Here is a 57,671-nt window from a genome sequence, read left to right on the forward strand (position 1 = left end):
CATGGCCGAGGACGACTTCGAGGGCTGGAAGGCGCTGACCGACAAGATCGGCGACAAGGTCCAGCTGGTCGGCGACGATCTGTTCGTCACCAACCCGCGCCGTCTGGCCAAGGGTATCGAGGACGGCCTCGCCAACTCGCTGCTGGTGAAGGTCAACCAGATCGGCACGCTGACCGAGACGCTGGAAGCTGTCGCCATGGCGCATCGCGCGGGCTACACCTCGGTGATGAGCCATCGTTCGGGCGAAACCGAGGACGCGACCATTGCCGACCTCGCCGTCGCCACCAACTGCGGCCAGATCAAGACCGGGTCGCTCGCGCGGTCGGACCGTCTTGCGAAATACAACCAGCTCATCCGTATCGAGGAAGAACTGGGCGCAAGCGCGCTCTATGCAGGGTCGGGCGCATTCGGCCGCCTGTCCTGATCCGGTTCGCAATCTATTGAAACGGGCCCGTTCCGCTACACGCGGAGCGGGCCTGTTTCGTTTCGGGCCTGTTGTATCCGGCTGTGCGTCTTGCCCCAAGGAACGGTTTGCGCCGCGCGGCCTGAGCCATTAGAACGGGTGCCACGTTTTTGCCACATATCGACAAGTGCGCCGGTGCGGGCGCCACACGTAGAGCACTTTTTTGCCCGTTCGTCCTCACATTGCCGCTTTCCCCATATCGCTTCGCCGCTGCTGGCTGGGCCTTTTGGCCGTGCTTGGCCTTGCTCTCCTTTCCTCCTGTGCCGGAGAGAGCGAGACGGTTTCCCCCATTCAAGGCACCGGATCGGGAATCGACGGAGAAAGCGTGGATACCGCTGTTGATCCGGGCAATGATTTCTATCGATATGCGAACGGCAACTGGCTGCGCAACGCCGTGGTGCCCGCCGATGCAAGTAATGTCTCGCGCACCAGCGCGGCTGAGGCCGAACTTGACCGCCGCCTGACTTCCATCGTCGAGGATATCGCCGGTCGCCCGCAGGACCGGGGGACGCCAGAGGCGCTCGTTCGCGATTATTACCGCTATTACATGGACCGGGAGATGATTGATCGCCTCGGCCTGAAACCCGCCAGCAGTTTCATCGAACGCATCGACGGGATCGAGGATGTGGCCGGCCTGTCGCGCGCGATCGGTACCACGCTGCGCGCCGATGCCGAGCCGCTTGCCGGCAAGCAAAGCGAGAATCTGTTCGCGGTTTCGGTATTGCCGGCGCCGACGGGTAAGAATGCCGCGGCGTGGCTGCTGCCGGGCGGATTGGGGCTGCCCGACCGCGAAGCCTATCTGCTTGAAAGCTCCGCCGCCCGCGCGACTCGCGCGGCCTATCGCGATTACGTGGCGCGGATCCTGTCACGTGGCGGGCGCACGGGGGCGACCGCTCGCGCCAATGCGGTGCTCGATCTCGAAGTCAAGCTCGCCGAGGCGCAAGGCGCGGCGCAGGATCTTTCGCAGGCCCGAATGCTTTCTGCCGAAGAGCTTCAGGAAGAGGCGCCGGGCATCGACTGGGCCGGGCTGCTGGCAGCCGCGGGGCTTGGCGACGAGGCGCAGATCGCAGTGGTCGATGCCGAGGCGATTGCCCGTATCTCCACCTTAGCAAAGGAAGTGCCGCTGGATGCGTGGAAGGACTGGCTGATATTCCATCGCCTCTCCACCCACGCCAATGTGCTACCCGCTGAATTCGCCCGCGCCCGCTATGTTTTTTACGGACAGCGGATGGGCGTGATGGACGACGGCGGTTCGCGGGAGGAACTCGCGACGCACCAGATCAGCTCGCTTTTCGGCGGGACGCTCAGCCGGCTCTATGCCGCTCGCTATTTTTCCGAGGAAGAACGCAAGGACGTTTCGATCATCGTCGATCGCATTCGCCGCGCCATGGCCGATGGCCTGCCCGATGGGGCTGATGGCACCGCCGCGCTGGAGGAGTTGACCGTAGCGACGGGTTTTCCCGATGAATATGAGGAACTCACCGATCTCGGCCCGTTTGCAGCCAATGCCTATGGCATGACGGTCGCCGCTGAAAGGGCCGCCTATCGGCAGGAACTTGGCCTGTTGGGCAAGCCTTATGATCCCACACGCTGGGTGACCGGCACGCAGGACATGCAGGTGCGTTACCTGCCGCTGCAAAACGTGCTGGAGGTGCCCGCGGCCCTTTTGCAGCCGCCGTTCTATGACCCGGAAGCCGATGCTTCAGCGAATTATGGCGGGATCGGCGGGATCGTGGGCAAGAGCCTCGCAAATGCAGCAGGCGCCGCCCATCCGACCATTGCCGGTCTGGCAGCGGCCTATGAGGGGTATCGCGCATCATTGGGCGGAAAGGAGCCGCGCGTGATCGAAGGCTATACCGGCGACCAGCGGTTCTTCATCGCCTTTGCCCAATTGCAGGCGGTCAAGACGGCAAGGGAGGCATCGGCGATTACGCAGGGCGCGAAAGACGATGCCAATGCCGTGCGCAATCTGGATGCGTGGTACCGGGCTTTCGACGTGCAGCCCAGCGACGAACTTTACCAGCCCGCAGCCGAGCGGCTGACGGGCTGGTAGGCTCCTGCGTTTCGCGGGCCTTATTCGGCCGCGGCGAACTTGTCCTGAAGGTCGAGGAGGGCGAGGGCGGCCTTGGCTGCCTCGCCGCCCTTGTCCTTCTGTGAAGGATCAGCGCGGACGATCGCCTGTTCTTCGTTCTCGACCGTAAGAATGCCATTGCCGATGGCGATGCCGTCCATGGTCAGCGCCATGATGCCGCGCGCGCTTTCACCGGCGACGATCTCGAAGTGATAGGTCTCGCCGCGAATGACGACGCCGATGGCGACATAGCCGTCATAGCGTTCGGCCTCGGTAGCCAGCGCGATGGCGGCGGGAATTTCCAGCGCGCCGGGAACGGTGATGACATCGACGTCATGACCCTCGGCCTCCAGCACTCCCTTCGCCCCGGCGATAAGCATGTCGTTGAGATGCGAGTAGAAGCGCGCTTCCACGATCAGAAAACGGGACAAGTTCTTTACTCCAGAATGCGGTGCGTTCAAGCGGGCTCTACGGCCTCGGCCCCGGCGGGAGCGATCAGGCGCTCCTCGACGATCGACAGGCCGTAACCCTCCAGCGCGATCAGTGAATGGTGCGAGGTGGTGAGCAGGATCATCTCGTGCACGCCCAACTCGGCAAGGATCTGTGCCCCTACGCCATAGTCACGCAGTTCGTCCATCTCTTCCGGGTTCTTGCTTTCACGCGCTTCAAAATAGCGCGCCAATGCGCCGCCCTTGAGTCGGCTGATTGCAACCAGGACGCCTGAACCTTCGCCCTCAATCATTTCCATCGATCGACGCAGCAGGCCTGTGCGGGGCCCCTTTTCACCCAAAATGTCGGCAAACATGTCGAGCGTGTGCATGCGAACCAGCGTCGGCGTTTCGGAATCCACGCGGCCATGCACCAGCGCCATCATCTCATCGCCGGTCGGTTCGTTGCGGAATGCCATCGCGGTCCAGATCTTGCCAGTGGCGCTGGTGAAGCGGCTTTCCGAGACGACCTTGACGTGACGGTCATGGCGCCGGCGATAGGCGATCAGATCACGGATCGTGCCAACCTTGAGGTCGTGCAGGCGGGCAAAACGAACGAGATCGTCCATGCGCGCCATGGTGCCGTCATCGTTCATGATCTCACAAATCACGCCCGAGGGGTTAAGGCCTGCAAGCCGGGCGATGTCGACAGCGGCTTCGGTATGACCTGCGCGCGTCAGCACGCCACCGTCGCGTGCGATCAGCGGAAAGACATGTCCGGGGGTAACAATGTCGTCAGCCCCCTTCGTTCCGTCAATCGCCACGCTGATGGTGCGCGCGCGATCGGCGGCACTGATGCCGGTGGACACGCCTTCGCGAGCCTCGATCGAAGTGGTGAATGCGGTTTCGTGGCGCGTCCGGTTGTTCCGGCTCATCAGTTCGAGCCCGAGCTGTTCGGTCCGCGTACGGGTGAGGGTGAGGCAGATCAGGCCGCGTCCGTGCGTTGCCATGAAATTCACCGCGGACGGCGTCGCCATTTGCGCGGGAATCACGAGGTCGCCTTCGTTTTCGCGGTCCTCGTCATCGACCAGGATGAACATGCGCCCGTTGCGGGCCTCATCGATGATCTCTTCGGGCGAGGCGATCACATCCCGGTCGGAATTCACGCGCAGGAAGGAATCGAGCTTGGCCAATGTCTCGGACGTCGGGTTCCAATGCGGCTCATCGCAGTCGCGCAAGCTGTTGGCGTGCAAGCCTGCAGCGCGTGCTATGGCGGATTTGCTCATGCGCCCCTTCGCGATGATTTCGCGGATGCGGGTACGGGTCGATTCGAGTTGTTCGGTTTGCATGCGGGGGCAATGTCACATTGCAATGTGAATTGCAAAAGCAATGTGATCAGGTTCCCGGCTATAGCAAGACATCGGCGTCAGGGACGGCGGTGAAGTGTGAGACTTGTGCGGCTTACGTCGAACCAAGGAAAAACCCCGCCGGTTAGGGCGGGGTTCCATTTGGTCAGTCCAACCTCGAATCAAGTGTCGAAGGTCAGGCCCCAGATCCAATCGATCAGACCACGGTTTGCGCCATTCGGCTTACGGTTCTGCATTTTAGGCCTCCATTACTGAGGCCTCATCATTAACCTTAAACTCATAGTTAATAAAGCGTTAATTTCTTGCTCATGGAATCTTCGTCGCTATGAACCATCGCAAGCAGCTGAGCGATGCGCATGGGGCGTCCGTAATAGAACCCTTGCCCGATGGTGCAGCCAAGCTTCGTAAGCGTGTTTCGCTCCTCTTCGACTTCGATGCCTTCCGCCACGAGGCGCATGTCCGCATTGCGCGCGGTTTCGCACAATGCGCCGATGACGATGCGTGCGCGTTCATTATGCTGCGCAAGCGTGACGAAGCTGCGATCGATCTTGATCTCGTCGCAAGGCAGGCCGACCAGAAGCGAAAGATTTGCCTCACCAGTGCCGAAATCGTCGAGCGATATGTGGAAACCCTTCGACTGCAGCAGTTTGAGGTTGCTCGCGGCGATGGGAAAGTCGTCGATCTTGGCGGTTTCGGTGATTTCGATGGTGATTGCTTCGGGGCGGCCGCCGCCCGCCGCGATATTGTCGCAGACGAGCGGAATGAAATCATGTTCTGCGAGAAGCGTGGCCGAGATATTGACCGAAACCCGCGCGCCCGCACTGGCGAGCACATTAGCCGAGCGCGCCGCCAGACGCAGCGTGTGCGCGGTCAGCGGCTTGAGGCGGCCTGCCTTTTCGATATGGGGAATGAATTCGCTGGGGCTGATCTCGCCACGCTGCGGGTGCTTCCAGCGCACGAGTGCCTCAGCACCCACGACGTGACCATTCTCCAGCAGGCACTGGGGCTGGAACAGCAGATAGATGTGCTGGTGCGCGATGGCATGGTCGAGCGATGAATGCAGCGAAAGTTGCCAATCCGCATCCGCTCCGCCCTGTTCGCTGACAAGCGCAAGCCTGCTCGCGCGGCGCTGCGCGATTTCTGCGGCAACGACAGTCGCGCTTATCGCCTGCCGCGGGACGGTCACTTCTGTGTCCAATATGCCAAACCCGCATGCAAAATCGAGCGTGCGATCCCCGACCCGCAAGGGCGCACTGGCGAGGGCAAGCAGGCCGGTGATGTGGCTCTTGGCATGCTCCATCTCATCGAACCAAGCGAAATGGCCGGTGGCATCGGTATAGATCCGCAGTTCGCCACCAACGGCAAGTCGCTGGGCGATCTGGTTTATGAAGCTGCGATGGAGGGTGGGGTCGAGGCTGGCAAGGATCTCCTCGTAATTCTCCACGCGGGCCACCACCAGGCGGCCGTTGCTTTTCGCGAAGTCATCCTCCAGCGACTTGAAGTTGGGCAAACCCGAGGTTGCATCGCTGCCCGCGGCGCGATCGCGCCAGATCGTGCGGGCCCTGACCGCGCCATAGATTGCCAGCAGCGTGTAGAGCATGCCGGCAGGCAGGACGATGTCGAAATGCATCGCGATAAAAGGCGCTGCGATTGATGCTGTAAAAAGTGCTGCATATCCAATGCGTCGCTTTCGGCGTGGCAGGAGCGTGGCAGCCGCCAACAACAGGCCGAGGAACAGGAAGGGGATCGTCCAGTGAAAGGCTTTCAATTTGCCGGCGTAGAGCGTTTCGGCGGCCAGAACCCCGACGAAATTGGCCGATGAATCGGCCAGATTGGGCGTGCGGTATGTCTGTGTAATGCCAAGTGGCGGAGCGGTGACCAATACTCTCTTGCCGCGGATCGCTTCTGCGGAAACCTTGCCGGAAAGCAGTTCCTGAAGCGTGTAGATGGGCACGGTCTGAAAACGATAACGGTGGTCTATCGGGTAAACTTCGCCCTGCAGGCTTTGCGCATTTATATCAGCAAGAGCGAGACCTAGCCGCGGTAGGGTATTTGGTCCGGAATCGAATGTGGTGACAGCGTCCAGCGTATATCCGGTTATAGAGGTGCGATTGAGGTCGACCGCCTCCTCGTCCACGGGGAGAATGGCTGTGCGAACGATCTGCCGCCCTGTAGAATTGTCGCTGGTGTTCGAAACCGGCCAGACGACCACTGTTCGCGATCGCGACCTTGCCAGCACGTCACGAAGCTGGCCGATGCCGGGATCGTCACTCGGAAACCGGCCCTCGAACACGATCCGGCGCGGCTGCATCGGATCAAGCGCCGAAATCGCCAGCGCCTCGCGCTCCGCTCCTGAGCGGTTGTCGGTGCTGTCGGCATCGGTGGTGATCATCACGATTTCACCCGACGCATCGCGCGGCATCATGCGGGCCGATATGATGCGCGGTGGTTCATCCAGGATTTTCGGCAGGTCGAGCAGATACAGCACGGCCACTGTCGCCAACAGCGACATGGCAAGCTGGATCAACCGTTGCTTCTGCTTCTGTCCGAGCCAGATAAAGGGGGTCTGCACGCGCATTGGGCAAGCAGGTAGCATAGGATAGTTAATGTTTCGCTTCGAAAACTCGGGGCGACACTAGCTATGTTATCTCGGCAACAGGGTTAACGCGCCGTTTGCCATTATACACCCGCCATTCAGGGGAAGGGCCGGCCGATAGGCGCTGGAACGGCTCGAATTAATCGTTCGCTTGGGCGTCTGCCTGCGCCGTTTCCTCGGGGGCAGCGGCAGGGGGGGCGCTTTCGCCGGTGTCGTCACTGGGCGGCTCCACCGTGATTTCGACTCTCCGGTTGGCGGCGCGACCTTCCTCGTTCGGGGTTCCGTCGGGGAGGGCGTTGGGTTCGATTGGGTTCTGCTCGCCCATCGGAATTATCTTTATACGGTCGGAGCTTGCGCCTGCTTCCTCAAGCATTTCGGCAACGGCTTCGGCACGCTTTCGAGAAGCGCGTATATTGGCCTCGTCATTGCCTTCGCTGTCGGTATGGCCGCGAAGCACGATTGCGCCATCCCCGGCAAACTGCTCGGAAGCAGTCAGATTGGCGATGGCTTCCTTTGCCGCCTCGTCGAGTTCGCTGCCGCCATCGGGATAGGAGATCGTGACTTCCAGCGGCATGAGCGGGGGCTTTTCGATCGGGCGTTCGGGCATGTCATCGCGCAGGATCGAATTGACGGGCGGCGCTTCCACCTCTTCCTCTTCGGGCATGACCTGTGCGGCGGGATCATCCTCTGGCTCTGCCGGTGTGGTTCCGTTTTGGTCGCACGCTGCCAGTGCCAGCGCCAGACCGGCAATAGTCATCGGCTTTCCTAAAGTTGCGATCGTCTTCCTCATGCCGGCTTCGGCTCCTCCCCAGCGGTTCCGTCTTTTGTCTGCGCCAGAACTTCCTCACCGGCCTGCTCGCTCTTCGCCTGCACACGGGCACGCTTTTCACGCTTGGCCTGCACTTTGTCGGTCACCGGATCCTCTGGCGGGGAATAGGATATCACGACATCGCCGGCCATCGGGGCAGGGCGCGAGGCATGGGTGAAGAAGCGCAGGTTGCCCCCCTTCTTCACCACCAGCAGGAAATCGGCATCTTCGGGCAGGGCATCACGGGCCTGGTCGAAACCGAACTGTTCGGACAGGCGCGTCTTCCTGAACTCCCAGCCCTTGGCCTGCCGTTGATGCAATTGCTCCATGCCGAGGCCTGACGGGAACAGCGAACGCCCGCGGATCGAAGGCGGCAGAGAGCGCGGATCGTTATGATGCGTCGGTTCGCCCAGCTGATACACTGCGTCACGCCCGATTTCCGGCGCGAATTCGTTACAGACAAGGGCGTTATAAGCCTCATTCTCGGTCGCGGCGACCAGCACCTGGTATTTCGACAGGTCCAGCGAATGTTCGGTTGCCTCGGCAAGGATCTCACCGTGATAGGTGTCGAGCCCCTGCTGCCGTGCGCGCGACAGGCGCCACCAGCTGGTATCGGCGAGGGTCACGGGCACATCCAGCTCGTCCAGCTCCTTGGCGAGCGAAATCGACCATGGCGTCGCGCCGATCAACAGCAGCCCTGGCGTCGTCGAACCCGTCACGCCCAGCCAGCGCGCCACCGGCACCACGGTAAAGCCATGGGCGACGATAGTCGCGACCACCACGGCGAATGACAGGCTGATCAGGATCGTGCCGTCGCCATAGCCAAGATCGGACAAGCGCAGGGCGAACAGGCCGGAGATGGCGACCGCGACAATACCGCGCGGCGCGATCCAGGCGAGGAATATGCGCTCTTTCCACGGCACCTTTGAAAAGGCGAGGCTGAGCAGCACGGTCGTCGGACGCACGAGGAACAGGATCGCCAGCAGGAAAAGGGTGAACTGCCATTCCAGCAGGCGCAGCGTATCGTAATCAAGCGACGCCGACAGCAGAATGAAAATGCCCGAGACGAGGATGACCGCGATATTCTGCTTGAACGGATGGATGTCGCGCAGGGAATCGAGGTTCATATTGGCCAGTGCCACGCCCATCATCGTCACGGCCACCAGGCCGGTTTCCTGCTGGATCATGTTCGAGACGACAAACAGGCCGACCACCGCCACCAGCAGCACCGGTGCCTTCAGATATTCGGGCACGAAGCCGCGCGGAAAGCTCCACGCGATGACCCATGCGGCGATATAGCCCAGCACCGCGGCGGCCAATGTCGCGAAAACCAGCGCCGGCAACACGTCGAACAATGCGCCGCCATTGGCCGATGCGCGGAAATATTCATAGGCGAGAACCGCGCACATGGCGCCGAACGGGTCGTTGACGATGGCTTCCCATTTCAGGATCGCCGCAGGGCGGGGCGCAACGCTCGATTGGCGTAGCAGGGGCAAGACCACGGTCGGGCCCGTCACGACGAGAATCCCGGCAAACAGGATCGACACCGGCCATACCAGGCCGGCGATGTAATAGCAGGCCAGCGAACCCGCGACCCACGCGATGGGTACGCCGAATACGACCAATCGCCAGACCGCGCCTCCGGTCTTTCTCAGTTCACGGAAATCGAGGGAGAGGCCGCCTTCGAAAAGAATGATGGCGACCCCGATGGATATCATCGGTTCCAATAACTCGCCGAAGGCGTGATGCGGATCGATGACGCCAAGGATCGGCCCAGCGAGAAAGCCCGCGATCAGCATCAATACGATAGCGGGCCAGCCGGTGCGCCATGCGACCCACTGGGCACCGATGCCCAACACGCCGACGAGGGCGATAACGAGACCTTGTTCCTGCATGCCCCTCCGGTGACTGCCACACGCTTGCCGTGCGACGCAATGCGAGCTTGGTTAATGGTCGGGGAAAGCGCGAGTTCCCGTTATCGCGAAGAAAGCCATGGAACGCTCTGCCTCGCCGCCTGTTGGGCAGAGACAGGGACGCCATAAACATTACAATCACAGGGGACGGTATTGGCTTCGGTTACTTCAGGCAAATCATGGGTTAACGGGGCAAAGACCGGATGGGCCCGCGCCAGCGAACATAATATCGCCCTGATCGCGGCGGGCGTCGCGTTTTACTGGTTTCTCGCCATGATCCCGCTGATCGCTGCGGCGGTGTTGACCTACGGCCTTGTCGCCCAGCCCGAAACGATCGCCTCCCACATGGATGCCATCGCGCGCATGCTGCCCGGAGAGGCCGCGGCATTGGTGCAGGACCAGATGCAGGCCGCCATTCAGGGTTCGGACCAGTCGCAGGGGATCGGCCTTGCCGTTTCGCTGGGGCTGGCGCTGTTCGGTGCGCGCAATGGGGCTGGATCGCTGATGCTTGCGCTGAACGTCGCTTATGAATGCAAGGATGCGCGCAGCTTCTTGCAGCGCAATCTCGTCGCTCTCGCAATCACCGCGGCCTGTGCCATAGGCGCGCTGCTGGCGGCGGGCGCGATGGCGCTGCTGGGGCTCTTGGGCAACTGGCTATGGGACAATATCGTCGTCGCGCAGCTGTTGTCCGTTCTCACCTATGTCGTGCTCGGCGCGTTTCTCGCGCTGGCGGCGGGGCTGCTTTATCGCTTTGGGCCAGCCTGCGGAACCGGCCCGCTGCGTTGGTGGGCCATGGGCCCGATCGCGGCAGCGGTTGGCATCGGCCTGCTGACATTGGGCTTTGGCATCTACGTCACCAATTTCGGCAATTACAACGCCACCTACGGCTCGCTGGGCGCAGTGGTGGTGCTGCTGACATGGTTGTGGCTGTCGGCCTATATGCTGCTGCTGGGGGCAGAGCTGGACGCGGCCACGCGCGCCTAGTCCCTGCCATAGCCACCGCCGCCGGGGGTCGCGATTTCGAACGCATCGCCCGGATGCATTTCGGCCCCGGCGCAGGATGACAGCTCCTCGACCGCTCCGCCGGCCCGGATGACGCGGTTAAGGCCGGTCTGGCCCGCTTCTCCACCTTCCAGCCCGAATGGCGGAACGCGGCGACGGTTCGAAAGGATACCCGCCTCCATCTCCTCGCGGAAACGGATGCGGCGGATGACGCCATTGCCGCCGTGCCATTTGCCAGCGCCGCCGGACCCTGCGCGGATGGCGAAAGCCTCCAGCACTACCGGGAAACGGGTTTCGAGGATTTCGGGATCGGTGAGGCGCGAATTGGTCATGTGGGTTTGCACCGCGTCCGCGCCGTCAAAGCCGGGGCCTGCGCCAGAACCGCCGGCGATGGTCTCGTAATACTGGTATCGGGCATTGCCGAAGGTGAAATTGTTCATCGTCCCCTGCGCGCCCGCCATCGCGCCCAATGCGCCGAATATGGTGTCAGTGACGACCTGGCTTGTCTCCACATTGCCTGCGACCACAGCGGCAGGGGCAACGGGGTTCAGCATCGAACCTTCAGGCACTTTCAGCCGGATGGGGGCGAGGCACCCCTCGTTCATCGGTACGTCGCCATCGATCATGGTCCGAATGGCGTAAAGGACCGCCGCGCGAACGATGGGGAGCGGGGCGTTGAAATTGCCCTTGTGCTGATTGCTTGTGCCGGTGAAATCGAACAATGCCTCCCGCGCTTCGCTATCGATGGTGATGGCCAGGCGGATTGTCGATCCATCATCCATCTCATAGGCGAAGCTGCCGCTGGATAGCTGCCCCAGCAGGGCGCACACGGCTTCCTCGGCCTGTGCCATCACATGGCCCATATAGGCATCGACGACCTCACGCGATTGCCCGGCGGCAAGTCGGTTGAGTTCAGTCGATCCCTTGATGCAGGCGGCAAGCTGCGCCTTGAGGTCGGCGATGTTGCGGTCGGGATCGCGCGCCGGGAACGCGCTATCGGCAAGGCGGGCGCGCATGTCGACTTCCAGAAAGCGGCCTTCGTCGACCAGCAGCACATTGTCGAGGAGGATGCCTTCTTCCTCGACGCTGGTGCTGGATGCGGGCATGGAGCCGGGCGCGATGCCGCCGATATCGGCATGGTGCCCCCGCGCCGCCGCCCACCATGCCGGCGCGCTATCGTCCCCATCGGCGAAGATCGGCAATACGACCGTGATGTCGGGCAAATGCGTGCCGCCATCGTAAGGCGCGTTCAGCGCATAGGCATCGCCGGGCATAATTCCGCGCCCGTCATCAGCCCTGCGCCGCGCGACCGTGCGCACGCTTTCTCCCATGGAGCCCAGATGCACCGGCATATGCGGTGCGTTGGCGATCAGATTACCTTCACGATCGAAGATCGCGCACGAGAAATCGAGCCGCTCGCGAATATTGACCGAACTGGCGCTGGCCTGAAGCGCGGCGCCCATTTCCTCGGCAATGCCCATGAACAATGCACCCATGATCGCGGTGCGCACCGGATCGCGTTCGGTGGAAAGGGTGCGTTCACCGCTCTCGCCCGTCCGGCGCAGCAGGAGATTGCCGACATTATCGACTTGGATGCGCCAGCCCGGCTCGACCACGATGGTCGAGACATCGTCGACCACCAGTGCCGGGCCATCGCCCTCGAAACCGGCGGCGAGGGCGGGGCGGCGATAGAGCGGGATTTGATGGGCGCGGCCGTCCATCCATGTGTCCACGGTCGCAGCTGCCGGTTCCGACGTTTCGCAAAGGGGCAGCGGTGGTCCACTGCGGCGCGGGGAACGATTGATAGCCTCGGCCCGCGCCGTGGCGGCGACGATCCGCCCTTCCGGATCGAAGCCGAAGCGTTCACGCCATTGGCTGTGAAACCATGACGCCATGTCGGACGTAGGGCCATAGGTGACTTCGACCGTGTTCTCGCTACCAGCAGGGCGTAGCTGTAGCGTCTTTTCGATGGCGATTTCCGTCGGGGCAATGCCCTGCGCTTCCAGTTCGGCCCTTGCCTCTGCGGCCAGCGTATCGAGTTGCGCCGCGATGGCGCTGTCATGCCCGTCATCCAGTGTCAGCGAAAGCGTCGCCTCCCGCATGGCGCGGCGATCGGCAAGGCCCATGCCATAAGCGGAAAGCACGCTCGCCAGCGGGTGCGCCTGAACCGTGTCGATGCCCAGCGCCTCGGCCACGAGGCAGGCGTGCTGCCCGCCCGCACCGCCGAACGCGGCAAGAGCGGCACCGGCGATGTCGTGCCCGCGACGGATAGAGATCGACTTGATCGCCTGCGCCATGTCCTGGACCGCGATGGCGATGAAGCCTTCGGCGGCCTCCATGGGCGTGAGCTTGCGGCCGGTTTGTGCCTCGATCTCAGTGCAAAGGGCTTCGAGTTTCGCGATCACCACATCGCGATCGGGCGGCAAATCGCCATCGGGGCCGAAAACCGGCGGGAAATGCGCGGCCTGCAATTTGCCCAGTGCCAGATTGCAGTCGGTCACCGTAAGAGGACCGCCATTGCGATAGCAGGCAGGGCCGGGGAAGGCGCCAGCCGATTCCGGGCCGACGTGAAAGCGTCCGGCATGAAACTGGCAGATCGACCCGCCGCCCGAGGCAACGGTATGGATGCGCATCATGGGGGCGGCAATGCGCACCCCCTCAAGCCGGGTTTCGCCGTCGCGCTCATATTGGCCGGAATACCACGACACATCTGTCGACGTTCCGCCCATGTCGAACCCGACGACAGCCTTGAAGCCGGCCTCTTCCGCGGTGGCCGCCATGCCGACGATGCCGCCTGCCGGACCGGACAATATGGCATCCTTGCCGTGGAAACGGTCCCGCGCGGTCAGGCCGCCGTTCGACTGCATGAACAGCGCATCGCCGGAATCGCCAAGCCCTGCGGCAATGGTCGAGGTATAGTCGGACAGCGGCGGAGAGACATAGGCATCGAGCACCGTCGTATCGCCGCGCGATACCAGCTTGATCAATGGCGCCAGCTCATGACTGACCGAGACCTGACGCAGGCCAAGGTCACGCGCGATGCGGGCCAGTGCTTCCTCATGCGCGGTATGGGCATATCCGTGCATCAGGCAGATCGCGACCGCCTCGATGCCATCGGCCTTGGCGGCGGCAAGCTTCTCGCGCGCCGCTTCCTCGTTCAGTTCACGCTCCACCGTGCCGTCGGCCAGTACGCGCTCGTCGATCGCGATCACGCTGTCATAGATCGGTTCGGGCAACTTGATTTCGCGGGCGAAAAGGTCCGGGCGCTCCTGCGACCCGATTGTCAGCGCATCTTCGAAACCGGCGGTGATCGCCAGCGCGACCCGCGCGCCCTTGCGTTCAAGGAGAGCATTTGTCGCCACCGTCGTCCCAATGCGCAGGCGGCAGGGGGGCAGGGGTCCCGTGGGCGTTTCGGTAATCGTGCGGATCGCGTGGATCGCAGCGTCTTCGGCGCGGGAGGGATCCTCGGACAATAGCTTCGTGCGTTTCAGAGTGCCATCAGGGGAGAGCGCCACCACGTCGGTAAAGGTGCCGCCACGGTCGATCCAGAACTGCCAGTCATTCATGATGTGGGCCTTAACCTGTTTGATCTGTCGGTGCACCCCGTGGCTTGCGGGGCATGATGCGATTGGCTAGCGGGCACGCCTTATTCAAGGATCAACCCATGACAGACAGCAACGATAGCGCGAGCGGTGTGATAGAGCCCGAATTCCCGGAGCCGCGCCCGCATTCCCTGCTGGAGGATGCCTATGGCCTTTTGACCGGCGCGCTATTGCTTTCGGTCGGGCTGGTGCTGATGAAGGCAAGCGGGATCGTCACGGCGGGAATGGGCGGCGTTGCGCTGCTGTTCTCCTATCTTGTCGGGGGTGCGGTCGATTTCTGGTTCTGGGTGTTGAACATCCCGTTCCTCGTCCTGGCGTGGAGCGCGATGGGGCGCGAATTTTTCATCAAGACGGTTTGCGCCGTGACCGCCACGGCCATGTTGGCGGCTTTGACGCGCCTTTCGCTCGACATATCCTCGATCCATCCCGCCTTCGCTGCCGTGGCGGGCGGCACGGCGGCTGGAGCGGGAGTGATGGCCATGCTCAGGCATCGCTCAGGCGTGGGCGGGGTCACCATCCTGTCGGTGTGGCTCAACCGAAAAAAGGGGTGGAGCGTCGGCTGGCTCAGCTTCGTGCTCGACGGCATCATCATCTCGGTCGCGGTGCTGACGCGCCCGCCGGAACTGGCAGCATGGTCACTGCTGTCGGTGGTGGCGATGAGCACGGTGCTCATCGCCTTCCACAGGCCCGGGCGCTACACCGGCTATTGATCTTTATTCGGCGGGCTCGCGATGCGGATCGCGGATCGTGGGCGCGGTTGTCGTCACCGTTCCCGCGTTCCCGATGGAATGGACGTTCGACGGGCGCTCTTCCTCCTCGACCACACGATCTTCGACGTGCTCATCCCGGCGGGGCGCGGGTTGGGCGCGATCCTTTACCGTGGCGGTCGCATGGTCGACATCGCGGATCAGCTCGTCATACAGAGCCTCGTAATGGATCATCGCCTGGCGCAGATCCTCGGTCGAGACATCGTCGCGGCCCTGGCGAACGGCAATGTCATGGCCTTCGCGGTAGCGGCGTGCGACTTCGGGGTGATCGACGGTCAGATCGGCATGGCGCTGATCGAAATCGGCCACGGGGAAACCGCGGGCCTTCATCAACGCGCCGATGGTGCGGTCGGCGTGCAATACGGCCTCTGCCGGGCTGTTGACGAAAATGCTCTTAACCTCGGTCCATTCGTGGACGAAGCGTTCATGCTCGGCAACGGTCAGCGGGCGGATGTCGAGAGCCGCGACGCGGCGCTGGCGCTCTTCCAGCTCGTGCTCGGCCTTGCCGGTGTTGCCGGTGGTCTCAACAGTGCGGTCATATTCGTCACCGAACCGGTCGCGCAGGCGTTTGGTGCGATTGCGGGAGATGAAATACCAGATGGCGAGGGCCGCTATCACCGCTGCGGCGATGATGACCCATACAAGCGGATTGACGGTGTTCACGGCAACATACCTCTCGTTCATCCCATCCGCCGGATCAACGGGACGGGCACGAGCCGGTTCCCCGAAATACTTAACCCCCTTCGCCTTACGCCATCCCCAAAGGTCGTACCGGAATGAGACAGGCGGTGAAGGGTGCTTAAGGGATATGGTTACCGAAATTGAAGGAATCGCGGCGCTGGGTCACATGGGGGTCAGTCACCCGATGGGGGCCGGGTGACACTTCATTCATGGCCGCCGCGCACCGTCGTCGAGAATTTGGGTCAACGGTCTGCTGCACGCCACATTCGCAAAAGAGGGTTTGGGAATGTCCACGCAATATCGTCTGCTCGAGAGGCAGGAAATCGGCGCCGAATGCAAGCTGCGCGCAAGCGGCGGCCTGGCACGAACGGCAATCGTTGCCAATCTCACCAATGAAGGCTGCATGGTCGAGTGCATCCCGACCAGCCTGCAGCGCGGTGACACGGTCTATCTGCAGTTCGGAAAGGTCGGGCCGATCATGGCCGAGGTGATCTGGCTGCGTAAGGGGGTGAGCGCGGGGCTGCGTTTCGAAAACGCTTTGCATCCCGCTGTGTTCGACCGTCTCGTTCATGTCGCTCATCGCTCGATGATCCTGGGGCTTGAGACGGGCGAGCCGAATTATGCACCGCGTCCCGCACTGCGAGCGGTGTGTTGAGGGCAATACCCGGTTGAACCCTGGCGTGACTGGTCCTCCCGCGGGGTAAAAACTTACAGTTGAAACCGGTTGGGGCGCGCTGAGCCATTGCAGCGCGCCCTTTGCCATGCCAGTGTAAGGCGATGGACACGTTCTCTCTGGCCGGTTCCCTCACCGGCATACGCCGTTTCTGCAAAGCCGCCCTGCTGATCTGCGCGCCCGCCTTGCTGGCTGCCTGCGGTTCGAGCGAAAGGGCCACCGACGTCGCCGCCGAGGAAGGCGTGCTGATGATCGGCATCGGTTCCGAACCCAAGACGATCGATCCCGGCCTTGCCACTGGCACGCCTGAAAGCCGTGTGCTTTACGCCTTGATGGAAGGGTTGATCGGGCAGGACCCGAAGGACGATCTCGTCAACCAGCCCGGCGTTGCCGAGAGGTGGGAAAGCAACGAGGATTTCACCGTCTGGACCTTCCACCTTCGCGAAAACGCGAAGTGGAGCAACGGCGATCCGCTGACGGCTGAGGATTTTGCCTATGCGTGGAAACGAACGCTGACGCCGGAACTTGGCGCGGAATTTGCCGAAATGCTGTTCGTGATCAAGAACGCCGAACCCTATCAAAAGGGTGAAATCACGGACTGGTCGCAGGTCGGGGTCAAGGTCCTCGACCCCTATACGCTGCAGGTCACGCTGGAAGGGCCGACGCCGCATTTCCTCGGCATGACGAAGCATTACACCTATTTCCCGGTCGATGCGAAAGTCGTGGAGGCCAATGGCGGCGCGGCAGATCGCCAGAGCCGCTGGTCCACGGCCGAAAATTTCGTCGGAAACGGCCCGTTTGTCATCAAACGCTGGGCGATCAGCGAAGTGATGGAGACGGTCAAGAACCCGAATTACTGGGACGCGGCCAACGTCAAGCTGAACGGCGTCAACTTCTATCCGGTCGAGAATATCTCTGCAGAGGAAACGATGTTCCGCGGTGGGCGCCTGCACATCACCTATGAGGTGCCTTCGTCGAAGCTTCCCATCCTCAAGACCAAGTTCAAGGATGAGCTGCAGATCGACAAATATCTCGGCAGCTATTTCTACCGCGTCAACACGACCAAGCCGCCGTTCGACGATCCGCGCGTGCGCAAGGCTTTCGCCATGGCGATCGACAAGCAGCTTTTGGTCGACAAGGTGACGCAGGGTGGCCAGCAGCCCGCAACCGGCTATGTCCCGCCGGGCATCAGCGGCTACGAAGCATCGACCGCCGTTCCCTATGACGTCGAGGCGGCCAGGCGTCTGCTGGCCGAGGCCGGCTATCCCGATGGCAAGGGCTTCCCGACGCGCGAGATCCTGATCAACACGTCGGAAAACCACCGCCGCGTGGCGGAAGCGATTCAGGCGATGTGGAAGAAGAACCTCAATGTCGAGGTCGGCATCTACAACCAGGAGTGGAAGGTCTATCTCAACAGCCAGATCAACCTGGATTATGACGTTTCGCGTTCGGGCTGGATCGCGGATTATGTCTATCCCTCGGCTTTCCTCAACATCTTCACCACGGGTGGCGGCAATAACAACACCGGCTGGGGCAACCCGCAATATGATCGCCTGATCGACGCCTCGCGCACCGCCCAGACGGAGGAAGAGCGCATGGGCCTTATGCATGATGCCGAGGAGATCCTGCTGAACGAGCTGCCGATCATCCCGATCTACTGGTATACGCGCGTGTATCTGAAGGATCCGCGGGTAAAGGGCTGGTATCCCAAGCTCCTCGACCGGCACCCTTACAAATATATCTATTTCGACAATTCCGGCACCGCTGCTGCCGATGAAGTGAATGGGGAGGGCGCCTGATGCTGCGTTTCATCGCCACGCGCCTGTTGCAGGGCGTGCTGGTCCTCCTGGCGATTTACGCCGTAACCTTCTTTCTGGTGGCCGCGACACCGGGCAGCCCGTTCAGCTCCGAACGCGCGATCAGCCCCGAAATCCTCGCCCAGATCGAAAGCTTCTACGGCTATGACAAGCCGGTGACGGAGCGTTTCGTGACCTCCATCACCAATGTGCTGCATGGCGAATTCGGCCCTAGCGCCGTTTATGCCAACCGCACCGTCACCCAGATCATCGGCGCCAGCTTCCCGGTTTCGGCTAAGCTGGGTCTGTTCGCGCTGGCCGTGGCGCTGGGCATCGGCATTCCGGTCGGCATCCTTGCAGCGGTCAGGCAGAACAGCTGGCTCGATTACCTGCCCATGTCGATCTCGATGGGCGGCATCTGCCTGCCGACTTTCGTCATGGGCCCCTTGCTGGTGCTGATCTTCGGCCTGATCCTTGAATGGCTGCCGGTGGCGGGCTGGTTTGGCTGGGAATATACGATCCTGCCATCGCTGACGCTGGGCCTGTATTACGCGGCTTACTTCGCGCGACTGACGCGTGGCGGCATGCTGGAAATGCTCAATCAGGACTGGGTGCGAACCGCCCGCGCCAAGGGCGTACCGGAGCGCACGATCATCTGGAAACACTGCCTGAAGGGCGGTTTGATCCCGGCGATTACCTTCCTTGGCCCTGCGCTGGCCGGCATCATTTCCGGCAGCTTCGTCGTCGAAACGATCTTCCAGATCCCCGGCCTTGGCCAATGGTTCGTGAAGGGCGCGCTTAATCGCGACGACTTCCTGATCCTTGGCTGCACCGTGCTTTTCGCCGCGCTTATCGTGGTGATGAACCTGATCGTCGACATCGTTCAGGTCGCGCTCAATCCGCGCCTCAAATACGAATAGTCGGACCCAAGATTATGAGCGATCATTCCGAAACCGCCGTCCTTGCCGACGAACCCGTACCCCCGCCGACCGAGGCGAGCGAAATTGCGGCCGAAGAGCTGGAGGAAGGTTCTTCCCTTTGGCGCGATGCGTGGCAACGGCTGCGCCGCAACAAGCTGGCTTTGGCGAGCCTTTTCATCTTCCTCGCCATCTGCCTGTTCTGCGTCGCGGGGCCTTGGTTCTCGCCCTATAATGCCGATGCGCAGGATCTTTTCCTTGGCGCCGTAGGGCCAAGCTGGGCGCATCCTTTCGGCACCGATACTTTGGGCCGCGACCTGATGGTCCGCGTGATGGAGGGTGGGCGCATCTCGCTTCTCGTCGGGCTGGTCGCGACCATGGTCGCGCTGCTGATCGGCGTGATGTATGGCGCGGTGGCGGGTTATCTCGGCGGTAAGGTCGACAGCGCCATGATGCGGTTCGTCGACCTGCTTTACGCGCTTCCCTTCACGATCTTCGTCATTTTGCTGATGGTCGCCTTCGGGCGCTCGCTCTGGCTCATCTTTGTCGCCATCGGCGCGATCGAATGGCTGACGACGGCGCGCATTGTGCGATCGGGCGTGCTGGGGCTTAAGAAGCAGGAATTCGTGGAAGCCGCCAATTCGCTGGGCTTTTCCCATATGCGCATCATCGTGCGGCACCTGATCCCCAATGTGCTCGGCCCGGTCATCGTGGTCGCCACGCTGACAGTTCCTGCCGTGATGCTGCTGGAAGCGTTCCTCTCCTTCCTGGGCCTTGGCGTGCAGCCGCCTGACGCATCGTGGGGCGTACTTATCAACGAGGGGCAGCAGAACATGGAAATCTTCCCGTGGATGCTGATCTTCCCTGCCTTTTTCTTTGCGCTCACGCTCTTCTGCCTGAATTTCCTCGGCGATGGCCTACGCGACGCGCTCGACCCCAAGAGCGCGAAGGACTGATTTTATGGCACTTCTCGAAGTTTCCGATCTTCGGACATCATTCCATACCCGCGGCGGTGTCGTGCGCGCGGTCGATGGCGTGTCCTTCACTCTGGACAAGGGTGAGACGCTGGGCATCGTGGGCGAATCCGGGTCCGGCAAATCGGTCACCTGTTATTCGCTGATGAAGCTCATTCCCGAGCCGCCGGGCCGGATCGAAAGCGGGACCGCTTTTTTCGACGGGCAGGACCTGCTGCAGATGTCGCCGAAGCAGCTTCGCAAGATCCGCGGCAACCGGATCAGCATGATCTTTCAGGATCCGATGACCTCGCTCAATCCGTATCTGCGCATCAGCACCCAGCTGATCGAAGCGCTGCGGATCCACACGAACATCGACAAGAAGGCCGCCCTGAAAAAGGCGATCGAGGCGCTGGAGGAAGTGGGTATTCCCGGCGCTGCGCAGCGGGTGAACCAGTATCCGCATGAGTTTTCGGGCGGTATGCGCCAGCGCGTGATGATCGCGATGGCGCTGATCACCGAGCCTGACCTCTTGATCGCGGACGAGCCGACGACGGCGCTGGACGTGACCGTGCAGGCACAGATCCTTGATATCATCAAGGAGCGGCAGAACCGGCTTGGCACCGCGGTCATCCTTGTCACCCATGACCTTGGCGTGGTCGCAGGCACCTGTGACAAGGTGAACGTGATGTATGGCGGCAAGCTGATGGAGAGCGGCACGGCCGAACAGGTGTTCTACAACGCCATCCATCCCTATACCCGGTCACTGCAAAAGACGATCCCGTCGCTGCAGGCCAAGGGCGAGAACCTTTATACCATCGCCGGATTGCCGCCAGACGTGTCGAAGCCGATCCACGGCTGCGCCTTCTACCCGCGTTGTCCCTATCCCAAGACCGGCGCGCCGGAGGGTGACCGTCCGCAGCTCGTCGATGCAGGCGATGGTCATTGCTTTGCCGATTGCCGCTTCTGTGACAGCAGCGCGCCCATCGAAACCGTGCTTCCGCAAAAGGATGCCGGCGATCTGGCCGGGGAGGAATTGGCATGAGCGATTTCCTCGTCCTCGACGATCTCAAGACCCATTTCGACCTCGGCAACAAGGCATTCTCCCGCCAGTCGAAGGGCGTGGTGAAGGCGGTCGACGGCATTTCGCTGACCGTGCAGGAGGGTGAGATCCTTGGCCTTGTCGGCGAATCCGGCTGCGGCAAATCGACGCTGGGGCGCACGATCCTGCAACTGATCAAGCCGACATCGGGCCGCGTCATTCTGGAAGGGCGCGAATTGAATGCGCTTCCGGAAAAGGAATTGCGCAAGGCGCGCATCGATTTCCAGATGATCTTCCAGGATCCCTATGCATCGCTGAACCCGCGCATGACGGTGATGGACACGCTGGGCGAAGCAGTGCGCACCCGCCACCCTGAGCTGAAGGGTGAAGCCCTGCGTGCCCGCATTGCCGAATTGATGCGAACCGTGGGCATGAACCCGGCCCAGATGCGCCGCTACCCCCACGAATTCTCGGGCGGCCAGCGCCAGCGCGTCGCAATCGCCCGTGCATTGGCGCCCGAACCCAAGCTGATCATCGCGGACGAGCCCGTTTCCGCCCTCGACGTCTCGATCCAGTCGCAGATCCTCAATCTGCTCAAGGATCTGACGCGCAAGATGGGCCTGACGATGATTTTCATCAGCCATGATCTGTCTGTCGTGCGCTATATCGCCGACCGTATTGCGGTGATGTATCTTGGCAAGATCATCGAACTTGGCAGCGCAGAGGACATCGTTGACGATCCGCTGCACATCTACACCCGCGCATTGATGAGCGCGATCCCGCGCCCCGATCCGCGGCTTGAACGCAGCCGCAGCCGCATCGTGCTGGAAGGCGATCCGCCAAGCCCCATGAACCCGCCATCGGGGTGCAATTTCTGGCCGCGGAGCCCCGTGCAGCATGACGATTACATGAAGAGCCACGAGCCTGTATTCGAGGAAATCGTGCCGGGCCATTATGCCGCCAACTGCCCGTTCTGCCTGCAAAAACAGTCTTAGGTAACAGTCCCTAGCCCCGCCCAAACACACTGGGCGTAATGATAGGATAAGCCAGTTCCGGATCTTCTCATCACATGAGGATAACGGGACTTGGCATTTGCAGGCTTACGTAAGCGCGCAGCGCGCAGGAAGGTACGGCTGCATGGCCGGATGCGATCGAACTGCGACTGGATCGATCTAAGCATCCGGAACCTGTCGAAAAAGGGCCTGATGGCCGAAACCGACGATCCGCCCGGTCGGGGCCATTATATCGAGATAAGGCGAGCCGATCACATCTTCGTGGGCCGGGTCGTCTGGTCCAGCGGGCGCTGCTTTGGCGTGATGCTGTCGGATGAGGTCAATATCGATTCGGTTGTCGCCGGTTTTGCCAATGACAACAGCGGCGGCAAGGTCCCGGGCATGGAGCGCCGCGTTCATTCCGACAGGCATGGCAGCGTGCAAATCTTGGCTAAGCCCAGTGACTGGCGCTGGCTGGGTCAGCTGCTCGAGCGCGCTTCACTGGTGCTGTTCGGCGCCGCCCTTGTCGGAACGTTCGCCTATACCAGCTATGGCGCAATGGCCAATTCGATGAGCGCGATAACAACGGCGCTCCAACCCTGAACAGGGCGTGATCTGCTGAATATGAAAGAGGAGGGTGGTGGACGCACTTGGGCTCGAACCAAGGACCCGCTGATTAAGAGCCATGATCAGAGGGTCCTAGCGCGTCCGCATGGGTCCAAGAATGGCGGAAATCTGCGATTCATAGTCCGCATTGTTCTTGAAATGTTCGCCAGTATCCACTACAAAAAGCTACCTAAGGTAGCAGGTACATATGGCGAACAAAGTAGGTTTGACGGATGCGAAGATCGCAGGGCTGAAGGCGCCGACTGCGGGTCAGGTTGAGCTCGCCGATGGTATCGTACCCGGCCTCAGGCTCCGCATGGGTGCCAGTGGTATCAAGACGTACATTCTGCGCAAGCGGGTTCAGGGCAAATGGTTGAATGTGACAATCGGACGCCATGGGCCAAGCTTTACACTGGCCCATGCCCGAAAGAAGGCGCGCGATCTGCTTGTCGATGTCGAGCAGGGCAAGAGCATCGCCAGAAAGGCGGGGGCAAAGAGAAAGGGATCAAAAGGGGTCGGGACAGTCGCGGAGCTCTACGAGACGTACCTTGCTCAGCAGATCGAGGGCAAAAAGCGGAGCGCGAGGGAGTTCGATCGAGTGTTCCGAAAATACATCGAGCCCGAGATTGGAGACCGGCTCGCGGACTCCATTACCCGAAGTGACGTGAGCCGCTTCGTTGAGAAAATTGCGTTCGAGCGGGGCAAGGAAACCCTGACGATGGCGCGCATCGTGTATCGCCATCTTTCGACCTTCTACACGTGGGCGCTCACCAGACTTGAGCATATGCCAGCCAACCCCTGCCGGGATGCGTGGCGCCCGAAGCGGAATGAGCCTCGCGACCGTGTACTCAGCGACCGTGAGCTTGCTGCGCTGTGGCAATCTGCTGTTGAGGATGGCTATCCGTTCGGCCATCTCGTGCAGATGCTTATTCTTACGGCTCAACGCAGAGGTGAAGTGCTTGATGCGGCGTGCGATGAGTTCGACTTCAAGGCGAAAGTCTGGACAGTTCCGGGCGATCGAGCGAAAAACGGCAAAGCGAATGTGGTGCCGCTATCCGCCCAGGCCCTGGCAGTCATTACCGAGATATTCATGGCGGCTGGCATCGACCCCGACGAGGCCCACAAGCAATCCCAGATCCTGTTGGCATCGAAGGTCACCAATACGAACAGCGTTAGCGGACTATCCAAGGCCTGGAAACGGATCAGAGGAAGCGTGGACGAGAAGCTCGGCTACGAGGCCGGACACTTCACAATGCATGATATTCGACGGACGGTGGCGACCGGACTCCAGCGTCTTGGCATACCCTTGGTGGTTTCTGAGGCGGTCCTCAATCACCAGTCAGGATCAGCTATGGCTGGCGTCGCTGGGGTCTATCACCGTCACCAGTATACCAACGAGAAACGGGAGGCGTTGGCGCTGTGGGGTAAGGAGGTAATGCAGATTGCAGCCAAGTACCCAGTCGAAGTCAAAGACGGCTAATCTCACAGGGGTTCGCAACCGCTACGAACCCGTCCAGCTAGAGACCGCAGCATGATGACCGTGCTCTGGCCATTGTGGGTCGATCTTTAGAAACGCCATTGTCGAAGGACCTCTCGAACATATCCGGGCGTCTCGCCATTCCGGGGAATGCCACCTGCGCGTTCCACGGCGCCGGGACCCGCATTGTAGGCAGCCACCGCGAGGTGAACCACGCCGAACTTGTCGAGCATCTGCCGCAGATACCGCGCCGCGCCGAAGATGTTGGCCATAGGATCGAAGCGATTGAAGACCCCGAGTTCTTTGGCCGTGGCTGGCATCAGCTGTCCAAGACCTGCTGCGCCTGCAGGGCTGACGGCAAAGGGGTTGTATCGAGATTCTGTCCATACGAGCGCATCGAGCAGGCCCGCGGGCAATGAGTACTTCGCTTCTGCCGCATAGATGTGGGGAAGGTAGCTTGCTCGCCTGAAGCCGGACGGGCCACGTGCGGCCTTGGGTTCGTATCTGTATGGCAGGTTCACCCGGCCATTTTGTGGAACAGTAAGACCAGATGCTGGGCCGGCCTGACGGGATGACCATAGCCCATGCTCGACCAGCTGGAAGCCGTTCGATGTTTCAGCAATCCGGATGCCTTCGGAGTGACTGGCGGGGGCTGCGATTGTGGCTGGCGCGGACAAATCCTGGGCTCTGGCGGAGGTAGCAGAGGTGATCGCGAAGCCTGCGACCAAGATAGCTTTCATTGTCATTTCTCGATCCCTGTATAGCCGAATCGAGTGAGAACATATAAAGAACATATGAAGTAGGAAAATGGTTTGGCGCTGGTGCAGAGCGGAGGCTGAGCAGGGAGGGCACCTCAACCGGGAGAAGGTCGATGCCCCCGTTAGACAATGCTCATCAACTCGAACGCCGCGCCCGCACCATTGTCGAAAGCCTTCAGGGGAAATGGAGTCGGGGCAAAGGCATGTGCTGCTGCCCGGCGCATGATGACCGAACTCCTTCACTAAGCGTGACGCTGGGAAGAAAGGCGATCCTGTTTCATTGCTTCGCAGGATGCTCGAACGAGGAGGTCATTGCGGCACTGGACCGCCAGGGTGTTCGCAGCCGTGACCTGTTCGATGGCTCTGGTGCCGTGGCCGCTGATCGACCGGATAAAAGCGCCTTCAATGCCAACGCGCGGCGTTTGTGGCACTCGGCGACGGCGATCTCCGACAGCCCTGCCGAAGGATACCTTGCGAAGCGCGGGATCCTGCGTGCCTCTGATCAGCTCCGTTATCTCGAGCGCACGCCGCTCGGACCACGTGGTGCGGTCCAGTTCCTCCCTGCAATGTTGGCGGCAGTCACAACCGACATCGGCATAATCGCGATACACAGGACATTTCTCGACGCGCCGAACGCAAAGCTCGCCGGTTTCGATCGGCCAAAGCGTGCGCTTGGCAGCCTTGGCTGTGGTGCTGTCAGACTGGCCCCGCCAGCAGCGGGCCGGTTGGGCCTTGCCGAAGGTATCGAAAGTGCGCTGTCAGCCATGCAGATGTTTGGCGTCCCTTGCTGGGCAACGCTTGGTAACGAGCGGTTCGGCCTCGTCGCGATTCCAGAGAGTGTGCGCGAGCTCCACTTGTTCATCGACAATGATCCAGGAGGCGAACTCGCGGATCAGCGCGCGCGAAAGGCCTTTTCTGCATCAGGCCGTGTGATCCGCTCGCGAGTGCCAGCATCGACCGGTTTCGACTGGAACGATGAACTTACGGCGAGGCTTGCTCGGAAAACCTGATCAGCGAGCCAGAGGGGAGGGAGCCTTCGGCTGATTGAGGCCTGCGAGACGCAGGACCTCGTCAGGAGGTTTCCCATGCCCGACTCTTCCCTCGCTTTCGCATTCGATCCACCATCTCCGCCGCTTGTCGTGACGGCAGCCAAAGCAATGGCGTTGCAATTGGCAGCAGGCAGCGCGCTTTCGCGCAGCGACATCAACCGCATCATGACGGACCACTTCGGTGGAACCGATGCACTCGGGGCATGGTCAGTCCGTGATGCTCACGCTGCGCTCGAGCTGGCGCAGGTTCAACACCTGCAAGCATCAGATCAAGTCCAGCCCACGAGCACGATCGACGAGGCGGAACAGTTCTTCTGCGGCCTCGATGCCCGAGTTCCGACCCAGAGCAATCGCAGCGACGAGCAGATCGAATGGCAGCAGTTTGCAACGCCGCCGCGCCTTGCCTGGCTTGCTGCTCGGGCCTGCGCGCTGGCCACTGGCGAACTTGTGCTCGAACCATCGGCCGGAACGGGGATGCTCGCGGTCTGGACCGCCAAGGCCAGCTCGCGCCTTGCCCTCAACGAAATCTCGCTGCTTCGCCGCGACTGCCTGAGCGCCTTGTTCCCTGCGGCCCGAGTGACCGGCTATGACGCTGAGCTGATCGACGAACTGCTCGATCCAGCCATCATCCCGAGCGTCGTGCTGATGAACCCTCCCTATTCCCACGGCATTGAGCGAGGGCACGATAGTCACACTGGCTCGCGCCATCTGCGGTCGGCCTGGAACCGTCTGGCGTCCGGGGGGCGGCTTGTCGCGATCATGCCTGAATGGTTCGACTGTGCGAAGTTCTTGGCGGGGTTGAAGGGACCGATCTCGCTGCGGCTCATTGCCGACGTCGAACGCGCGTTCGTCAGACAGGGCACCGGCATCACCACGCGGCTGTTGGTCTTCGACAAGGTGGAAGGCTCCCATGAGCCTGTCGCTATCCGCACAAACGACTTTCGCCAGCTGGTCGATCTTGTTGATGCTTTGCCGGCTCGCGCCAGCTTGGAGGCTGTTACTGAGCAATCGAGCCTTCCGGCTCGTGCGCCGTTTCGCCTTGTGGCGGTGCCGCGCAGGCCGTTGCCTACACCAGCGAGGATCACTCCTTCAGCCTACGCCATCGGGTCGCTTACCTACCAGTCGCTTGAAACCCCTGCGCCGGTCGCCCCTCAGGTCGGCCACTATCTGCCCTATCGCCCCAGCCGGATCGTGATCGATGGCGCGGCCGAGCATCCAACGCCGCTCGTCGAGTCCGTCGCCATGGGGTCGATCTCGGCACCCAAGCCGGACGCGGTGCCGCAGCTGCCCGACGGGCTTATCGCCAAGGGAATGCTGTCTGCTGCCCAAGCAGAGACCCTGATCTACGCCGCCAGCGCTCACGCCCGCGATCTTCCCGGCCGGTTCGAGCCCGAGGACAAGGGCTGTTCGCTCAAGGCCTCGGCGGAAGGTCAGGTCTACCGACAGGGCTACTTCCTTGGGGACGGCACCGGCGCTGGTAAAGGACGCCAGGTCGCGAGCGTCATTCTCGATCGCTGGGTGCGCGGCGAGCGCCGCCATATCTGGATTTCGAAGAACGAGGCGCTGCTCGAAGACGCGCGCCGCGACTGGGCCGCCCTTGGCGGCCTGCCGATCGACATCCAGCCGCTGGCGTCCTGGAAGCTGGGCACCCCCATCGCAATGCGCGACGGCATTCTCTTCGTCACTTATCCAACCCTGCGTTCAGGCCGGAGCGACGCAACGCGGCTTGACCAGATCCTAGCCTGGGCCGGTGAAGACTTCGAGGGCGTGATCGTGTTCGACGAGGCGCACGCCATGGCCAATGCTGCTGGCGGCGAAGGATCGCGAGGCAAGGTCAAGGGATCGGAGCAGGGTATCGCTGGCGTGCGCCTGCAGAACCTCCTGCCCCGCGCACGGGTGCTCTATGCTTCGGCAACAGGTGCGTCCGACGTCAACAATTTGGCCTATGCGACCCGCCTTGGGCTGTGGGGGCCGGAGACCGCCTTCGCTAATCGCGAGGCGTTCGTTGCCGACATTCGCGACGGCGGCATCGCCGCGATGGAACTGGTTGCGCGGGACCTCAAGTCGCTCGGCCTCTACACCGCCCGGGCCCTTTCATTCGCCGGTGTCGAGTACGAGATCCTCGAGCATTGCCTGACCGAGGATCAGATCGCGGTCTACGATGCCTATGCTGAGGCCTGGGCGATCATCCACGCCAACCTGCGCGACGCGCTGGAAGCCACGCGGATCGTCGACAGCGAGACCGGGGGAACGCTCAACTCCGGTGCCAAGTCCGCAGCGCTGTCGATCTTCGAGGGAACCAAGCAGCGCTTCTTCGCGCAGCTGCTTCTGTCGATGAAGCTCCCCAGCTTGCTGCCCGCGATCGATACGGCGATTGCCGACGGTCACGCTGTTGTCGTCCAGCTTGTCTCTACGGCAGAAGCCATGCTCGACCGCCGGCTTGCTGACCTGTCTGACGAGGAGCGCGAAGCTCTCGAGATCGACCTCTCCCCGCGGGAATATGTTTAATGTTGAGCTCAACATTACACATATTCTTTGCAGTCGCAGTTTATGTCGAGCGTGGTGGCGGGAGGCGCAGGTTTCCTTCGGTTTTCCATGATTTCACTCCAGATAATTACGGTTCCCTCGACCTCAACAAGTCGAAGGAACCAACATGCGATCAAGATCATCATTGCCGTTTCGAGCGGCCCCGCTCCGGGTCGAAGAGCCGCCCAGTCACGGCGCCCTTCTCACCGCATTCCTCTCCTCTCTGTCGCTCGACGAGAAGTCAGGCTGTGCGGTTCTGTATGGCGCGGCGCCAATGGATCGAGATCGATGACGCGATCATCGACCACTATGCAGCGCATGATTGCCGATGCCCGGTCTGGCGCAAGCGGGGCAAGCTGGTCGCAACGGGCACCAAGCGGCGGCGGCGATGCGCACGGCACTTCGTCGAGTTCCTGCGAGGCCGGGGCGCCATCCCATTGGTTGAACCGGTGGCGGACGATGACCCGCACATGTCGGCTTACTTGGCATGGCTCAAGCAACACCGCGGCGCCACGGACGAGACGATCCGGCGCTACCGGACTGATATCAGACGGCTCATGCCAATGCTGGGCGAGCCTGCGCAATGGGATGCCGCCGGACTCAGGAGCGCATTCCAACGACGAAGCAAGGAGACGCCGGGCTCGGCATCGCTGCTCGTCACGATAATGAGGAGCTACATCCGGTTTCTGGTCGTGCGTGGCGAGTGCCGGCCGGCTTTATTGCATGCAGTTCCATCAGTGCAGCGCTACCGCCTTTCGACGCTGCCGCGCCATGTCGACCCGGCAACGATCGAGAGGATCATTGCGGCCTGTCCGACAGATCGTCCGGTGGAAGTCCGGGACAAGGCCATCATTCTCCTGCTCGCCAGGCTCGGCCTGCGGGCTGCCGATATTCAGGACATGCGTCTCGACGACATCGACTGGCGATCCGGCCACCTGACGGTCAAGGGCAAGACGCGTCGACCGGACCGCCTGCCATTGCCGCAGGATGTTGGCGACGCGATCCTGGCATATCTTGCGGCAGCCCGCCCGAAGACCGCCGAAAAGCATCTGTTCCTGCGTGCACAAGCACCGTTTCGGCCATTCCGCTCGTCCGCTGAGATCGCGGGCATCGTCGCTCGTACGCGCGACCGCGGTGGGATCGAAGGAGTGCCGACCGGGTCACACATATTCCGGCATTCGCTTGCCACCAACCTGCTGCGCGCAGGCGCAGGCCTGGAGTCCGTCGGGACCATCCTGCGTCACAGCTCGCCCGAGACCACTGCCATCTACGCCAAGGTCGATCTGCCGATGCTCATGAAGATCGCGCAGCCCTGGCCGGGAGAACAGTCATGCTGAACATCCACATTTCCAGATACGTCACGCTGCATCGCAACCTGGGTCGCAAGTATTCCGAACAGGACCGGATGCTCCGCCAGTACGCTGCATACGCCGAGGGTTTCGGCGATCAGCACACTCAGGTCCAGCGCATCTACGACTGGTGCCACACGTCGAGCTCACAATATGTGGCTCGCCGGAGGTTCGACACCGCACGTAACTTCAGCCTTTTCGCGCACGCCGAAGATTCAGGCCACGAAGTTCCGCCTGCCGGCGTATTCGGCCGGGGCAAGCGGCCACGCCCGACGCCGAAGATCATTGAACCGGACCAAGTGCGGGCGATCATGACTGCTGCATTGGACGTTCCACCCCAAGGCACGATCAGCCCATACACGTACCACTACCTGTTCGGGCTGCTGGCGGCGACAGGTCTCCGGATTTCTGAGGCCCTCGCATTACAATGCAACGATCTGGTCGAGGATGGCTTGATCGTCCGCAACGGCAAGTTCGGCAAGCAGCGGCTGATTGCCTTGCAGCCGTCGACCCGTCAGGCGCTCGAAGCATATCTCGCCACCCGGGCAAGGCTCGGCGCCACGGGCAATGACCTGTTCGTGACCATCCGCGGAAGAGCCCCCCATAAAGTGCGCGCGCACATCGTGTTCGTCAGGCTGGCCCGACAGCTTGGATGCCGCGGACCAACTGGAACGGCCGGGATGCGGCTACACGACTTGCGGCACACTTTCGCCGTGCGTTCCCTTGAGTCCTGCCCACCTGACAGGGAGGCGATCGCACACCACATGGCCGGACTCAGCGTCTATCTGGGGCACGCGTCGGTCGCCAACACTTATTGGTATCTCGAGGCCACTCCGGTGCTGCTGCGCGATATCGCTGCCGCCAGCGAGCAACTTTACCGAGGAGAAGCGGCATGACGGCTCTCGCTCCGCATCTCTCGACCTACCTGCGTGAACATCTGCCACGCGAACGTGCTGTTAGTCCGCACACGGTGAAGACCTACGCCAACTGCTTCGTCCTCCTGGTCCAGTTCGCTGCCGATCGGCTGAAGCGTCGGCCGACCGATCTCGAGATCGAGGATCTCGGCACCGACATGATCATGGCCTTCCTTGACCATGTCGAGAACGGTCGCGGCAGCTGTGTTCGGACTCGCAATGGCAGGCTCGCCGCGATCCGGTCCTTCTTCCGCTACATCGAGTATCGTATTCCGGCCTGCCTAGATCAGGCCCTTCGCGTCAGATCGATCCCTACCAAGAAGACCGACAAGGCGCTGATCGACTACCTCGACCGGGCAGAGATCAAGGCTTTGCTCGACGCCCCGGATCCCCGGACACGCCTTGGCACCCGCGATCGCGCAATGCTGCATCTGGCCTATGCTGGCGGGCTGAGGGTGTCGGAACTCGTAACGCTACAACTGCGCGATTTCCCGGACCGCTCCCTGTCCACCGTGCACATCATGGGCAAGGGTCGGCGTGAACGGGTCCTCCCGCTCTGGAAGGAGACTCAGTTCGCATTGCGCGCGTGGCTTGCGATCCGCCCCGATGCGCAAGCTGCCGAGATATTCCTCAATGCCAAAGGGCAACCCATGACCCGCGACGGATTTGCGTTCCGTTTGGCGGAGCACGTCAAGGCCGCGGCAGAGAAGCAGCCGTCGATCTTTGGAAAGCGCGTAACACCGCACGTGCTGCGCCATTCCTGCGCAATGCACACGCTCGCGGCGACCGGGGACATTCGCAAGGTCGCATTATGGCTCGGGCACGCCAGCATCCAGAGCACCGAGACCTATTTGCGCGCCGATCCCGAGGAAAAGCTGCAAATTCTCGCGGCACACGGCGCCCCTGCCATCAGGCCCGGGCGCTTAAGCCGCAAAGCGACGATCTACTATCAATGCTTCAGGAAATACGTGCAGGAGGTCATGTCAAAATTTGACACAGGTCCGCATCGCAGTCCGAAGCGCCAGTGGCGCTCCCGCCAACAAAGCTTCGCCTTCGAGGCGGCCGTTGATGCGTAGCATAACCGAACCGTTTTGACGGAGCAGCATCGGAATGAGTTGGGAACCAGTGAGGTTGGCCTGCCAAAACGTGCTCTGAGCGTTCGCGCGGCCGGTCGGAATGTCAATTAATCGACCAGCAAAATTCCATGTAACCGTAACGCGCTGCACCGTCGCGGGCTTGTTAAGGAGCATGGCCATCATGGGGCGGTTGCCTTCACAAAACAGGCTAAACGACTTGATGTTTGGCGAAGCAGCTACATCGACATAGGCCATTGGGGCGCGACCTTGGACCGGCACGACCTCCCAAGCAGTCCCAGGCAGCGGCACTGCGTCCTCAGGTGGGCTGTCCATAAGCAGGCGAGTAATGTCCTGGGGCACGGGCAAGCGGCCTCCTTGAGGCGCATAGACCGTCAACTTTCCCTTTTCCCAAAGGCCAATTTGAACGGCACGGCGATTTGCATCAAGCAAAACATAGGCTTGCTCTACACCGCCTTGATGCGGCGCATTTCCCGTAACCCAATAGAGAGACCCTTGTCGTTGGAGACCGGATATCGCCGAAAGATTGCTGGCCAGCAGGTCCATTTTACGGCCCAAACGCGAACGTATCGCGTCAGCTATCGGACCACTTGTCAAAAGATCTATTCCGTTGGGATCGGAATCACTTTGGAATTTCCCTATGGAACTGGCAAGATTGGTCCAGGCTAGCGGCGTCGGTTTTCCTAAAACTGGCCTTCCTTGCAGCGGTGCTTTTGAAGCAGCAGATGCCGGCCCAGACCCATTGCACAAGAGCAATGGGGATTGCGACACGAGCGCTGACTTGAACGGATCCAGGCGCTGTCCAGGCGCGACGTCTGCTTCAAGGCGGACTACGCCTCGCTTTTCGTCGTCATTAACCGTCAAGATCACGCGTCCGAAATCGTTGGCATTGACAGGAAAAGGAAAAAAGACCGCACTAATGCCTTCATAGGTCGGGCCAAGAAACGAAGCCGCGTACTCAAACCGGGTGCTTTTTACAGTCTGACCAGACGCTTTGAAAGTAAAACCGGTTTCGTTGATCTCAAGGCTCGCCCCTCGAGAGCAATCGCCACGCGGCGCATACGAGCCATAGCTTCCTTCGAGATCCATGCCCTTTAATGACGTCAATGTCACTGCGCCCGCGACGCCGGGCAAGCCCAGAAAAATCCCTGCGAGAAAAACGGTAATGGAGCGCTTGGGCAGTTTGCTCGGCATGGCAGATCTCCATGGCGGACAGCCTTGCATCGGGACCTCGATTGAAAGCGACGAACGACTGCCCCTGGGATTTTCTACAACCTGCACCATTCCAGCGGTGCCGACAATCCTAACGGCCCCAGCATTCAACCTTTTCAGGCAATTATCTGGAGTGAAATCATGGAAAACCGAAGGAAACCTGCGCCTCCCGCCGCCACGCTCGACATAAACTGCGACTGCAAAGAATATGTGATCGACTATCTCGCCAAGAGCTTCCCAGTTCGCCTGATGGCGGTGTTCACTGACGAAAACGGCAATCCTCGCTCCGAGCCGATGAGTGACGCGCACGGCGCACCTGTACACTGTCGAACTGCGCTGGCCGCACGCGACCGGATGATCGAGCAGCTTTGCGCCCTGCCGCCGATCGCCACCGCGCTCGATGCCATCATCGAGCGTTTCGGTGTTGACCAGGTTGCAGAAGTCACCGGTCGGACGCGCCGGCTGATCGTCGGCCGCGATGGTCGCCAGAAACTCCAATCCCGCTCCCCACGAGCCAATGTGGCCGAAACCCAGGCATTCATGGACGGAGCCAAGCGCATCCTGGTGTTCTCCGATGCCGGGGGAACCGGGCGCAGCTACCATGCCGATCTGACCGCGAAGAACCAGGCCCGCCGCGTCCACTTCCTGCTCGAGCCGGGCTGGCGGGCTGACGCCGCAATCCAGGGGCTCGGGCGGACCAATCGCACCAATCAGGCATCGGCCCCGCTGTTCAGGCCCGTGACGACAGATGTGCGCGGCGAGCGTCGCTTCATCTCGACGATCGCGCGACGGCTTGACAGCCTCGGGGCCTTGACGCGCGGGCAGCGCCAGACCGGCGGACAAAACCTGTTCGATCCCGCCGACAATCTCGAAAGCATCTACGCCAAGGAAGCACTCCATCGCTGGTTCGGCTTGCTGTTCACCGGCAAGCTCGAAGCGGTCAGTCTCGGGCGCTTCCAGGAGCTGACAGGTCTCCGGATCGAAGGAGCCGACGGTTCAATGGTCGATGATCTGCCGTCGATCCAGCGCTGGCTCAACCGCATCCTGGCGCTTCCCATAGCCCTGCAGAACGCGATCTTCGATGAGTTCATGGGGCTGGTCGAAGCGCGTATCGATGCCGCCCGGCAGGCCGGCACCCTTGATCTGGGCCTCGAGACCATCGCAGTCGAGGACTTTGCGGTCCTTTCCGACACGCTGCTGCGCACCGATCCGGCATCGGGCGCGACTACCCATCTGCTGGAGCTGGAAATCGCCAGAGCCTTGAAGCCGCTTACGTTGAAGCGGCTCGAGGAGATCCACGGCCTCACCGGGCAGCGGCAGCGACCGGTTCGGAACGCCCGCTCTGGTCGGGTTGCCTTGCTCGTGCCTGCCCGCAGTATTCTTGCTGATGACGGCACCCGCGTTTCCCGCTTCGAACTGCTGCGCCCCTTGAAGCGGACTCACATCACCGAGGATCAGCTCGCTGAGAGCAGCTGGGAGGCAATTTCCGTCGACGTTTTCCGTGAAGCCTGGGCGACCGAGGTCGAAGAAGCCCGTTCGAGCCACAAGCGCGAGCGCCTCTATCTTGCGACGGGCCTCCTGCTTCCGGTCTGGGACAAGCTCCCTTCGGATTTCGTGAGGGTAAGCCGCATTTCGGCAGCAGATGGCCGTTCGCTCCTCGGCCGAGAGGTTCCCGTCCATTGCGTGCCCGAACTGTGCCGAGCGCTGGGTCTGGAACGCGAGCAAACTCTTTCCGCCGACGACATTGTCCAGACCGTCTTGGCGACGGGCCGCGCCATGGAACTCGCGGGCCGCGAAAAGCTCCTGGTCAAACGCAGTCTGGTCAATGGGTCACAGCGACTTGAGCTTACGGGATGGAGTGCTGCTCGGCTCGACTGGTACAAGGCCCAAGGCTGCTTTACCGAGATCATCCGCTATCAGACCCGGCTCTTCGTGCCGATCGAGGGCGCGGCGAGCGTGATTGCCAGACTGGCATGATCGGCAGAGTTCCTTGCCAGATGGCATTATTTGCCATATATGATGCCATATGGAGAACTGCCATGCTGGCTCTGCAACCCGTTGATACTTCCGTTACCGCCTTCCGTCCCGATCCGATTACCCAGGATGAGGCAGCTGCCATGTTCCGGGCAGTCCTCAATCTGTTCGGCAAATGGGAACTGACCGACGAGCAGGCGGCAACCCTGCTCGACATGCCGGTTCGATCCTATCGTCGCTGGAAGGCGGAAGGCCCCGGGCGCGTGTCGCGCGATGGGCGAGCGCGTCTCTCCAACCTCATGGGGATCCACAAGGCGCTCCGAATCATCTTCTCGGAGGCGACCCGCGGGTATGCCTGGATTAGGGCGGCCAATGATGCGTTCGGGGGCTCCAGCGCCCTCGATATGATGCTCGGAGGTGAACTCACTGACATCATGCGGGTGCGTCGCTACCTCGACGCTGAGCGCGGCGGCTGGTGAGCGAAGCAGCAGAAATCCCCGTTTCTAGAGTTGAGTGGAAGGGCGCTGTCAGGATCATCCGCAGCGCCTTTCCGCCGATCGACCTGTTCGAGGACATCGCCGATCCCGCGGACTGGCCGCTGCTGATTTCGGCCGAGCAGAAGACCAATCCTCGCATCATGGCGACGATTGGTAATCTCGACCTCGTTCCGGTTGGCCGCCGCGTCGGCGGCAACGGCGCCTCCTACCTCATGGCGCCATTCACCCATGTCAGCACCGATCGGCCGAGCCGCTTTACCGGCGGCAGTTACGGCGTGCTCTATGTTGGGGACCGTTTTGAAACCGCACTGTTCGAGACGATCCACCATCACGCCCGCTTCATGGCCCGAACCCACGAAGCGCCTGGCTGGACGTCGCAATTCCGTGAGATCGTTATGTCGGTCGATGCAGACTTGCATGATCTCCGAGTTCCGGCGGGGGAGCCAGGTCCGGCGCTTGATCCCGACAGCTATGCCGCATCTCAAGCGCTCGCGATGCACCTTAGGGGAGCGGGATCGGACGGAATTGTCTGCCCGAGCATCCGGCATCCTGGTGGGGAGTGCGTCGCGCTCTTCTACCCCGACTGCGCGTCAAACCCGCTACAGGGGCGGCACCTCGACTATCACTGGGATGGGGCGCGGGTTGATCTGGTCCGTGATGCGGGATCGGGCGCTGTTTTCCGGATTGTCGATTTGCCTATCGATCCCGTCTGACCACATGGGTTGGGTTTCCGTCCGAGTGCTGTAGGATCTCCGATCGCAGTTGACGGCCCGCAGGCTCATGCATGCGCACCAGCCTTTACGAGTTCGTGAAGGGCTTTGTCCGGCGAAACTGGTCCCTTGTACAGCGGGCTACACGGTGTCTCCGCGAGCTTGGCGGAAATCGCCAGAAGGTCGTCGTCATCACCCTTCTCATAGGCATAGGCAGCCAGCCAGAATTCGGCCTGCTTAACGAACTCATTGAGGATGCCTACGACGCTCCGGTTCGCCGTCTTGGCGTACTGGACCTTGTCCATCCGCCAGACTTCCTGTGCAATGAATTCGCTTGGGGCACCGTGCTCTTTCAGGACTAGCGCCAGCTGCGCCGGGAAGCGTCGAGCAAGCGTTGCCGCTGGAGCCAGCGGCATTAGCACGGGAAGCAGCGTGCGCTCAGAAACCAGCAAAGCGACTTGAGGCTTCCAGAACAGGACAGTGGCGTACCAATTTCCCAGCGAAGTGTCGCTTTGTCCGGGCTCAGCGATCTCGGGTTTGATCCGATCAAGCAGCTTCTTGGTGCAATGGAGGCGAAACATGGCGGCGAAGGATAATCCTCGGCGTCCAGCGCGTCCACCGAAGCTACCAGCCACGCGGCTCGAATGGTTTGATTGGAAAGTGCCGACCACTTTCCGCCATTCCAAGCGAGGTAATGAACGACCGCTAATTCCGTAACCCGCCACCTAACTCGCCCGATTGCCGCATTATTCTGCTAAGGGACCGTTATGGTGGCGACCGCGGCGAGAATTGATCAACTTCCGGGCTTGCGGACCAGCTTGTCGAAGCAACTATCGGCAGCCGACGATGTTGCATTTTTGCGCATGCTTTGGACGCTTAACGCGCTGCAAACGGGTCGAGCTGCCGAGGCCGAGCGCTTCCTCAACGGCTACCCCCCTACCGCTGCGACGGAAGGCATTCTCGGCCCACATGCAATTTATCCGTGGGAACTCGAGACGCTAGCGAACGAGCTCCTCACGATCCCCAAGAGCGTTTTTCAAACCTTCGATTGCCGAAACTGGAACGCGATTGGCGATCTGGTTAATCTGCTGCGCTCGATGGAGGGCGCGGAGTATCTGGCGCGTCGCGAGGACGTAAGCATCTTGGTCGAACTCGGCAGGATCGGTGCTCGGCAGTTTTCTTGGCAGCGCGGTTATGTCGGGCTACCCCCTCTCTATCGGAGCGCCTTTATCTATGGTCAGGGCGAGTGCGCCGCGTATTTGCAGCAAGCCGCCAATCTCACCCCCTCCGATATGACACTTGTTGGGTTCTCACTGCTTTCGGTCTTTTATCCCGAGCCCCGCATTCGTCCGGCCACGGACATGGACCTGATCCACGAGTGGGGAATCACCCGACACACCCTGCAGCAGACGCTCGAGCGTATCTCCTGCCCTATCGCCGTCGCAAGGGCCCAAGCGGCGGACCTTCGCGCGATGGAAATCGCAACCGCCTACAAGCCTAGCATCCTCCGGCGATATCCCTGTCTCCTTGTCGGCCATCGCGCGCGAACGATGATTGCCCCCTTGCCGGACCTGATCATGGACCGGGTGACCAACGGACTGTTTTACGATGTGGTCGGCGGGGGCGGGGCCGTTCGCGATGAAGTTGGCCGAAAGTTTGAGAGCTACGCGCTTGATCTGCTGAAGCAGATGTTGCCAGCGGTCCTGTTTCACCCGGAGTCTAGCTATCGCACGCCCTTGGGACCTATCGCTACCCCCGACATTCTCATGCATGATCGGGACGGCGCAGTTTCACTGGCGATTGAGTGTAAAGCATCTCGGATGAGCGTAGCCGCCCGCTTCGGTGAAGCACCTGGCGAAGATCGCGGCTACGAGGAGATTGCCAAGGGCGTGATGCAGCTTTGGCGATTCTACGCACACAGCCGGCTCGGCATAGCGCCGAGGCGCCTTTCCGATGACGTCAAGCTTTTGATCCTTACCCTTGATGAATGGTTTGCGGGGCGGGCGACCATCATTCCCCAGATCCTTGAGCGTGCCCATGTTCTTGCGGATGCCAGTGCCCATGCGATTTCTCGCGAGGATCGACTCCCCGTCGCATTCTGCACTATCTCTGAGCTCGAGGACGTGCTGCGAACCGCGACTGCGGAGTCGCTGCTGGAAACGGTCGAGATCGCGTCGGGGGACCGGGTCGGCTGGATCTTCTCCAGCCTCCATCAAGACGCGGAGTCGCCGAAGACCGAGCCCAAAGATTATCCGTTTCAGGATGCGCTGGGCGACCTGCTTCCATGGTATGGCCGGCTACAAGATCTAGGTGACGATGAGCCTTAAGGGGACGACCTGTTATTGCTTGCCGGAAACCCGCATCCTCGCTCTGCATTTGGCCGCGCCCTTATCAGGTCTCTCCCTGTGGACTACCCCGTTGGTCCGGCGACCAGGGTGGGATCACGGTCATTGTAGGCCGCTGCAAATTCATCGTCCGTCCAGTCACCATCGCCGTAATCGGGCAGGTCGAAAAATTCCCATCCGCCCTTCCCGGGAGCCATGCCGAACAGCGGCCCTACGAACGGACAATTTGGGAGGAAGTACGCGCGGATATAGGGGTGGTCCTCATAATCCTTGCGGATAAAGGCATGGCCAAGAGTATTGGCTATGAACCAGGGGCGGACGGCATGGCTCGCGAACTGCTGCTCGATGATTGTGCGCATATGGATGATCGCCGCAAGTGCGTCATCACGCAGAGCGTTCGTTGTCTCCGGGTTGAAATGGATCGATCGGTGGCGCAAACCCATTAGGGCGCGGTACTCGACGACGGCATCAGGTAACAGGATGCCCCACGCTTCGAGGGTGTCGATCGGCAAGCGCCAATCGTCGAAGGAATCTTTTCTATACACCTTCTTGTATTCCGGCGTCGCGGTGAAATGGCCGCGCATGTCCAGCATTAAGTGATTGAGGATGCGCTCGCCAAGCGCGCATGCGCCAACCAACGCCGGATAGTAAGCGCCGATCACAAAGGCCTGCCGCACCTGATGAAACAATGCGTTGTGATGCGCGAGTACCGAGAACGGCTTGACGCCCATCGCTACGAAATTGTCGATCTTGGCATCGATGCCGCGCTCACCGAATTCCGCGACCATGCCGGCGCGCGCCGATTGTAGGTTTCGCCGGTGGAGCTCCTTCACCTGATCTTCCCAATGATCGGGAATTTCGGGGTTGAGTGACAGCGCTCGGCTGTCGAAATCCATCCCCCAGCTCAGATGCCGTCGGCGGCCGGAATCAGCGACTAGCCGCTTCTGTTCATCGAGCGATAGAGTCGGGTCGACGGTCTCGAAGGTGATCCGGGTCGGTTCCGGATCACTCATAGCGCGTGGCTTTCTGGTCGAGCCATTGCAGTCGTCGGTCCAATTCGATCGCTGGGAGCGCTGCAATCAGCCGATCGAGGATCTTCGGCACGCCATACAGGTCGCTAGTGGTGCCGGGGCCAAACAGCTTCCACAGCAAGATGAGCGTCTCACGGGGAAATTTCTCGGGTGCCCCGGACCGCTCAATCACGTGGGTGCCACCATGCCCTTCTAGGAGCGACATATGCGGTAGGAGCTGCTCAAGCGCTTCGGGAAAGGCGTCGCCGCTCTCCACGGCCAGATCGGCAAAGTGTCGGCTGAACTCTCGTTCGCGAAAGCTGCGCTCTCGCGGCCAGACTGCGAGCAGCAGCGGACCTATGCCCGTCCGCCAGGCGACCGCGCGATCCTCATCGATCTGATGGATCCACTGCTTCACCAGTTCGGCCACACCGGTGCGCAAAGCCAATGGTCCAGTGCGGAGCGCTCTGGCGGCGTCGGCGACGCCCATGCCCCAGTCCGTCTCGGTCTGTTCGCCGCGCAGGATCGACAACGCTGGCGCGATGATCTTGGCGGCGGCGTTGGTTAGATCGTGGCCACGACCGGTGAGCTCGCTGACACCGCGCAGGACTGCCGCGCTAAAAGTCCTCGAGGCGACCGATGACAGGCGTGAATCGGTGACGAGAACCCGGCGCAGCGCGATGGCCTCGTCGCCGTCACCCGCCAGCGCGGCTTCAAGCAACGGCGCTACGGTCTGCCCCTCGATCGTCAGCACAAATCCGGCCGCGAACACGAGTGCGCCCCGTGCCATGGTGCCCTGACGGCCCGGTGCCGCAACAGCCGCATCGAGCGCTACCAGCAGTTCCGGATCGATTGATTCACCCGCCTTGCGCCGGGCCTCGATGTCAATGAGCGTGGCCTGGGTTAGGCGCCCGCCCGGGGTGTTGATCAGGTCGGCATAAAGATCACGCGTGGGGTCAAGGGGCTCGGTGTCACGCGCCACGGCTGCCGCGAACAACCTTTGCCACCACGCGGCGATCGCGGGTTCGGTCTGGCGCGGCGAGGACCAGTAAAGATCGGCAAGGCGATCGACGACCAGCGCCAGAAATGGTGCTTCGGCCAGCTCGAGCGTGGCAAAGATCGCGACGAGGAGAGGCCGGCGGTCAGGATCCTTCTCGCCTTCCGGAAAAGACAGCGCGACCATGAGGTCTCTCCAGAGTGGCGCGTTGGCGTCATCGAGCGGCGCGTCCTTGAGCGTGTCGAACGCGCCCCTCGGGTTGGTACGACAAAAAACGCTCCATCCTTGCTGTTTCTCGATATCATGGCTGCCGAGCACTTCGCGTGCGACCTGCAACCGCTCGCCTTCAGCGGCATCAATGATTGGCTGCGCGTCGCCTACCACCATATGGACGCCCGTCGAATAGGATCCGAAAAAGTCCTGATCCTCGACGTCGCGTGCCAAATAGACGCGCCGCGCCTTTACGGCCGCAAGCTCCACCGTACCCTCGGCCGACAGTCTTCCTGCCTGCTCTAGCATGTTGAGTCGCAGCCAAATGGCCGCGTCGAGAGCATGGCTCCTCCAGTCCGCCTGACCAGCCTCGACCACATAGCGGTCATAATAGGCCGGCCCCTCAGTCAGGATGCGCTTTTCGACGGCGGCAACCAGATCGGCATTCGCATCCCCGGCACGGTCGCGCAGCACGAGCGCGAGCTCGCGGCGCACCGTCCAGAAGATGTCACGCGAGAGGCCCACCAGCCCGGCGAACGCTTCGTCGGCGTCGAACAGCTCCGCCTGACGCAAGCTGTGCAGCCAAAGCCGTGCCCCCAAGATGCCAGGCATGGCCTTCCAGGCTGAGGCTTGCGCGCGGACCGCATCGCGATCTTTGGCGGCCGCCGGCTTGAGCAGCCGCGCGAGCAGCTCGACCAAGAAAACCGGCCCATCATGATGCTCGTTCTGGCCGTGCGGTTCGACCGATGGCACAGCGCTGTCATTGCCGTCATAATCGCCCTCGATCGTGCCGATATCGAGCGAAAGCCCGACCGTCGCGCGGAGCCTCGCGCTGGCGATCTCAAGCAGTACTAGCGGCTGCGGCAGCGCCAGCAATGCGGCAACGAGATCCGAAGCGCCGCCGCGGTCCGAAAGCGTCAGTCGCGGCCAGGCGAGATCGGAGAGACGCCGCGGCGGATCGACGGCGGGTTCGTCATCGAAGAAAGATCTGCCGGACCGGAGTTCGAGCGCGGGGGTCAACAAGCTCACTGCCCGTTCCATGTCGGCGTGCAGCACAACGGGGCCTTTGAGCACCTCCATCAGCGTATAGGCGCGGTCTTCCCAATGGTCGCCGCGATCGGGTCGGCTGATCGCGAGAAGGCGCCAGAGGCGGAGCCACAGAACCGGTGCATCCTTCACTTGCCGGATCCGTCGCGCCAGTTCGTCAGCGAACGGCTTGCCGAGCTTCTCGAGCCAGTCGACCGCCCGCCGGAACCGGTCGGACGAGGCAAGATCCCTGACAAGCCAGGCGGCGATGATCCAGGACGCGTCGCGCTCGGTCCATAATTTTCTGTCGGCGAAGAAGTCGAACCAGTCTCCGTCGATAATGATCGGGATCGCGAGCGACCATAGGTCTCGACGGCCGCTGAACAGCCAGGCGGCGTGATCGAGTTCCGCGGCATCGGCGTCGGCGAAGGGCTTGGCGAGGATCGCCTGCGCCCACTCGCGCCGCGTCGCCCGCGGTCGCTCGACGAGGTCCGCCAGTTTTTCCAAGTCCGGCCACAGGGCGGCATGGCTGGTTGGATTGCCGGCCGCATCGAGTTGGTATTCATAGGCGATCGGCTCGACCGCAAGCGCAGCCCAGCGGACATCCGCCAGGTCGCGCGTCACCACCGCGTCAATCGCATAGACTGGGCGCAGATCGGGAAAGCGCTGCCGATCCGCTTCGAGGACGTTTAGAAAATATCGTACCGGCGCGTCGCCGGCACTGTAGCCGACCAGCACGACGGTTTTGGTGCGGCAGAGGTCAAACAGGAACCGCGACGCCCAGCCCGATCGCATATAAGCATCGCCATAGTCTGCGCTCGTCACGACTAGCGGTGTTTCATCTAGGCCGACATCCGGGTCAGCAATCCGACCGTGAATATGGATAATCCCGCCGAACCCAGCGCTGCCTGGCGGCGGCAGATCCTGCCCGGCAAAGCTGAAGGTACGGACCTGATCGGCATCCTCGGTCTCCATCAGAGCGCGCTCGATCAGCGTGTCAAAATTGGTGGTCACGATTGCCGGGCGATTTTCGAGATCGCGCGACAGGCGCAGGATGGTGCGATGATGCGAGAGATCCGCATCAGCGGGCGGCTGCAACTCCGCCACGACCGCGCGAGTCATTTCGGCTGGATTGACGATCCGGCGGCTGAGCGACCCTAACGCTTCCTCGAACCGATTCTCTTTGAACGATAATTGCTCCGACGCGCTCATTTCGACGTTGAGACTCGCGAAGCAGCGTGTCACGAGCGCGCCGAAACCAGGCAATTGCGGCGCGCTTACGCCCGCGCCGCACAAGAAGACGACATCACCGGTCAAAAGAGCTTCGACCAGCTGCTCGGGAAATTCCGGTCCAGCCTCAGAAAAGCGAAGGCTCATCTCTAACAGCCCGGCATTTGCGCACGATGATGCAGGCGGAGTGGCGCTGTTACTGCGACCACCGGCCGCCCTTTAAAAGCCGCTGATGAGGGATCGTTGAACATAGAGCCAACATCCGGGAACCGCGTCCCGCTGTCTAGTGGCGGAGAACACTGCTGGCGATTTACGTCGCGAGTGTTTGCCATTCTTAATCCACGATGCTCAGAGCTGACCGCGCCGGTCTTTCCGGTTGCACGCATTTAAGTCCAAAGCTGCCTCACCGCAGACGGCCTCGCCTCGGTGGATCGACGATTGCATCCGCGTAAGGCGTGAGTGTCTACTCTCGCCCAAAGACGTCATTCAATTGGGGCGTCGGGAACGACGGCTTCGTCCCACACTCAGTCATTGTCCGTGCAGATCCGGCGATCCGCTGCCAAGGCATGAGAGGGGAGTGGGCTTTGCCCTGATTGAGCCGATTGGGCGTCGATGGTCGATGGCACCGGGCTCACAGTCAGGAGTGTGTCCCATGATCAAATCGATCCCGCTGAACAAGCTCGTCCAGTCTCCTTGCAATGTCCGCCGTCACAGCGATCCGGCAGCAGATGCTGAGCTTAAAGCCAGCATCGCAGCCCATGGGCTGCTGCAAAACCTCATTGTCAGGCCTACTGCAAAGGGCAAATTCGAGGTCGAAGCCGGCGAGCGCCGCCGTCGCGCGATGCTTGCGCTCGTGGACGACAAGATCCTCGCGCGTGATCACGAAGTCACGTGCCTCGTGCTCGCGGACAGCGCTGAAGCGGCCGTCGAGACCAGCCTCGCGGAAAACTTCCACCGCCTCGCCATGAACCCGTCCGACGAAGCCCAGGCTTTTGCGGCGCTCGTGGCAGGCGGTGCGACTGTCGAGGACGTTGCTCGCCGCTTCGGTCTGACCGTCCGCTTCGTCGAGGGCCGTCTGCGCCTCGCGACGCTTGCGCCCGTCGTATTCGAGGCACTGGCATCGGGTCAAATCACGCTCGACATCGCCAAGGCTTTCGGCGCGACCTCGGACCAGGACATCCAGGCCCGGGTGTTCGAGCAGGTTTCCTCGGCCTACTATGCGCCCAATCCCGACAGCATCCGGCGCATGGTCCTGTCGGGCACGGTCCGGGGTAGCGACCCGCGCGCCCGCCTTGTCGGCCGCGACGCCTACATTGCCGCCGGCGGCCGGATCGAGCGCGAACTGTTCGACGACGACGATAGCGAATCCTGGGTCGATTTTGCGCTGCTCGAAAGCCTTGCCGCCGCGAAGATGGAAGAGCAGGCCAAAGCCCTCGCCGCCGAGCAGGGTCTTGCCTGGGTCAAGCCGACGCTCGATCCCTATGCCAGCCACGATCTGGTCGAAGGGCTGGTCCGGCTTCCTACCGAACCGGCGCCATTGACCGACGCAGAATTGGCGAGGCTCGACGAACTCGATACCTCCTATGACGAGCATGCGGCGATCCTCGAGGGTGAGGACAGTGCCGAGGAGGCTGTGGCTGCGGCCGAAGCCGCTATCGAGGCCATCGAACGCGAGTGCCAGGAAATTCGTGCCCGCCCGCCCGTCATCGCGGCGGAACTCAAGGCCGAGGCAGGGATGATCCTGGTGCTCTCGCGCGATGGCACGCCGGTTCTTCAGCCGGTGTTCTACGGCGAGCGTCGGGCTGAAACCGCCGAAGCCGACGAAGGAATCGAAGTCGTTGCTGGCGGTGAAGGTCCGGACAGGCGCCGGACGACCTTATCCAAGCGCCTGGTTGACGAGCTCGCGATGCAGCGCCGCGATGTTCTGGCACTGCATGTCGCATCTGACCCCGGTCTGGCGCTCGACATCATGGTCTTCACGCTCGCCGATGCCGATACCCACGACTGGCGGGCGCGGACTGCGACCACGCTGCGCGCGCCTGTTCCGGCAGGCCCGATCATCGGCTTCGAGGCCAAGGATGCTCCGGCGAGCAGCGGGCTTGCCGAGCTCAGGTCCAGTCTCGACGAAAGCTGGCGCGCTGGTGACGATGCGATCTCCCGCTTCGATCTGTTTCGGGCGCTACCCGATGACAGCCGCGCGGCTTGGCTGGGTTACGTTGTCGCCCGGTCGCTCGAGGCGAGCCTCAACATGACGGGCGAGCGTCAGCTGCCGTTCCAGGATCACCTTGGCAGCCTGATCGGCATCGACATGGCGCAGTGGTGGCGCCCGACAGCAGCCAACTACTTCGACCGGGTATCGAAGCAGGTGATCCTCGACGCGCTGACCGATGTTGGCGGTCTCGAGCTCTCTTCGCGCTTCGCCTCGGTCAAGAAGGGTGACCTCGCGATGAGCGCCGAGCGCGTCTTCGCCGGCACCTACATCACCGAGGTCGAGGTCCGCGAAAGGGCCTTGGCCTGGGTGCCTGAGGTCATGCGCTTCGCTCGCCCTACGCCGGAGGCGGGCGAAGCCAACATCGACGCAAGCGACGCTGAGTCGGGTATCGACGGCAAAATTCATACCCCCCGCGAGCTGGCCGCCTGACCTCCTCCTGACAGGCAAGGCCGCTCGTACCTCGAGAAGCGGTCCTTCGGCTTACGCCGGAGGGCCGCTTCCTTTTTGGAAGCAGAGCAGAGGGGGCCCGTGAACCTGTGGCACTGACCGGCGAACCTGTCGCCGACTGTCCAGATGCCTCAATCAGGAGAACCATCATGGCCTATCGCAAAGGGCAGAGCAGCGGCTTGTCGCCCGCCGCCCGTATCACCCTGGAAATCATCGCCCGTCTGGAAGCAGGCACGAAGCCGTGGATCAAGCCGTGGCGCGGTGTCCCGGTCTCCCGGCCCTTGCGGGCGTGCGGGATTCCGTACCGGGGCATGAACGTGTTTTGGTTGTGGATGGTCGCCGACATGTGCGGCTACGCTTCGCCGTTCTGGATGACCTACAACCAGGCAAAATCGCTCGGAGCCCAGGTCCGCAAAGGCGAGAAGTCGACCATCGCGATCTTCTACAAGAGCTACACCAAAGAGGTGGAAGCGCCCGATACCGGCGAAAAGACCGACGAAGCCCGCCGGGTGCTCAAGGCCTATCCGGTCTTCAATGCCGATCAGGTCGAAGGTCTGCCCGAGCGCTTTCATCCGGCCGCGACGTTGGAACTGGTCGAGCCTGAAGGGCGCGAGGCTGACCTCGACGCGTTCTTCGCTGCCATCCCCGTTAATCTGCGCCATCAGGGCTGCGACGCCTATTACGAACCTACCGCCGATCGCGTCACGATGCCGCCGGTCAGCCTGTTTGGCGGCTTCGACCACTACTATGCCACGCTCGCCCACGAGCTGTCGCACTGGACCGGCCATGTCAGCCGGCTGGGACGTAATCTCAAGAACCGCTTCGGCACGGCGGCCTATGCCGCCGAGGAACTGGTCGCGGAACTCTCCAGCGCGATGCTGGGCGCCGAGCTGGGGCTGCCGGTCACGCACCTCGACAGCCACGCAAGCTATATCGAGCATTGGCTCAAGCTTCTGAAAGACGATGACCGCGCCATCCTGACCGCTGCAGCCAAGGCCGAAGAAGCCGCGAGCCTGCTGCTGAAGCTCGGCGGGAGGGTCACCCCTGACCAGTTTGACGACGCGTCAGACGACGCTGCGCTCGCGGCCTGAGGGAGGATGTCATGGGCCGATCGGTCAGCTATCCAAGCGGGGCAATCGTCGCATTCACGGTTCTCGAGGTCGAAGCCGAGGACGACTGGGAATTCGAGTACGAATGGCTGCGCGAGGATCTGCGCGAGCGGGCCGCCAAAGCCTTCCCGTCGCTGATCCCGCATGACGGCTGGCGCGGCCGGGAGGAACGGATCCTCATGCGCAATGCCTATGCGGATTTCGGTGTGTCGGTCTATGGCGGGCTGGTTGCCGTCTGGATCGTCGAACGCGATGATGGGGCCTATTGGGACGCCGATTGGCGCACGGCCCGCTCACCGCGGGCACAGCGCTGGCTGTCCCAGATCGCATCCCGTTTCGATGCCTTGTTTGGCGACTACGATTGCCTCGGGCACATGTCGAACGGCGAGGGGGTCTACACCAAACGCGCAGCTTGAGGCCTGTGAGTTGGGTGGTCGCGGCGCTGGGTTGCCATCCCTGACTGCACTTTGCCGGCCGCTCATGGTCTGTCGCCATGCGAGAGAGGCCCTGGGCCAGCCGCCAGTCTTGCGCAACCCGGCTTGGGCGGGCCCGTGTTGGCCTTGGCCCTTCGGGCTTAAGGCCTGCCCGCGCCAGCCCGCCAAGCCGGGTTTCCCCTGACGGGTGCGCAATCCTGCCTGAATGCTGGCCCTGACGGGCTCTCGCTGGCGCAGCCATGAACGGGTGCGTCGGCCTCACGCCAGTCAGGAGGACTTCCCCATGCACACGTCATTTGCCGATCAACTCGCCGGGCTCGATCTCGCCGGTTTCTCGATTGGACCCGCTCCCCTATCGACAAGCGATTTCCCGGTCCGGGAGGCGGTTGTCCAAACCCTCGAAGCGGTCTGGTCCGATCTTTTCGCCATGGTGTCCGGGACCGCTCTTGAAGCCGACGCCGAGGATCTTGGCTGGGCCTTCGTCAACATCTTCCACCGCTCCGCCGAACGCAAATCGACGGCCCTTGACCGGGCGACCGACGAGGTCCGCGCGCTGATTGCTACGGCCGATGGATCCGAGGTCCACACCGATGAACTCGAGACCCAGGTCGAGCGGGCGCAGTGCGCCGAAAGTGCGATGCTGGCGCTCGAGGAGATGCGCGAGGTCGCAGCAGCCCTTTACCTCAACGAGTTCGGGTCATCGTGGAAGCCGGTCTCCAGTTCTCGCTTCAATCACAGCGTCATGCTTACCTCCGCGCTGGTCGAAGGGCGCGATTTCCTGCGCGCCCGTGCCGAGGCCAAACGCCGTGCAGCGGTGCCCGAAGGAACCCCGGTCGTCTTCGCTGGCGGGCGCACCCGTCATGGATGCGAAAAGGATGCACTGACCTTCGGCAACAATGTCTGGGCCACCCTCGACAAGGTTCGCGACCGCGTGCCCGACATGGTGCTCATCCATGGCGGTGATACCAAGGGCGTTGACCGTCTGGCATCAAGCTGGGCCGAACGGCGCGGCATCCCGCAGGTCACGTTCTCGCTCGATATGCGCCTGGGTGCCCGTGCCGGCTTCAAGCGCAACGAGCGTATGCTCTCCCTCGATCCGCGTTACGTCATCGCCTTTCCGGGCAATGGTGTGCTCGAACGTCTGGTCATCGAAGCCAAGGCTCGGCGGATCACCGTTGTCGATCGGCGCGGGCCCCTCGGCACCAATCCGAAGAGCACTTCGGCAGGCACTGACTGAGGTCATGCCGGTCCTCGCGCCAGCGCCGGGTCGGCGCTGGCGTCGTCCGTCAGAGGAAAGGCGCGCGCCTGTCGTTTGGAGCCAGCGAATTGCCGTTGGCTTCAGTTACCAGGAGGCATTCCATGATCGATATCGAGGCTGTGATGGCCGACTTTGCCGTTCGCCAGGCCGAGCGGCAAGTGCAAGTGGCCGAAGAAATCCAACAGCTCAAGGCAGCCATTCTTCCGCGCTTGCAGGACGCTGGGATTGCCCGGGTCGAGATCCATTTCGACGGATGCGGCGACAGCGGTGCCGTTGAAGAATGTGCATGCCTCGATGCAGCCGGCGCGGCGATCCCGTGCCCGGAAGTCTCCCGCATGGAAATCGAAGCAGACAACGTTGGTCGCGCTGGTCCCGAAGAGCTGCAATCAATCGGCCAGGCACTTGAACAGCTGACCTATCTGGCGCTCGAACGCCACCATCCGGGCTGGGAGATCAATGACGGTGCATGCGGCCAACTCGTGATCGATGTGGCTGAAGCGACTTTCGTGCTCGACTGCAGTCTGCGCTTCATCGCCACCGATGATCATTCGACCGAGCTCTAGGAGATCAGGCATGGCCCACTGCTACTACCACGCTCTCTCGTCGGTCCGGAAATGGGGCGGCACAGTCGATGACTATCTCCCGCTGCACCAGTGGTTCGACCAGTCCAAGGCAATCCTGGCAGACCCACGGCACCGCGCGCTGCGGCACCATGCCGAGGGGATATTCATGCTCGAAACACTTTTCGGCGAGACCCTCGTCAATTCGGATGGTCGGGTCGTTCCGGTGCGTCAGGTCGGCGAACAGCACGTACGCGAAGACCTGGGCTCGATCCCCTCATTTGCGGACTGGGCGCGCTTGATCACGCCGCAGGCCTGGATGCTTCGAGGCAACCCTCTGGACGGCGCTGAAGGGGTGACGATCGACATGCCTCTCCCAGCCGAAGCAGTTTCGTCCAGGAATGAGCCACCGGTTGGAGGAGCGGTTACTACCGCGATCTAGGATGGGGTTCTCCGGTGGAAGGTCGGGCAGGGATGATCCAGCCAAGACCGGAGGGAAACGAGTCAGGGCTGACCTGTTCAAGGCATCCAGCTCCACCCGGCTTCGATGCAAACCTGTCCCTGAATCACCCCCCGTCGAGACGCGCAACCCGGATCAGGTCCGGCCGAGTTGCCGGGCTGTGCCCGGCTGCCCGCACCACCCGAACCAGTTCCGGGTTCCCCTTCGGTGCGCTTCGCCATGGGGCGCTTCTGCTCGGGTTTGCAGCCGGGATGGACCCGGAATGCTCGATCAGGAGAAAGCCCATGACCAATCTCGTTATCCTCGTTGGCCGCATCGCTCGCGACCCCGAGACCCGCACCACCCAGAGTGGAACCAGCATCACCTCGATCTCGGTCGTGACCGATCGTCCCGCCCGCAAGGATGGCAAGACCTACAAGGACGAAAACGGCTACACCGCCAAGGACAGCGAGTTCCACCGGATCACCTGCTTCAACGGCCTGGGCCAGAACGTCGCCAAGTATTGCACCAAGGGGCAGCTCGTGACGGTCGAAGGGCGCATCCACTACACCCAGTGGGAAGATCAGAGCGGCACCAAGCGCTACGGCTGCGAGATCATCGCCGACAAGGTCGATTTCCTCACCAAGGGCCGCTCCGGCAGCAACGAAGGTGCTCCCGATATCGATGAGGACTGAATGTCCTTGCCTCACGACAAGGCCCCGGTGGCAGACGCCATCGGGGCCTTTTCTTTTAAAGGCCTGCGATGCGACGGCGCGGGGCATCGAACCCCTTGCCGCCGCGGAGTGGACTTTACGCGGGAGCAATCCGCTTCAGCGTTTCCTCGATCCCGAGCGCCATCGATGCGCGAACGATCTGGCGTAACTGTGCCGGTTCGATCATCTCCGCGCCGCACTCGATCAGCAGCTTTCCGAGTTCAGTCGCTGCTTCTTCGCGGAGACGTGCCTCCTCGTTCTCAAGTTGGGCACGCTGTTCACGCAGCTTCTTCAAGGCATCTCGTGCAGTAGGTTTGGACCTGGCCATAGTGCTTCCTTCTTGCTGGCCGTTGGTCCCCTCCGCTGCCGATCTTGGCACTGCGGGGGCATGTAGGAAAATGGTTTGTGGGGCAGGCGTTGCGCTTCTGCGCAGGCGTTGGAGAGGTCTCTCTCGCAGAAAGACCAAGTGTGATGCGGGCTTTGGGGCTGCGTCAAGGACGACGGGGCCCCACCATTTTTACCGGGCAAGCCCGGCAAAAATCGTTGCCCCCATCGCCGCTTCGCGGCCGCTGACGCGGTCCCTGACCCAGCCCGTCACCCACATCCTTCGCAGCTCCTGATGCGACGCATCGAACATCAGGAGGAAAGATCATGTACGCTTCACTGAACATTGCCGCTGCTGGTCCCGCCGCCGATCAGGCAGCCTTCGTTGCTGCCCTGGATCAGGCCCATGCCCGGTCCTTTCACAGCTACTTCACGCAGTACGTCCTGACCGATGACGAGGCAGGCTATATCGCGGTCGATGAAGGCGACTACGGCGCCTTGCCCAAGGCCATGCTGGACCGTGTCATCGATACTGTGCCGGGCCGTCTCAGCGATGAATTCTGACCCGCCGGTTTGGGAGGAAGTCCGTCAGGGCTTCCTCCTTTCTTTTTGCTCGCAGACCGTTGCGGCATCCCTCAGCCGGTACGGGGAGGCGGGTTGCCAGCGTCAGTCGGGGTATCGGGACGGTCGAGATCGGTGAGCCGCTCCGGCATATCCAGGACCTTCAATGCCGCAGCTTCGATGGCCTCTGCCTGCGTCGGGAAAGCCTCGGAAGAACTGATCGACACCCCGCTCGGGTAAGTGACTGTCGCCTGGAAACCGTTGCCCTTCGGCGTCGCGCTCAATGTGACCTGGCCCATGCGGCGCTTCCTTTCCGCCCTCATCATTGCCGGCATCATAGGCGTCGATTCCGCCTGTGCCTATCGCGATCCGCAGATCGGCAACCTGCCAGCGCCCCATAGAATGGGGGCTTGAAAACCGCATCATCCGTTACAGGCTCAATAGCTGGTTCCTGTCCTCGCAGCTGGGGACTTAGGAGCACACCCTACGCGACGGGTCGCAGGAAAGGTGGGCAGAAAAAATATGCAATCACAAAGGAATAGAGCGAATTTTGTGAAATGGCAGCTTCTCCGTCAAAAGTGACGGGGGCGAGGGCAGTTACGTGGATTTGACCAAGGCCAGGCCGGAAGTGGCGGAATTCCGCAGTCCTCTATGTTCTTGACATGTTCTTGAATCTGACTTAGCTTCGATCCTGCCTTTCGCAGTGTGAATCGGGCTCCTGACCACAAGGAGTCCGTGCATGACACGGCCAATCTGTCTCCAGGTTTACATCTCCAGCGAGCTCAGCTCGCTGATCCGCAGGGCTGCCAAGGCCAAGGGGATCAGCATGAGCGAGTGGGTTCGCGCCTTGCTCGCCAATGCCTGCACAGAGGACGAGCTTGCCTCGCGGCTCGACGCTTCCATTGAGCGCATTTCCCGCCGCTCGGTGTTCCTCATGGTCGGGGTTGATGCGCTGCTGGCAGGCCACCCCGACCACGCGCTGCGCGGTCGGGCGCACCAGGCTTACGTGCGCAAATGCAAGGAGCTCGGTCTTTCCACAGCCGCTGGCGAGGGAGGCTCCGATGAAGCGTAATCTCGTCAACTTCACGCGTGGCAGCCAGCTGCTCGGACACTTCAGCTTCATGTTCGCGGCCGGTCTCAAGGGCCCACTGATCGTTGCCGCGCTCGTGATCTCATGGACCTCCTGGTGGACCATTTCGGCAGGCCTCACCGATCACGAAGTCTATCTCGTCTGGATGCGGATCTATGCCGCCATCTACGGCTTCATGGAGTTCGATCCCGCCAAGCGGATCACCCTGGAAACCGCTTTCGGCGCGACCATCCAGTTTCCGATTGCCCAGCTCGACCACTACCCCCCGGTGGTCCATGCGTGGGAGAAGCTGACGGCGCTTCTGACCAGTGCATTGTGGCGATCCGGTTTCCTGCTGGTCCCCGCTTTTGCCGTCTTCTACTGGTTCGCCGAGCGGTTCGGTGGCCGCTCCAAAGAGCGCAAACATGAGCGCGGCGCGATGCTCGTCACGCTCCCCGAACTCGTCGACGAATTGACCGCGCACAACCGGCGTGAGCGCACCCGTGAGCTCGATACTGCACTGGGCTGGAAATGGCGGCTCAGCCTGCCGCGAGAGATCGCCCGGGTCTTTCCCTATCGGCCATCGCATATCGCCACGGTGGCCTATCCTTGGCGGCTAGAACAAAGCCACGCAATGCTCATTGGCACCACCGGTATGGGCAAGACCGTGGCGATCTCTGACATGATTGCGGAGGCAAGAGCCAAGGGCCAGCGCTGTGTGGTCTTCGACCTGACCGGCGCCTTTATCGAGCACTTCCATGCGGCCCATTGCGACATCATCCTGAACCCACTCGATGCGCGTTGCCCCCAGTGGAGCCTGTTTGACGAATGCCGTTCTGAAGGCGAGTTCTGGGCCGCCGCGGACGCCCTCGTCCCCCACGACGGGGGCGGTGAAGCCCAGTTCTGGGTGATCGCTGCCCGAGCCCTTTTCGTGGAATTCTGCCTCAAACTTGTGGCCGAGGGCAGGGCGACCAACGACGCCCTGGCGCGGGAGCTGATGACCGCGGACCTCTCGCGCGTTCATGCCATGATGCGCGGAACGATCGCCGATCCGCTGACCGCGCCGGAAGCCGCACGCATGGCGGAATCGATCCGGGCCGTCTTCAACGTGAACGCCAAGGCGCTCAAGCTTCTGCCCACTGCCGGACCTCGTTTTTCTGTTCGCCAATGGATCGAGGACGGGGCCGCTGGCGCCAGAAGCGAAGGCTCGATCCTGTTCATTTCTGCCCGCTATGTCGACATGAGCGTCTGCGCGCAGCTGCTCACGCTCTGGCTCGATACCGCCATGAACACGCTGATGACGATGCCCCGCACCCGCGATCTCAAGTGCTGGTTTTTCGTCGATGAGCTGGGTGCATTGCACCGCCTGCCGGCCCTCGAGAAAGGCTTGCAGACAGCGCGCAATTTCGGCGGCGCGATTGTCCTTGGCCTTCACGCTTATGCCAAGCTCAAGGAGGTCTACGGCGAGAACATGGCGATGACGCTGGCATCGCTCGCCCGGACCAAACTGATCCTTGGAACCGCCGACCGCGAGACCGCCACCTGGTGCTCCGACTTCATCGGCCATCGCCAGGTCAGGGACATGGAGGAGGGCTACACCTATGGCTACAACAATGCCCGCGATGCGGTCAGCCTCACCCCGCGCAAGCACATCGAGCCGCTCTTGCTGCCCGACCAGCTGATGAACCTGCCGCGCCTGTCGGGGTACATCAAGTTCCCTGATGGCTTTCCCGCCGCACCCGTCAAGCTGAAGCCCGTCGACCGACCCAAGCGGGCGGAAACCTTCATCGCCAGGGTCAAGGACAGCCCGAAGGCAAGGGTCACGGAGATCCATCCGGCGGCGGAGCAGGCAGAGCAGAAGGCAGCGCCGACAGGCGGCGAGCATCCCTCGTCGAACGACGACGGCGCCGGCAAGCCGGTCGTCCCGAAGCAGGGCGAGCTAGCCTTCGACCAGGGTGCGCGAGCTGCCTCGAAAAAGGAGCCTGAAGCGCCTGCCAAGGATCTTGGGCGAGCAGTGGAACGCACACCCGGCAAGACGTCGAAGGAGCGAGAACCGGCAACTCGTTCCGGGCAAGACAAGGCGGGCAAGGCCAGGAAGGACCGGTCGAATACCAGAACCGATGCTCCGCCGCGAAAGGCTGGACCTTCCGCCCGCCCACTTCTCCCGACAGGCGAAGCCGCAGCGGCGCGGGATCAGTCGGCTTCGCCTAAGGGCACGCCTCAGGCCAGCACGCCCGGAACGGAAGGGCTGCAACAGGGCAAGCCGGATAACCCGAAGAGCCAAAGCTCGAGTGATGCTGCCGCGCGCAAGCTGATGATCGAGGATGGTTTGCGGGAGCACGAGCCTCCGCCGATCACTGGTCCGGAACTTGGCGACATGGAGATGTGAGCATGTCGCCAACTGCCTTGGCGTTGGGGACCGATCGATGCTGTCGGTAGCCAATGTCCGCACCGCCGGCGGCGCGGCCAACTACTTCGCTGCCGACAATTACTACACGCGGGCGGATGCCGATCGCTCGGGTGAGTGGCTGGGGAAGGGCGCTGCCGCGCTCGGGCTTACTGGTTCCGTAGACGCACGGCAATTCGAGGCGGTCCTTAAGGGACTGCTGCCCGATGGTAGCCGCGTGGGCAGTGACAACCGGGCGCACCGGGCGGGGACCGACCTCACCTTTTCCATGCCGAAAAGCTGGTCGGTCCTTGCTCTGGTCGGCGGCGACAAACGGATCCTCGATGCCTATGCGTCGGCCGTCCGGGAAACCCTGCGCTGGGCCGAAAAGAACCTTGCCGAGACCCGGATGGAGGTTCGCGGAAAGGAGCGTACCGTCCATACCGGCAACCTTGCGATCGCGCTGTTCCAGCACGATACCAATCGCAACCAGGAGCCCAACGCCCACTTCCATGCCGTCATTGCCAATGTGACGAGAGGGGGCGACGGCAAATGGCGGGCGCTGCGCAATGACAAGCTCTGGCAGCACAATACCTTGCTCAATGCCATGACGATGGCGCGATTTCGCCTGAGCGTCGAGAAGCTCGGCTACGAGGTCGGTGATTTCGGCAAGCATGGCAATTTCGAGGCCGTAGGTGTGCCCAAGGCGGTCCGCGATGCCTTCAGTTCCCGGCGAGCGGAAATCCTGGAAGCGGCCGCCCAGATGAACTTCTCAGGGCCGGGCGTGCTCGATGCTGCAACCTTGATGACCCGGGCCGACAAGGGCCGGATCGAAGATCGCGATGCGCTGACGCAGCAGTGGCAGGACGCGTCCGCGAGGCTGGGCTTTGATCCCGCCACGGTGATTGCCACAGCCAATGCTCGCAGTGCGCAGGATCTTGGCAATGTGACCGGCTTGGCGCCAACGATGCGCGCGCTTGCCCGCAATGTTCAGGCCCTCGCAACCACCTTTGCCGAACGGCTCGGCCTGCGGGAAGGTGACCCGCTGATACCTGGCAGGCTCATCAATCGCAGCGTCGAGCAAGTCGCCGCAATTCATGCAGTCGCCTCGGCTGTCCGGCATCTCGGTGAGCGGGAGGCGGCCTTCACCCGGGCCGAGATATACCGCGCAGCGCTTGGCTTTGCGCTCCCGACTTCGCTTGCAGACATCGAACACCGCGTCGACCAGCTGCTCCGCCAGGGACATCTGGAGAAGGGCAAGGGTGCGGACCGGGAACTGCTGACGACACGCGACGCGATCAGCCTCGAACAGCGAATTATTGCCGGGGTTGAAGACGGGCGCGGCGTAGCCCCGGCGATAGTCTCTCCCGACCTTGCCGGGGCCCGTCTGCAAGCCCTGTCCCAGATCAAATACGGCCTGACCTTGAACGCGGGACAGGAAGGGGCCGGGCGTCTGCTGCTTGGCTCGAACAACCGCATCGTCGCGATCCAGGGCGTCGCGGGCGCAGGCAAGAGCACGGTCCTCAAACCTGTCGCCGATATCCTGCGCGAGGAGGGCAGGGGTGTGCTCGGGCTCGCGGTGCAGAACACGCTGGTCCAGATGCTCGAGCGCGACACGGGTATTGCCTCGATGACAGTGTCGCGGTTCCTCGCCCGGCACCGGGATCTCCTTGAAGGGGCCGATGCGGACCGTCTCGCCGAGGCGCGGGCCGACATGCGCGGCACCGTCGTGCTGCTCGATGAGGCATCAATGGTCGGCAATGCCGACAAGGAGAAGCTTGTTCGGCTGGCAAACCTGCTGGAACTCGGCCGCTTTGCCAGCATTGGCGACCGCAAGCAGTTGGGTGCCGTCGATGCTGGAAAGCCATTCGATGTGATGCAGCAGGCCGGCATCGAGACTGCGGTGATGGGCACCAATCTTCGCGCGCGCAGCGAAGGCCTGCGTGAAGCCCAACGGGCAGCGCAAGAAGGGCGCATCGAAGACGCCATGCGCCATCTAGCACCCCAAGTGATCGAGGCGGGGAACGATGCGGCTGTCGAAGCCGCCGCAGCCTGGCTGTCCCTGTCGACTGCCGAGCGCGAAGCAACCGCGATCTATGCCTCAGGCCGAAACCTGCGCAGTGCCGTGAACGAGGCTGTGCAGACGGGCCTCAAATCCAGCGGGGAGCTTGGTCCTGACACCATGCGGCTCCAGACCCTGTCCCGCGTCAATGTAACCCGTGAGGAGCTGCGATATGCGAGCACCTACGCCCCCGGCATGGTGGTCGATGTCGCGCGGCGTCAGCGCAACCAGGGCCTTGCAGCAGGCGAATACCGGGTGGTCGGAACCGATGTGGCGCGCGAGCGAGTCACGCTGGAAAACGAGCGTGGCCGCCAGTTCGAGTTTCGTCCCGGTCAGATCAGGCCGCAAGGTGAGCAGGATCCGCTGCGCCTGTTCGAAGTGCGCGCTCTCGACATCTATACCGGCGACAAGATCCGGTGGACCGAGACCGATCACCAGCGGGGCCTGCTCAATGCCGACCAGGCCCGCATTGTCGCTGTCGACAAAGAGGCTGTCGTGGTGAAGACATCCTTGGGCTCAGAGCACCGGCTGGAGCAGGGCGACCCGATGCTCCGCCGTCTCGATCTCGCTTATGCGCTCAATGCCCATATGGCACAGGGGCTGACTTCCGATCGCGGCATTGCGGTCATGGACAGCCGCGAGCGCAATCTGGCCAACCAGCAGACATTCCTGGTGACAGTCACACGGCTGCGCGATGGTCTCACGCTCTATGTCGATAATGCTGGCAAGCTCGAAGCGGCGGTCGAGCGCAATGCCGGCATGAAACGTTCGGCGCTGGAAACGGTCGATCTCCTCCGCGATGCGGCAGCCAAAGGTCAGGCCAAAGATCGTGTGGCTCCTGCACCGGAACGCAAGCCGCCAGAGCTTGACCGGTCGATCACCAAGCCATTCGAAATCGGCATATAGCTTGCTGCTCTCCCCATCCGTCCGCACACTGCCGGTTGACTCGAAGTTCTTTATTTGTTCTCATTAGCCCATGCCCCGAATCTCCGATGATATCCTCCTCACGCATCTCGAAGTCGCGCTGGCCGTTGCGCCGCAG

General features: G+C 62.1%; 46 protein-coding genes and 1 pseudogene (2 of these 47 cut by a window edge). 33 read left to right on the forward strand and 14 right to left on the reverse strand.

All coding sequences use genetic code 11. The features are described 5' to 3' along the window. Window positions 1-424, forward strand: the 3' portion of a protein-coding gene (gene eno, locus A9D13_RS15765; RefSeq protein ID WP_066775726.1) for a phosphopyruvate hydratase. Its footprint begins 860 nt before the window's first position; the window shows 424 of its 1,284 coding nt (coding positions 861-1,284); its start codon lies beyond the left edge, outside the window; its stop codon occupies window positions 422-424. A 364-nt stretch (window positions 425-788) separates the two neighbouring features. After that, the gene (locus tag A9D13_RS15770) at window positions 789-2,516 is read left to right on the forward strand and encodes a M13-type metalloendopeptidase (RefSeq protein ID WP_066775727.1); all 1,728 of its coding nucleotides are present in this window, start codon (window positions 789-791) and stop codon (window positions 2,514-2,516) included. Window positions 2,517-2,536: 20 nt separating this feature from the next. On the opposite strand, the gene ribH is transcribed toward A9D13_RS15770, so the two are convergent. The 5 genes from ribH to A9D13_RS15795 all read right to left on the reverse strand — a co-directional run bounded on the left by ribH (window position 2,537) and on the right by A9D13_RS15795 (window position 9,628). Continuing rightward, window positions 2,537-2,965 carry a 6,7-dimethyl-8-ribityllumazine synthase gene (gene ribH, locus A9D13_RS15775; RefSeq protein ID WP_066775729.1) on the reverse strand — a complete coding sequence of 143 codons (429 nt, stop codon included), beginning with the start codon at window positions 2,963-2,965 and terminating at the stop codon, window positions 2,537-2,539. 26 nt (window positions 2,966-2,991) lie between these two features. Next, entirely contained in the window at window positions 2,992-4,311 is a 1,320-nt protein-coding gene (gene ribB, locus A9D13_RS15780; RefSeq protein WP_066775730.1) for a 3,4-dihydroxy-2-butanone-4-phosphate synthase, read from the reverse strand. A 301-nt stretch (window positions 4,312-4,612) separates the two neighbouring features. Next, window positions 4,613-6,856, reverse strand: coding sequence for an EAL domain-containing protein (locus A9D13_RS15785; protein ID WP_172808199.1), 2,244 nt, complete (start codon window positions 6,854-6,856; stop codon window positions 4,613-4,615). Window positions 6,857-7,064: 208 nt separating this feature from the next. Continuing rightward, the gene (locus tag A9D13_RS15790; RefSeq protein ID WP_172808200.1) at window positions 7,065-7,682 is read right to left on the reverse strand and encodes an OmpA family protein; all 618 of its coding nucleotides are present in this window, start codon (window positions 7,680-7,682) and stop codon (window positions 7,065-7,067) included. A gap of 29 nt (window positions 7,683-7,711) precedes the next feature. Then, entirely contained in the window at window positions 7,712-9,628 is a 1,917-nt protein-coding gene (locus A9D13_RS15795) for a cation:proton antiporter (RefSeq protein WP_066775735.1), read from the reverse strand. Between the two features lie 171 nt (window positions 9,629-9,799). Between A9D13_RS15795 and A9D13_RS15800 the strand changes: the two genes are divergently transcribed. Continuing rightward, window positions 9,800-10,630: a YihY/virulence factor BrkB family protein gene (locus A9D13_RS15800; protein ID WP_082922472.1), complete on the forward strand. Its 831-nt coding sequence runs from the start codon at window positions 9,800-9,802 to the stop codon at window positions 10,628-10,630. On the opposite strand, the gene A9D13_RS15805 is transcribed toward A9D13_RS15800, so the two are convergent. Next, a complete protein-coding gene (locus tag A9D13_RS15805) occupies window positions 10,627-14,214 on the reverse strand; it encodes a hydantoinase B/oxoprolinase family protein (RefSeq protein WP_066775919.1) in 3,588 nt (1,195 codons plus the stop codon). The genes A9D13_RS15800 and A9D13_RS15805 overlap by 4 nt on opposite strands. Before the next feature lie 98 nt (window positions 14,215-14,312). Here A9D13_RS15805 and A9D13_RS15810 point away from each other — a divergent pair, with 98 nt between their 5' ends. Continuing rightward, on the forward strand, window positions 14,313-14,960 hold the full coding sequence (locus A9D13_RS15810; protein WP_066775737.1) for a YitT family protein: 648 nt from the start codon (window positions 14,313-14,315) through the stop codon (window positions 14,958-14,960). 3 nt (window positions 14,961-14,963) lie between these two features. Here A9D13_RS15810 and A9D13_RS15815 read toward each other — a convergent pair whose 3' ends face one another. Beyond that, entirely contained in the window at window positions 14,964-15,701 is a 738-nt protein-coding gene (locus A9D13_RS15815) for a hypothetical protein (protein WP_066775740.1), read from the reverse strand. A 283-nt stretch (window positions 15,702-15,984) separates the two neighbouring features. On the opposite strand from A9D13_RS15815, the gene A9D13_RS15820 reads away from it, so the two are divergent. From A9D13_RS15820 to A9D13_RS15855, 8 genes are all read left to right on the forward strand, one after another. Beyond that, entirely contained in the window at window positions 15,985-16,353 is a 369-nt protein-coding gene (locus tag A9D13_RS15820; protein WP_066775742.1) for a hypothetical protein, read from the forward strand. Between the two features lie 122 nt (window positions 16,354-16,475). Then, window positions 16,476-18,170 (forward strand): peptide ABC transporter substrate-binding protein, encoded by a 1,695-nt coding sequence (locus tag A9D13_RS15825; RefSeq protein ID WP_066775744.1) that lies wholly within the window; start codon window positions 16,476-16,478, stop codon window positions 18,168-18,170. Further along, window positions 18,170-19,087 carry an ABC transporter permease gene (locus tag A9D13_RS15830; protein WP_066775748.1) on the forward strand — a complete coding sequence of 306 codons (918 nt, stop codon included), beginning with the start codon at window positions 18,170-18,172 and terminating at the stop codon, window positions 19,085-19,087. Before A9D13_RS15825 ends, A9D13_RS15830 begins: the two co-directional genes overlap by 1 nt. A gap of 14 nt (window positions 19,088-19,101) precedes the next feature. Then, window positions 19,102-20,040, forward strand: a complete 939-nt coding sequence (locus A9D13_RS15835; protein ID WP_082922474.1) for an ABC transporter permease — start codon at window positions 19,102-19,104, stop codon at window positions 20,038-20,040. A 4-nt stretch (window positions 20,041-20,044) separates the two neighbouring features. Next, complete coding sequence (locus A9D13_RS15840; protein WP_066775751.1) at window positions 20,045-21,082, forward strand: ABC transporter ATP-binding protein; 1,038 nt, start codon at window positions 20,045-20,047, stop codon at window positions 21,080-21,082. Next, window positions 21,079-22,074 (forward strand): ABC transporter ATP-binding protein, encoded by a 996-nt coding sequence (locus A9D13_RS15845; protein ID WP_066775753.1) that lies wholly within the window; start codon window positions 21,079-21,081, stop codon window positions 22,072-22,074. The genes A9D13_RS15840 and A9D13_RS15845 overlap by 4 nt, the downstream gene beginning before the upstream one ends. 90 nt (window positions 22,075-22,164) lie before the next feature. Continuing rightward, the gene (locus A9D13_RS15850) at window positions 22,165-22,674 is read left to right on the forward strand and encodes a hypothetical protein (RefSeq protein WP_172808201.1); all 510 of its coding nucleotides are present in this window, start codon (window positions 22,165-22,167) and stop codon (window positions 22,672-22,674) included. Window positions 22,675-22,885: 211 nt separating this feature from the next. Then, on the forward strand, window positions 22,886-24,157 hold the full coding sequence (locus tag A9D13_RS15855) for a tyrosine-type recombinase/integrase (RefSeq protein ID WP_066775757.1): 1,272 nt from the start codon (window positions 22,886-22,888) through the stop codon (window positions 24,155-24,157). 86 nt (window positions 24,158-24,243) lie between these two features. On the opposite strand, the gene A9D13_RS15860 is transcribed toward A9D13_RS15855, so the two are convergent. After that, complete coding sequence (locus A9D13_RS15860; RefSeq protein ID WP_063976864.1) at window positions 24,244-24,900, reverse strand: lytic transglycosylase domain-containing protein; 657 nt, start codon at window positions 24,898-24,900, stop codon at window positions 24,244-24,246. Window positions 24,901-25,025: 125 nt separating this feature from the next. Between A9D13_RS15860 and A9D13_RS15865 the strand changes: the two genes are divergently transcribed. From A9D13_RS15865 to A9D13_RS15885, 5 genes and pseudogenes are all read left to right on the forward strand, one after another. Next, window positions 25,026-25,922: a DUF7146 domain-containing protein gene (locus A9D13_RS15865; RefSeq protein WP_066775759.1), complete on the forward strand. Its 897-nt coding sequence runs from the start codon at window positions 25,026-25,028 to the stop codon at window positions 25,920-25,922. 75 nt (window positions 25,923-25,997) lie between these two features. Beyond that, window positions 25,998-28,469 carry a strawberry notch-like NTP hydrolase domain-containing protein gene (locus A9D13_RS15870; RefSeq protein ID WP_066775760.1) on the forward strand — a complete coding sequence of 824 codons (2,472 nt, stop codon included), beginning with the start codon at window positions 25,998-26,000 and terminating at the stop codon, window positions 28,467-28,469. 278 nt (window positions 28,470-28,747) lie between these two features. Further along, the gene (locus tag A9D13_RS15875) at window positions 28,748-29,824 is read left to right on the forward strand and encodes a tyrosine-type recombinase/integrase (protein WP_066775924.1); all 1,077 of its coding nucleotides are present in this window, start codon (window positions 28,748-28,750) and stop codon (window positions 29,822-29,824) included. Beyond that, window positions 29,818-30,732, forward strand: a complete 915-nt coding sequence (locus A9D13_RS15880) for a tyrosine-type recombinase/integrase (protein ID WP_066775762.1) — start codon at window positions 29,818-29,820, stop codon at window positions 30,730-30,732. The genes A9D13_RS15875 and A9D13_RS15880 overlap by 7 nt, the downstream gene beginning before the upstream one ends. Beyond that, a pseudogene (locus tag A9D13_RS15885) lies at window positions 30,729-31,744 on the forward strand (tyrosine-type recombinase/integrase). The gene A9D13_RS15880 and the pseudogene A9D13_RS15885 overlap by 4 nt, the downstream one beginning before the upstream one ends. Here A9D13_RS15885 and A9D13_RS20185 read toward each other — a convergent pair. Then, a complete protein-coding gene (locus A9D13_RS20185) occupies window positions 31,734-33,038 on the reverse strand; it encodes a hypothetical protein (protein ID WP_229665347.1) in 1,305 nt (434 codons plus the stop codon). The pseudogene A9D13_RS15885 and the gene A9D13_RS20185 overlap by 11 nt on opposite strands. Window positions 33,039-33,350: 312 nt before the next feature. Between A9D13_RS20185 and A9D13_RS15895 the strand changes: the two genes are divergently transcribed. From A9D13_RS15895 to A9D13_RS15905, 3 genes are all read left to right on the forward strand, one after another. Further along, window positions 33,351-35,033: a strawberry notch C-terminal domain-containing protein gene (locus A9D13_RS15895; protein ID WP_373288749.1), complete on the forward strand. Its 1,683-nt coding sequence runs from the start codon at window positions 33,351-33,353 to the stop codon at window positions 35,031-35,033. A gap of 62 nt (window positions 35,034-35,095) precedes the next feature. Then, window positions 35,096-35,509, forward strand: coding sequence for an MbcA/ParS/Xre antitoxin family protein (locus A9D13_RS15900; RefSeq protein ID WP_066775765.1), 414 nt, complete (start codon window positions 35,096-35,098; stop codon window positions 35,507-35,509). After that, window positions 35,506-36,240 carry an RES family NAD+ phosphorylase gene (locus A9D13_RS15905; RefSeq protein ID WP_066775768.1) on the forward strand — a complete coding sequence of 245 codons (735 nt, stop codon included), beginning with the start codon at window positions 35,506-35,508 and terminating at the stop codon, window positions 36,238-36,240. Before A9D13_RS15900 ends, A9D13_RS15905 begins: the two co-directional genes overlap by 4 nt. Window positions 36,241-36,305: 65 nt before the next feature. Here the strand turns inward: A9D13_RS15905 and A9D13_RS15910 are convergent, their stop codons facing one another. Continuing rightward, window positions 36,306-36,962, reverse strand: a complete 657-nt coding sequence (locus A9D13_RS15910) for a DUF6933 domain-containing protein (RefSeq protein ID WP_229665349.1) — start codon at window positions 36,960-36,962, stop codon at window positions 36,306-36,308. Window positions 36,963-37,004: 42 nt separating this feature from the next. On the opposite strand from A9D13_RS15910, the gene A9D13_RS15915 reads away from it, so the two are divergent. Next, window positions 37,005-38,564 carry a hypothetical protein gene (locus A9D13_RS15915; protein WP_066775772.1) on the forward strand — a complete coding sequence of 520 codons (1,560 nt, stop codon included), beginning with the start codon at window positions 37,005-37,007 and terminating at the stop codon, window positions 38,562-38,564. 83 nt (window positions 38,565-38,647) lie between these two features. On the opposite strand, the gene A9D13_RS15920 is transcribed toward A9D13_RS15915, so the two are convergent. Then, window positions 38,648-39,595, reverse strand: coding sequence for a hypothetical protein (locus A9D13_RS15920; protein ID WP_082922475.1), 948 nt, complete (start codon window positions 39,593-39,595; stop codon window positions 38,648-38,650). Then, a complete protein-coding gene (locus A9D13_RS15925; RefSeq protein WP_066775774.1) occupies window positions 39,588-43,202 on the reverse strand; it encodes an SIR2 family protein in 3,615 nt (1,204 codons plus the stop codon). The genes A9D13_RS15920 and A9D13_RS15925 overlap by 8 nt, the downstream gene beginning before the upstream one ends. A gap of 505 nt (window positions 43,203-43,707) precedes the next feature. Between A9D13_RS15925 and A9D13_RS15930 the strand changes: the two genes are divergently transcribed. The 7 genes from A9D13_RS15930 (at window position 43,708) to A9D13_RS15960 (ending at window position 50,209) form a co-directional block, all read left to right on the forward strand. After that, the gene (locus A9D13_RS15930; protein ID WP_066775776.1) at window positions 43,708-45,696 is read left to right on the forward strand and encodes a ParB/RepB/Spo0J family partition protein; all 1,989 of its coding nucleotides are present in this window, start codon (window positions 43,708-43,710) and stop codon (window positions 45,694-45,696) included. A 167-nt stretch (window positions 45,697-45,863) separates the two neighbouring features. Then, the gene (locus A9D13_RS15935) at window positions 45,864-46,805 is read left to right on the forward strand and encodes an ArdC family protein (protein WP_066775778.1); all 942 of its coding nucleotides are present in this window, start codon (window positions 45,864-45,866) and stop codon (window positions 46,803-46,805) included. An 11-nt stretch (window positions 46,806-46,816) separates the two neighbouring features. After that, entirely contained in the window at window positions 46,817-47,239 is a 423-nt protein-coding gene (locus A9D13_RS15940) for a hypothetical protein (protein ID WP_066775781.1), read from the forward strand. A 301-nt stretch (window positions 47,240-47,540) separates the two neighbouring features. Next, entirely contained in the window at window positions 47,541-48,494 is a 954-nt protein-coding gene (locus tag A9D13_RS15945) for a DUF2493 domain-containing protein (RefSeq protein WP_066775791.1), read from the forward strand. A gap of 122 nt (window positions 48,495-48,616) precedes the next feature. Continuing rightward, window positions 48,617-49,078 carry a DUF6878 family protein gene (locus A9D13_RS15950; protein WP_066775792.1) on the forward strand — a complete coding sequence of 154 codons (462 nt, stop codon included), beginning with the start codon at window positions 48,617-48,619 and terminating at the stop codon, window positions 49,076-49,078. A gap of 10 nt (window positions 49,079-49,088) precedes the next feature. Beyond that, window positions 49,089-49,517 (forward strand): DUF6915 family protein, encoded by a 429-nt coding sequence (locus tag A9D13_RS15955; RefSeq protein WP_066775793.1) that lies wholly within the window; start codon window positions 49,089-49,091, stop codon window positions 49,515-49,517. A 302-nt stretch (window positions 49,518-49,819) separates the two neighbouring features. Continuing rightward, window positions 49,820-50,209, forward strand: a complete 390-nt coding sequence (locus A9D13_RS15960) for a single-stranded DNA-binding protein (RefSeq protein ID WP_066775794.1) — start codon at window positions 49,820-49,822, stop codon at window positions 50,207-50,209. A 115-nt stretch (window positions 50,210-50,324) separates the two neighbouring features. On the opposite strand, the gene A9D13_RS21175 is transcribed toward A9D13_RS15960, so the two are convergent. Beyond that, window positions 50,325-50,522 carry a DUF6437 family protein gene (locus A9D13_RS21175; protein WP_229665351.1) on the reverse strand — a complete coding sequence of 66 codons (198 nt, stop codon included), beginning with the start codon at window positions 50,520-50,522 and terminating at the stop codon, window positions 50,325-50,327. A gap of 356 nt (window positions 50,523-50,878) precedes the next feature. Between A9D13_RS21175 and A9D13_RS15970 the strand changes: the two genes are divergently transcribed. Continuing rightward, a complete protein-coding gene (locus tag A9D13_RS15970; RefSeq protein WP_007688359.1) occupies window positions 50,879-51,115 on the forward strand; it encodes a hypothetical protein in 237 nt (78 codons plus the stop codon). A 71-nt stretch (window positions 51,116-51,186) separates the two neighbouring features. On the opposite strand, the gene A9D13_RS15975 is transcribed toward A9D13_RS15970, so the two are convergent. After that, window positions 51,187-51,411: a hypothetical protein gene (locus tag A9D13_RS15975; RefSeq protein ID WP_066775800.1), complete on the reverse strand. Its 225-nt coding sequence runs from the start codon at window positions 51,409-51,411 to the stop codon at window positions 51,187-51,189. A 440-nt stretch (window positions 51,412-51,851) separates the two neighbouring features. On the opposite strand from A9D13_RS15975, the gene A9D13_RS15980 reads away from it, so the two are divergent. From A9D13_RS15980 to A9D13_RS15995, 4 genes are all read left to right on the forward strand, one after another. Further along, window positions 51,852-52,184 carry a hypothetical protein gene (locus tag A9D13_RS15980; RefSeq protein ID WP_066554166.1) on the forward strand — a complete coding sequence of 111 codons (333 nt, stop codon included), beginning with the start codon at window positions 51,852-51,854 and terminating at the stop codon, window positions 52,182-52,184. Next, entirely contained in the window at window positions 52,174-54,570 is a 2,397-nt protein-coding gene (locus A9D13_RS15985; protein ID WP_066775802.1) for a type IV secretion system DNA-binding domain-containing protein, read from the forward strand. The genes A9D13_RS15980 and A9D13_RS15985 overlap by 11 nt, the downstream gene beginning before the upstream one ends. A 37-nt stretch (window positions 54,571-54,607) precedes the next feature. After that, the gene (gene mobF, locus A9D13_RS15990; RefSeq protein ID WP_066775804.1) at window positions 54,608-57,535 is read left to right on the forward strand and encodes a MobF family relaxase; all 2,928 of its coding nucleotides are present in this window, start codon (window positions 54,608-54,610) and stop codon (window positions 57,533-57,535) included. Between the two features lie 70 nt (window positions 57,536-57,605). Next, window positions 57,606-57,671 carry the 5' portion of a hypothetical protein gene (locus A9D13_RS15995; protein WP_066775805.1) on the forward strand. The gene runs 174 nt beyond the window's last position, so the window shows 66 of its 240 coding nt (coding positions 1-66); the start codon lies at window positions 57,606-57,608; its stop codon lies beyond the right edge, outside the window.

The organism is Croceicoccus mobilis, from assembly GCF_001661965.1.
Classification (GTDB): Bacteria; Pseudomonadota; Alphaproteobacteria; order Sphingomonadales; family Sphingomonadaceae; genus Croceicoccus; species Croceicoccus mobilis.

Coding starts and splice junctions, on each gene's coding strand:
- ribB (WP_066775730.1), bottom strand. CDS start 4,311: ATGCAAACCGAACAACTCGAATCGACCCGTACCCGCATCCGCGAAATC.
- A9D13_RS15790 (WP_172808200.1), bottom strand. CDS start 7,682: ATGACTATTGCCGGTCTGGCGCTGGCACTGGCAGCGTGCGACCAAAAC.
- A9D13_RS15795 (WP_066775735.1), bottom strand. CDS start 9,628: ATGCAGGAACAAGGTCTCGTTATCGCCCTCGTCGGCGTGTTGGGCATC.
- A9D13_RS15805 (WP_066775919.1), bottom strand. CDS start 14,214: ATGAATGACTGGCAGTTCTGGATCGACCGTGGCGGCACCTTTACCGAC.
- A9D13_RS15810 (WP_066775737.1), top strand. CDS start 14,313: ATGACAGACAGCAACGATAGCGCGAGCGGTGTGATAGAGCCCGAATTC.
- A9D13_RS15815 (WP_066775740.1), bottom strand. CDS start 15,701: ATGAACGAGAGGTATGTTGCCGTGAACACCGTCAATCCGCTTGTATGG.
- A9D13_RS15820 (WP_066775742.1), top strand. CDS start 15,985: ATGTCCACGCAATATCGTCTGCTCGAGAGGCAGGAAATCGGCGCCGAA.
- A9D13_RS15825 (WP_066775744.1), top strand. CDS start 16,476: ATGGACACGTTCTCTCTGGCCGGTTCCCTCACCGGCATACGCCGTTTC.
- A9D13_RS15830 (WP_066775748.1), top strand. CDS start 18,170: ATGCTGCGTTTCATCGCCACGCGCCTGTTGCAGGGCGTGCTGGTCCTC.
- A9D13_RS15835 (WP_082922474.1), top strand. CDS start 19,102: ATGAGCGATCATTCCGAAACCGCCGTCCTTGCCGACGAACCCGTACCC.
- A9D13_RS15840 (WP_066775751.1), top strand. CDS start 20,045: ATGGCACTTCTCGAAGTTTCCGATCTTCGGACATCATTCCATACCCGC.
- A9D13_RS15845 (WP_066775753.1), top strand. CDS start 21,079: ATGAGCGATTTCCTCGTCCTCGACGATCTCAAGACCCATTTCGACCTC.
- A9D13_RS15855 (WP_066775757.1), top strand. CDS start 22,886: ATGGCGAACAAAGTAGGTTTGACGGATGCGAAGATCGCAGGGCTGAAG.
- A9D13_RS15860 (WP_063976864.1), bottom strand. CDS start 24,900: ATGACAATGAAAGCTATCTTGGTCGCAGGCTTCGCGATCACCTCTGCT.
- A9D13_RS15865 (WP_066775759.1), top strand. CDS start 25,026: ATGCCCCCGTTAGACAATGCTCATCAACTCGAACGCCGCGCCCGCACC.
- A9D13_RS15870 (WP_066775760.1), top strand. CDS start 25,998: ATGCCCGACTCTTCCCTCGCTTTCGCATTCGATCCACCATCTCCGCCG.
- A9D13_RS15875 (WP_066775924.1), top strand. CDS start 28,748: ATGGCGCGGCGCCAATGGATCGAGATCGATGACGCGATCATCGACCAC.
- A9D13_RS15880 (WP_066775762.1), top strand. CDS start 29,818: ATGCTGAACATCCACATTTCCAGATACGTCACGCTGCATCGCAACCTG.
- A9D13_RS20185 (WP_229665347.1), bottom strand. CDS start 33,038: ATGCCGAGCAAACTGCCCAAGCGCTCCATTACCGTTTTTCTCGCAGGG.
- A9D13_RS15895 (WP_373288749.1), top strand. CDS start 33,351: ATGAGTGACGCGCACGGCGCACCTGTACACTGTCGAACTGCGCTGGCC.
- A9D13_RS15900 (WP_066775765.1), top strand. CDS start 35,096: ATGCTGGCTCTGCAACCCGTTGATACTTCCGTTACCGCCTTCCGTCCC.
- A9D13_RS15915 (WP_066775772.1), top strand. CDS start 37,005: ATGGTGGCGACCGCGGCGAGAATTGATCAACTTCCGGGCTTGCGGACC.
- A9D13_RS15920 (WP_082922475.1), bottom strand. CDS start 39,595: ATGAGTGATCCGGAACCGACCCGGATCACCTTCGAGACCGTCGACCCG.
- A9D13_RS15925 (WP_066775774.1), bottom strand. CDS start 43,202: ATGAGCCTTCGCTTTTCTGAGGCTGGACCGGAATTTCCCGAGCAGCTG.
- A9D13_RS15930 (WP_066775776.1), top strand. CDS start 43,708: ATGATCAAATCGATCCCGCTGAACAAGCTCGTCCAGTCTCCTTGCAAT.
- A9D13_RS15935 (WP_066775778.1), top strand. CDS start 45,864: ATGGCCTATCGCAAAGGGCAGAGCAGCGGCTTGTCGCCCGCCGCCCGT.
- A9D13_RS15940 (WP_066775781.1), top strand. CDS start 46,817: ATGGGCCGATCGGTCAGCTATCCAAGCGGGGCAATCGTCGCATTCACG.
- A9D13_RS15945 (WP_066775791.1), top strand. CDS start 47,541: ATGCACACGTCATTTGCCGATCAACTCGCCGGGCTCGATCTCGCCGGT.
- A9D13_RS15950 (WP_066775792.1), top strand. CDS start 48,617: ATGATCGATATCGAGGCTGTGATGGCCGACTTTGCCGTTCGCCAGGCC.
- A9D13_RS15955 (WP_066775793.1), top strand. CDS start 49,089: ATGGCCCACTGCTACTACCACGCTCTCTCGTCGGTCCGGAAATGGGGC.
- A9D13_RS15960 (WP_066775794.1), top strand. CDS start 49,820: ATGACCAATCTCGTTATCCTCGTTGGCCGCATCGCTCGCGACCCCGAG.
- A9D13_RS15970 (WP_007688359.1), top strand. CDS start 50,879: ATGTACGCTTCACTGAACATTGCCGCTGCTGGTCCCGCCGCCGATCAG.
- A9D13_RS15975 (WP_066775800.1), bottom strand. CDS start 51,411: ATGGGCCAGGTCACATTGAGCGCGACGCCGAAGGGCAACGGTTTCCAG.
- A9D13_RS15980 (WP_066554166.1), top strand. CDS start 51,852: ATGACACGGCCAATCTGTCTCCAGGTTTACATCTCCAGCGAGCTCAGC.
- A9D13_RS15985 (WP_066775802.1), top strand. CDS start 52,174: ATGAAGCGTAATCTCGTCAACTTCACGCGTGGCAGCCAGCTGCTCGGA.
- mobF (WP_066775804.1), top strand. CDS start 54,608: ATGCTGTCGGTAGCCAATGTCCGCACCGCCGGCGGCGCGGCCAACTAC.